The sequence below is a fragment of the Kastovskya adunca genome, assembly GCF_059505785.1.
On record NZ_JCACLG010000010.1, the window covers coordinates 1 to 57,671 of the forward strand.

Sequence of the window (57,671 nt, forward strand, 5' to 3'; positions counted from 1 at the left end):
CCCCTGCACCCCTGCACCCCTGCACCCCTGCACCCCCGCTCCCCTGCACCCCTGCACCCCTACTCAGGACTCTCTATCATCCCCAATTCCCCAGCCTGTAACTGCACCGCATTCTACTTCACCGATCGCCTCTGGCGGGGGTGATAGCTGGGCGTCAACGGGGTCAATTGCTGCATCAGGTTGTACTAAAACCTGATTAATCTCACAAGGTTTGCTGATCACATAGGGGTTAGCTTGGGAACGTGGGCCATTCCAGACCGCTTGCAATTCTAAGATATAACCCGAATCACTAGAAGAGATATCAGAGGTTAGCTGCCACAGACTATCTTCCTCTAGGGGAGCAACTACCTGTTTAACTTCCTGCGCGATCGCCTCAATTCGTGCAGGTCGTTCCTCCCGCAATAGCCAGCGTTCTACCTGCGACCAAGGTTTATCCTCCAGCGCTTGTTCTAGCTGCGGTGCCATCAAATTCAACATCAAGGCTCCTCTAGGGAGTTCTTTCTCGTCGCGATCGCCGACTCGCACTACGAACGCACTGCGAGTAAAATCGTCAAGCAGCATAGTGGGATACTGATTTAACCAGTTTTGAATCACAAAGTAAAACTGAAACCAGCAGCTAAATAAAAACTGAGTTCCAAATAAAATAACTAGCTTCTGACGAATGTCTGACTTCGGCATTTTAAACTTTGTCTTGCCCTCAGGGGAGCCAAAAGACAGAGGCACCGCAGCAATGACCGCAGAAATTGGCGGCCAAAATACTAACGCTTCTGAGGAAAATTCTCCAGTCGGTTGCCCAAAAATGAAGAGACTAACCAACGCCCCAGTAATCCAGGGGCTTAAATAAATATCACCAATTTTGATGGCATTTTCTGTTGTTCCCCAATTCACACCAAGGATAAAAAAAATCCATCCAAAAAAAGCAATAAGTTCTTGGGTAAAGCCCGTTGCCAATAAGGACATATAGCAAGAAAATACGCTGAGTAATATAAAAGTCGGCCAGGAAAAAGCAGTCGCAGATTGGATATCATTCTGAATAAGCCGATAAATACGGAGAAAAAGTTCCACGTTAAAACAGAGGAGAATTAATTTGTGATAGACGAATTAGGAGCAAGATTGATATGGCGCTGTAACTCACCGCAGTGGATAACAAAATAACGGTTGCTTCACTGGGTGCTGCCTCTTTAAGGGCGTCATTCAGCCGATCAGATAGCCTTGGTCTATGCTTTTGTGAGCTTTGGGTAGTGCTAATTTCCACATTTTCTTCTGAACTTAGTAAAAAAGCTTGAAGTAAATCTAACATTTTAAGCTTGAAAAAGAAGGTAGCAAAAAAAATACCGAGTCCCATCAAGATAATAGTTATATCAAAATTTTGAGGGGTAGGTCTAAGAGTATTATCGAAAAAAATGTAGCTGAACAATTGTACTTTTAAAGATTGAGGAATCACTCCTTGCATGTAAAAGAAGCTTAACCAACCGATGACAGTGATATACAAATTAAGAGAAATTGCATATTCAATACTAGTTTTACGAGTCAGTTTGAATTTTCGATGAAAGACACTACCTTCAATGGCGATCGTTACCAACAAAAATAGGGTATGAAACAAAATCATCGGTATTGGCACGGCTTCTGACATCCGTTCAACTCCTGTATTCCCTCTGTCACTATTGTCCTCTGGTTTAGACGACTTGGCTGAGGTTTGATGGCTAATAGCTAAATGTGCTAACTCAACGAGAGCGCGATCGCCCATCACACCCTCACTGTTCTTTTGGTAAACTGCTTGAGTCAAGCGCATGTGTTGTACTGGGTCGCAAAAATTGGCATGGTGAGAACTGGAATTGGGATTCGGACAGCGGTTGAGCGTTCAGAACGACTCGTCGGACAAATTCATGTTTACGACGGTGCGGGCAAGGGTAAGTCTCAAGCGGCGCTGGGCGTAGTATTGCGCTCGATTGGACTGGGAATTAATTCCCAGGAATTAAGCCGAGTTTTGTTGTTGCGCTTTTTAAAAGGGCCAGGACGCACCTACGATGAGGACGCCGCCATTGAAGCCTTGCAGCGTGGTTTCCCTCACTTAATCGATCAGGTTCGCACGGGACGGGAGACATTTTTTGTCAAAGATGAAGTAATCCGCTTTGATGCAGCAGAGGCGCAGCGGGGTTGGGATGTGGCAAAAGGTGCGATCGCCTCCGATCTTTATTCGGTGGTTGTCCTTGATGAACTGAACCCAGTCCTAGATTTAGACTTATTACCCGTCGATGAAGTCATAAAAACATTGCAAAATAAGCCAGAACATCTGGAAATTATTGTTACAGGTCGCGGCACTCCCCAAGCCCTATTGGACATTGCTGACTTGCACACCGAATCGAAGCCCCATGACCATCCAGCTTCTAGGGAACAGGGCATTGAGGGCATTGAAATCTACACGGGTGCAGGCAAAGGAAAATCCACCAATGCCTTGGGTAAAGCTTTGCAGGCGATTGGTCGCGGGATTAGCATCGACAAGTCCCATCGCGTGCTGATTATGCAGTGGCTCAAAGGGGGGACAGGCTATACAGAAGATGCCGCGATCGCTGCCTTGCGACAATCCTACCCTGACTTAGTCGATCACCATCGCTGCGGACGAGATGCGATCGTCTGGCGAGGACAACAGCAAATAGCCGACTACGTTGAAGCCGAACGTGGCTGGGAAATTGCGAAAGTAGCGCTGGCGTCAGGGTTGTACAAGACAATCATCATGGATGAACTCAACCCCACCGTCGATCTGGAACTACTACCGCCGGAACCAATCGTCGAAGCACTGCTTCGCAAACCCCGCGATACTGAAGTGATCATCACTGGTCGCTGCTTGAATCCACCCCCCTACTTCGATTTGGCAAGCGTCCATTCCGAGATGATTTGTCACAAACACTACTGCGAGAAGGGCGTTGATTTGAAGCGAGGGGTGGATTTTTAGATTGGTGTTATGGATATCCATCCACAACTAGAGGCAAATACAGGGCGGCGATCGCCTTAGATGAGCTTGGGACAATATAGTTATCAGCCTACTGTCACGCAACGATCGCGATCGCGAGCATCCACAACCCCAACCCTGCCCTTACCAAGGGGGATTAAGGGAGGTAATTCCAATTCATCCAAGCGGATCACCCTTGAGCATTCCTTGAACAAGGTGGTGATACTGGTTAGGTTGCAGTTGCACTAGCTGGGGTGTCTCCTCGCCGCACCAGTGGATTTCAACGGGAACCTCACCAGCCATTTCACTACCTAGACCAAATAACAACCGCCTGTCTCCTTGTGCAGAGAAGCCGTTGGATTCCTGCACCTCCCGGAGTTGGGTGCCAGAACGAGTAGCAATTGTGACTTGAGTGCCAATAGCATCCCGGTTGCACTTGCCATTCCCTTCTAGCTGTAAACCAATCCAGGAATTGGGCGCAGCATCGTTGCGGTAAATTGACACGGGGGCAAATTGATGCGTTACTAGGGCGTCTAAATCGCCATCGTTATCCAAATCTGCCAGGGCAATTCCCCGCGAATTTCCGGGTTCTGTCCAGCCGACTTGCTGGGCAACATCGACAAAGCGATCGCCCTGATTTAGGTAAACTCGGTTATGTTCGTAGGGGAAGATGCAGCGATCGCGTAAATCTGCCCAACGGTCAGCATAGCCGTGAATATCAGGCCCCGTCAGGGCAATTTGGGAGTTCCAGTACCAGTAGTCGGGACAACCCTTGTCGGAAGGATGAAGTTTGAAGTAAAAAGGCTGAAGCAGTTTGCCTTCTACTGGCTGCGCTGTTACACTGTCGCCTTTGTCGTAACTAGCATCCACCATGCCGTTTGCCTGGAGGATTTCCAAACGCCCATCGCGGTCTAAATCCCCCATCGCCCCACCCCAGCCAAAGCGGTTTTCATTGAGGGCGTTACGCTTCATTGCCTGGTCTGTAAATGCCTTCGATCCTAATGTGTTGGCACTTCCCGCATTCATCCACAGCAAACTCCCTTCCGCTTGCAACTTCTCGTGGACATTGGAGACGTAGATATCCAGTTGACCGTTGTTGTCTACATCCCCTAGCGAGGAGTTCATGCCTTTGTAGGGGTCGTGACCGACATCTCCCACTAAGGAACCGCGCAGACTGAGGAAGGTTTTGCCCTGTTGGTTAAGGTAGAGCTGATCCGGGCCAAAGTCATTCGCTAAGTATAAATCTGTCCAGCGATCGCCATTTAAATCTCCCGTCCCAATATCCAATGTCCAGCGATTCCCCCCTAACCCAAACCCTTCAACATCCTGCTTCTCAAAGCTTTTCCCGTTGTTGAGATAAAACAAATTCTCCCCACCATTATCGGCATCGTGCCAACTCCGATGCATCACATCCAACATCCGTCTATCGCCGGGATACTCCGCTGGGGGAAGATTGAAGATATTAAAGTGATGGGGCTGGTCATAGTTAGGCAAAAGCGGATTCATCGCATTGCCAATCATCACATCCAACTGCCCATCCCGATTCATATCAAAGGCATTGGCAGTGAGGCTGATGGTGTATTCATCAATTCCCATTTCCTGGGAAATATCAGCAAATTTAGGGGCGCAAGGCTTTGTACCCCGACAATCCTCAACCAAGCGGTTTTGTAGTAAGCGCGACTTGCCATAGCCCACCAGCAGCAGCAAATCCGCATCCGTGTCATTGTCGTAATCCCACCACAACGCCCCAGAGGGTAAACCTTGAGTTTCCGGATTCGCGGCTAACTCATCCAGTGCGGGGATAGGGAAACGCTCAAACTGGAAATTGCCTTTGTTGAGATAAAGTGCGGCGCGATCGCCTTTATCCTTCAACGGGTAAGTTAAAAAGATATCCTGCAACCCATCCTGATCCACATCCGCCACTGCTACAGCATCGCCAACCGATAGCAGCCACTTCGCCACATGCTGCACGCGGGGGTCAACCCGCTCTAAAATGTCGCTCTTGTGCGCCGAAATCCCTGCCTCAGCCGCCGCTATCTCCACAAACTGAAAATCCGGCTGAACCACATCCTGCGCCGCCACAAACTGCTGATACCCAATAAATCCCACCGTCCCAATTACACCAATTACCACCCAGCGATAAAGGAAAGCAGAAACGTCCTGAAATAGTTTATTCTCCCCCCTTTCTAAGGGGGGTTGGGGGGGAGTTAGATCCCCCCTTTCTAACCCTGGTTGGGGGGGTAAACGTCGCCCCCCATAGCTTTCCCGCCACGCCTGCACCTGCAACCAGACAAAACGCCCTGCAAAGTAAATAAACCCCGCAAAAAATAACGTCGAGAGACTCTCAAATTTGTGCAGATACAAATCAATCAAAACAATACTCAACGACATCCCAATTTGCCCTTTGCGAGTGCGGGGCGATGTCGCGGGGTCAGTAATCATAAAGAAAGTAAACAGGTAAAACGCCGGGGAAGTCAGCGCCCCCATGAGTAGGGTTTGCGGTGGTATCAAATGGTGCATTAAATAGGCTCTTACGCCTAATTGCAGGGCGTAGAATCCCAGGAAAGAGACAATCAACGCCGTGCGCTGAATCCGAAAGGCAAACAATACCAAAGCAGCGGTGACAATAAACGCCACCATCGCCACCGAACTGCCCCACTGGTAAGCCGGAGACGCACTAATCATCCCCCGCCCCACCAGCAAACTGATCGTGATGCCAAACAGAGCCGGGTTAAAGACGTGACGTCCTTTAACCGTGAACAGGTATTTCGAGGAAATCGCAAAAAATACAGGCACCAACGGCAACCACAACCCGTGAGCAAAGTTGGTCAAAATGCTCAACGAGCAACCCGTAATCGCCGAACTGAGGGGAAATAGTACTGTTTTTTTTGATGATGTGATGGGGATTTGGGGAGTTGAGGAGGTAGAGCCATTAACTTGCCCAAAAATCTTCTCCCCCGCTCCCCCGCTTCTGCGAAACAGCCAGTGAAACAGCATATCCAATAGACAGGCTGCACTGACAATCAGCAGAATTTGGGCGGGAGAGCGATTAAATCCCAGAACTGTAATACCTAGTACAACATATAGCGCCAAAACGCCTAATACTGGCAAACGTGGGTCAGACAAACTGGGTGTTCTATCCCACTGCCATGAGTTTGGATTTGGGAGTTTAGGTTTCAAATTACGATCCCAATTCCCAATCCAACTTTCTCCTATCGTCATACGGTTGCCATCTCCATATAAGGTACGCGCCCATCGAGTTGATGGAACGGTGCTTCTCCATCTGGGTAATAGATAACAAATAGTCTTCCGGCTGCTTCAATCCGGCGGTATTCTTTCAGTACTGTCACAAGGGGATCGTTTTCGTGCAACCCAGCAATGAAGTAGTGCCAGGAACCGGAGAGGCGATCGCGATACAATGCCCGCAGCAATCCTCGAAATATCTCTGGGTTATTCTCTTCAATCGCAACAAACGCTAGATAAAAATAAGGAACCATTTTTCCCGGTGCGGGAAGTGGCTTCAAGGGTGTCATCTGAGCTAAGAGATTATAAAAGGGACGAGCGAGGGTGAGTTGTGGGCTGTATCGCTCAATATGGGTTTGCCGAAACGCCCGCTGATCCCAAGCCGCGACGGTTCCAACAAGCTGATTTCCTCGAAATGCTAGATAAAAATCCTCTGGTTTCAATCCTAATAAACGAGGGCTGTTGAAGTCTTCAAGTTGATAGCAAGGGGCAAATTGCTTTTTAGACTGCCAGGTTTGAACGAAACTTAAGATTTCTGGAAAGAGAATATTTCGTGTTACACCATTACGCTCAAACCGCACTCCGGGAACCTTTATTTCTGGCTTTGGTAAATCTAGATGAATCGCGGGAGTAAGAATCTGCCCGATATCCCGATATTGGGGTAAACCCGCACGTCCACCAATCAAATTTTGCTTTGCTGTCTCGTTTCCTTCTAAAATCACTGAATAGTACAACGGCACGGGGTTTTCTTCGTGCAACTGTCGCAAGAATTTGTAGCCCCGCGCTAAAAGCATTCCCTGGCGGTAATCGGGATGACAGCGTAAATCTGCAAGATACCCCAGTTGCTTTGGTTCGCCATTGAGAAATACTGTATTAATTAACCGACTGCCTAAGCCAATAATTCGTCCCGTTTTCCGTTCAGTGCATTTGATGATTTGTACGGATTTACCCTGAACGTGGCAGCCTACAAAGTAACTTGGTTCTCGCCGAAAGCTGACAGAAATATCCCCCTGCATCCAATCTTCTGCCATCCGAGCACGTAACTGGGCGTCATCGTCAGGAGTAGCAAGGGCAAAGTCAAAGCGGTTCATATATTTTATGAAAGAGAAACGAACCACACCAGACATAGAGAGCGCGGAGGAAAGAGAAGAGAGGGAATTAGTGGTTGGCTTTTAATATTTAGATAAAATCGAACTAAAGAAAGCAACAAAGCAGGCTGGAACTATTATGAGCCAAACTGTTGATGGAGTTAGGTGGACGGTTTACGATTTAGAGGTTTTGCCTCAAAATGAATGGACGCGCTATGAAATTATTGATGGAGAATTATTTGTGACGCGCTCTCCTCATCGCCGACATCAACAGGTTTGCGGCAAAATATTTGGACAACTTGATGCTTGGTCAGAGTCGAGTGGTTTAGGGGAAACAATTATTGCTCCGGGTGTGATTTTTGCTTTTGAGGATAGCGTCATACCGGATGTAGTTTGGGTAAGTCGAGAACGATTGACTCAAATTGAAGATGAGGCGGGGCATCTAACAGGCGCACCAGAGTTAGTAATAGAGGTTTTATCTCCTGGTAAACAAAACGAACGCCGAGATAAAGAAGCAAAACTTAAACTCTATTCAGTTCAAGGGGTAGAGGAATATTGGATTGTCGATCGCTTTACTAAAAAAGTTGAGGTTTATCGACGAGAAAAAGCGCGATTGGTTTTAGTAGAAACTTTATTGGGCGATGATGAAATCACGTCGCCACTTTTACTGGGATTTAGTTGTTCTATCCGGCTATTTTTTCCTGAATAGTAGAGAGAGGAAAAAGAGCGATCGCCTTTCTCTCCGTAGTAGCGTAATACACCTAAAATGAATGGCACTGACTTAAGCAATTGCGGCTCATATCCCCGACTTCTTGAAGAAGTCGGGGATCTATATAACCTAGGATAGGCTACTCGCAAGCAGCAAACCGGAATTCCCAATCTGTCTCTTTGCTGAGTACTGGCGGCTTAATATCCCCCAATCGTTGTCCTCGTTCTAGCCCTGAGTTGAGGTAGATACTGAGAGGATTTTTTACCCGGCAAGCTACCAGTTCGCTCAGTTGACCTAACTGTCGCGCATACTGATACTGGGGATTGGTAGCTAAAGCGCGATCGAGTTGACAAGCTAAGGTTGTAGCGTCGGCGTCATTGTACTCAGACGCATCGAGAAACAAGACATAATGCGGCTTTCCCCGTAACGAGGGGGCTAGCATCGCAAAGCCTCGTTGTTTCCCTAACTGTGTCAGCACAAACTCCTCTGTTAGCTTTTCCCCACATAAATCGCTAACAACTCCCGCACGTCCGACAAATTCCAAAAGTGGTGTTTGTTCCTTCCAGCCTCGCACCCGGACGCGATCGCCTAAATCATAGCGGTACAATCCAGAATGAGTTGTCATCACCACCCGATAGGTTTCCCCCTCTACCAGTTGATGACATAACCAAGGTTGCTCTTGGGCGTCGAGAAACTCAAAAAACCCACTTTCAATTGCCAGTACAGGAAAGTCGCACCCTACCAACGGTAACGTCACAACGCCCTCAGTAGCTAGCAACCCTTTCCCTTGAATTGCAACCTGAGGAAACAGGGCTTGCAACTGATCAACAAACGCCTTCGCCGCCGCATCAGTCCAACAGCTAATAACCGCCAATTGCGTCCAGATAGCTGCCGTATCAACCTCCTGATCATACCCATCCCCACACAATCGCTCCTCCCTCTCCCCTTCTTCCTCCGCGTTCTCTGCGCCTCTGTGGTTAATTTCCCTCCCCTTACGCAACCTAGCTTCAGAAAATGCAGAAGCGATCGCTGCCGCTCGTTCAGGATTCGGCGCTAAGGTAGCATGAGGGGTAACTTTACCACTAGCAATGTCTGCAATTAGGCGATCGCGATTCTCCCAAATCTCCCGCACCAACTCCAACAAAAACGTCGGACTCCACACCGAAATCAAACTTAAATCTGCCGCCGCCAATAAAAACAACGCCGTCAGATACCGCCACTCCTCAATATCCGCAATCCCCGCAAACTCCCCAGGTACGGCTAAAAGTTGGGCAATACTAGCCCCCAACTCCTCACCAAAATAAGCAGCATCGCTAACCATCCCAATCGGAATTCCCCCCTTTGTTTTCGTCAAAGGGCGAACTGGACTAATTGCCCAATAGGTACGTCCGGCTTTAATCTCAGGATGTTGTGATAGTAAGTCCCCCAACCAAGGAAAAATTGCCCGCTGAAATGCCTGCAATCCAGAAGCAGTGTAGGGAATCAGCTTTCCTCCTTGAGTGCTACCGCCCGTGACTTCAAACGCCACAACGGGTTCAGAAGACAGTACCCCAGTTTCCCCGGCGGCGATGCGTTGGATGTAGGGGGCTAAATTATCGTAAGTCTGAATCGGGACGCGATCGCAATAATCCTCATAACAGCGAATCGCCCTAAATCCGTATGCTTTACCAAACACACTCTCTTGGTTGGCATTAAGAATCCCTTGTAGTTGTCGTTGCTGCACCTCTATCGGATTTTTTAAGGCGTGCAAAAATCCTTTTAGGGAAGGTTTGACGACAGCTTGCAACTGTTGCCAGTTGTCCATTAGTTTTTACACCATTTTTAATCAGCTGTTGGCTTTTTTTAACCCAAAGTAACGCAGAGTTTTTACGTTTTTTGCGGCGAATGTAGTTCTTTAAATCCAATCGGTGACTCATCTTGACGCAGGCTTGCACGTATAAATTGAAAGAGAAATGAGGAGTAAGAGGGGCAACTAACGCGACGAGGTAATCGCTGATTAATCAATTGATGCAACCTTAAGAGGTTAGAGCTAGGAACTCCAGGAAACAGGTGATGCTCAAAATGGAAGTTTTCATTCAACAACAGAAACCGCGTTACTGAGTTAGCCTCAACGGTGCGACTGGCGATAAAGGGATCGGTTGCATCTGTAATTCCGTGCTGCGTTAACCCGCGCAGGTTAATCATAAAGTTAGCCAGCAGAAATGGCACTAGCCAAACGATCGCGAAGACTTTTATCGGAACAAACAGGAAGAGGACAGTATAGAAAAGTCCTAGTAAGAAATACTCAGTGATGATATTAATGCGATCGCCTCTGTTCCCATAACGCCATGCCAACTTTGGCACAAAAATTAAATACAGCAGGGTTGCCCACAATAAGCGGTTGTAGTGCAGCAGCCACACCAGCGTCGGATTTTGAGTGTAATTGTGATAGTCATCAGGGTCATTTTCATCCCCTAAATACTCATGATGCCGCAAGTGCATCACCCGATAGGCATAAAAGGAAACACCACCAGCGATTCCCAAAACCACCGCTACGGAGTGATTTATCCAACTCCTACCAGACAAAACCCCGTGAACAGCTTCGTGGATCAACAAAAACATGGCATTCATCGCCAACGCCACTACCACCACCCCAACGCCATATTGCACAGAGGCTAGATTCCACCCCAGCCCTCGCCCATAAGCATCAAGTTCCACCACGACACCCATCACAGCGAGGAGAGGATAGAGGACGTAAATTAGTTGCTGCTGGGGTTTAATTTGGTGTAAAGCGCGTATCTCTGCCTCAATTCCCGCCGATATCGCCTTTCTCGCCTCATTAGTTGTCCGAATTGCCGAAGATTCTAGAGTCATGCTCTGATATTTTTAGAGGTGTCTTCTGATTGCGGCATACCTTCCAGGAAACCACGTCGGGCGTGCGATCGCATATTATCCTCACTTAACTCCATCAAGCACACCAATTCATCGCCTTTGTAGTATTCCGGATTCCGTTCTAAAAAGTAGCGAATATCCGGTTTGTTGGCAAATCCGTCCTTAATCTCCGCCCAACTATCCCGTAAATGTCCTTGGGAAATAGCAAAGCGCACTAATCCTGCTTCCGGATCGTAATTTTCCCCAAATTTCGCCCTGGCTAGATAGTCCATCAATACCTGATAGCGAGGCGGCGTGGGATAACGCCAATTGGGATAAAAAGTTTTGGCAAAAATGGGCAGATAGCGATACGTCCGATAACCCTTCACAATCAAAAACCAATACAGCGGTAATTGTGCGGCTTCGGCTTTAATTTTTCCCGCCAAGCGACACCACGCCAGCGTCAGGGTTTGTTCTCCCCAATACTGATGATTAATAATCGTATCGCCAGAGAAAATAGCTTGGCTAACTTGACCTTCAAACTCAAACTTCAAGACTGCCAAGGTAGAAAATCCCTGAAGTTGATTCTGCTCATCCCACAGCAGAATTACATAATCTTTCTTCCCTAAATCCGCCCGAAAAATTTCCCAACTCGTGCCAGCATAATACTTACTATACAAGTCGTACATTAACCGACTCAGGTCATCCTGGAGTCGCTGTCTCGGCACCACTTCCGCGTTCAATCGGTTCATAAAGCCATTTGCGAGCAAAGATCAACTGTTGAATCATCAATCCGATTACAACAGCCCAGGTTATTAGCATAATTCCCTGGTGCTGGCTACTCGCCGGGACAAAATAAACAGGTTCATCACCTAAATGAACATTTTTTAACATGTACCAGGCAAAGTAGCTTTCAATCCAGAACATCACTCCCATCACTCGGAAGTTGAACCTCACAGCCTTATCTAAGCTGTTAATCGGATGTTTCTCTACATTAACTTTTGCTGAAGGAAATGTGTTTTCTGGTACAGGAGAATCTTGATCAAGATCTAGCTTGAACAGCCAGCTAAAGATCAGCAAGGCACTAACTAAATCATGACCAATGCCATAGTAGGGGTGCCAAGTTTGAGAACCGTACATCATCCACAACTCAAGGACTGCTCTGACTACCATATTCAGCCACAGTATCCAGTACCCTTGCCGCAACTGAGGATTGATGCGTGCATCTGTGCCGATTAAGGGCGGTAAAAAATACCAAAACCACAAAGCTAGAGCCAACCACAACACCTTCGGTAAAGCAATACCACCACCTAAGCCGTGGGAATAATTCTGAATATAGTAAAGTATTCCTCCGCTAACTCCTAAGACAACCAAAATGATGTAGTAAGTTAGCTGGAGACGACGATTAGAAGGAGATATCACCATAACTGACCTCTAATGCTATTGATGAACGTCGCTAAATAAGTAATCAGAATGCAAGAGTTTCTAGGACTATTTGCATTAAATACTTTAGCCCTATTTTAAGAATTCAACCTTTACTATAAACCGTTGATTATTGTAATAGGGTTTTAATTGTAAAACTAATATCTGCCTGCCTGATAGTTGCGGCTTTGCTGCTTATAACCGAAAAATGTATTGCCGAATTTCTAATCACCGCTATACCGCTAAGTATCACAGCGATTATAAAAGTAGTCAAAGTATTTAGAAAAGAAATCAGAAATTGTGTATAAATATTTTTGGGTATTACTAAATTTTATTTCCCTAGTAATGTACCTATTTATTACTCATTACTCTTTAATGTTGCCTCTTAGGGCTTTGAGCTGTCCTCGTTTCGTTTTGCCGTCCATCCGCTTGCTTTTGGCGCGGCGAGAAGGTTTGGTGGGTTTACGTTTTGGGGGGGTGACGGTGACGCTTTTGAGCAACTCTTGGAGTCGATTGAGGGCGTCTTCTTTATTTTGTTCTTGGGTGCGGTGTTGTTGAGCTTTGATGACGATGATGCCGTCTTTAGTTATGCGCCGATCACCGAGATTGAGGAGGCGTTCTTTATAGAGGGGAGATAAGGAAGATGCATTGATGTCAAAGCGTAGATGAATCGCTGTGGCGACTTTATTCACATTTTGACCGCCCGCCCCTTGAGAGCGAATTGCACTAATATCGATTTCGTTGGGGGGAATGCTGGTTAGTCGGGTGATTTTTAGCATGGATCTTTTTTGGCTTGACGTGCGGCACTGATCGGTTATACAAGGCGAATCCTCGCAGACTACCCCTTCAGGCTTTGCCAGGATAGGGATTATCTGACAGAGGCAAACCACTGCGTCACACCTTCTGCGATCGCATCCGCTAATTTTTGCTGTTCAGCAGGATTCACCACCCACTCAAATTCCGTTGGATTAATCATAAAACCTAATTCCAGCAGGACGGAGGGTACGGTGTGGGGACGGGTTAAGGCGAGGTTGTTCCAAAAGACACCGTAGGATGGACGGTTAAGTTTTTGCACCAAGGAATTGTGCAGAGAAACGGCGAGACTATGGGATTGAGTGTTGTACCAAAAGGCACCAATCCCCTGAGTATTAATCGCATCGCCACTATCGGGTAAGGCGTTGTAGTGAATCGAAAGGGCGATCGCGGGTTCAATTTCATTAATCATAGTGACGCGATCGCCCAGCGGTACCTCTATATCTTCCTCTCGCGTCATATATACAGTTGCCCCCCGTGCTAAAAGTTCTTTTTTCAGCAACTTAGAGACAATCAAATTCACATCTTTTTCGGGATAACCTGTCGGCCCCCTCGATCCCAATTCCTCGCCGCCATGTCCGGGATCAAGCAAGATTTTGACTCCGGCTAAGGGTTGGGTAGAGTTTGGCGTTGCAGAAACTCTGGGGGGATGCCGTAAGGAGAGAATCAAGCTAGTTCCTTCATATCTCAAGTCGTAACCCCATTGTTGGGGACTTTTAAGGTTAAAGGTGTATTGCACCTGTCCCGGCACAATTTGCTGCCAGTCGAGGCGATCAATCAACGGGTCATCATTCAGAAAAATGGTATCGGTTTGGGCGGTAGTGTTGTAGAGATTCAGGGTGAAGGTGCCCTCACCTTGCTGCACGCTGACAGGAACGGGTACTTGTAGGGGAAACACAACTTCTGTCGCCCCCTCCACCTGACGGGCACGGATACTACGAATTAGCGATCGCGGCGGTACCGCACCGGGCAAAATCCGCACTTCTGAGGCTTTAATCCAGGCACCATAATCCAAACGTACCCACTCGCCCTCCCGTCCTGTCACCGTTGCCCTTGTCCCTTTTGGTAAAGGGGTGAGGCGGGAGTAATCGGTACTCGGCCCGGTTCTGGCAGTACCCGCGTCGGCAGTCACTTCTGCCACCTCTAGCTGGGCGGGAGAGAGAACCGACAGGTTAGCGGGGCTAGCTTGACTAATAGTTTTGCCATTTAGCGATAACTGAAATTGCGGTTGCCCCAAGTCCCCTGTTGTCTCAGCAGTAGCACATCCTTGATATTGCCCAGACGCCGATTGAGAAACGGGCTGATTTTGGGCGGTTAAGGCAGCGGAATTGGGCGGTAGCTGGATATCCTGGGTTTGGGGAAACAGGGGAATAGTTTGATTCCCCAGCTTGACAGCAACCGTGGCATTAGGTGGTGCCACTGCCCCAAAACAAATCAACTCTCCGGGGAGTTTAGCGATATCAACAGCCGGGGTGAGGGAATCTTTGCCAAAGTTTAACCCGCTTGGTATTTCTGGCGTAGTGGAGAGTCGCGTTACTTTAATCTCAAGCTGCTGATTGTTCTGACGCAAAATAAAGACGTTCTCTCCCACCTGCAAGGGGAAACTGGGAGCAAAATGTCCCGCCGGACTGCGTTCAATCGTCCGATTATTTACCGTCACGGCTGCATTGGGAGCAGCGGTACCAATCAAGAAAATTTGTTCGGCAGTTGTCTGGTGATTAGCAGGAGGATAGACAACCGATAGCGATTGTTCTGCCAAAGCTGGGGTGGTGATCAAGGTTCCTAAAACTGCTAATCCCAGGATATTTTTCATTCTGTCTTTAAGGGTTTATGTGATTTGTAACTTAGAGGCGATCGCTGATGTTCAAAGTCCCCACTTGCACCTGTTTTTAGGGGCTAGGGGAATATTCCTACGGATTTAGTCAGATAAAATTTTGGTGGGTAGCCCATCAATACTCTTGACGTTTTTAGCTTTCCAATACGCCTGAATTCCCTGTTCTCCTTTCTTTTTTGCCCACTCAATCAAGGTTGATCGCTCTCCTTGGAATTCATAAAGGGGAACCCCAAAGCCGCAGGAGGTCTGAACAGAATCCACCTTTAATACAACGATCTGTCGTTCACCTGGTAATGAATTAAACAAGGAATAAAATGTTTCCCACTCCCCATCCCGAGGACGAATCACTCTTCCGTGTCCATACAGCCGCAAAATCAAAGGATTTTCTGAGAAGCTGCAAAACATCATCGTCATTCTGTCTTCTTCATTTAGATGGGCAGACGTCTCGTTACCACTCCCTGTCAAATCCAGATAGGCGACGGTTTGGCGATCGATACACCGAAAAGTGTCTATGCCTTTGGGAGACAAATTAATTCGACCGGATTTAGGAGCGGTGGCAGTAAAAAATATTTTTTGTTCTTGAATAAACTTTTGTAGTTCTTCTGTAATTTCTGCGTAAAATTTAGCCATCGTTAAACCTCTTTTAAAAGTTCTGAGTAAAAGTAGAAAGTTTTATTTCAGTTTCTGCTGGGGGTATTGCCGGAAAAAGAATCTTTTTGCTGTCTCAACGAGCAATAATTTGTGACTTTTTGAGCGCTACAACGCAATTAGTCACCTAAACAAAGCCTACCTGAGAGTAAGATAGTTATTTTGTGCGTGCGATCGCGACCTTTGAAGGTGAGCTTTGCTACATCAAAGCGCCGCTAAGAGGGAAGAGAAAATACTAGCATTGAAGTAGGCAGGCACATGTCACTCTACTCTCTCAAAAAATGAGGGTCAATCCCCCTGCTACCTCAGTTGCGAAGCAGGAGATTATAGGAGCGGACTCCATGCCGCCAGGGTGTCTTATTGGCAACGAACGGCGCTGGAAGGACTGTGGCACAATGAAGCCTGTAATTAATCTAAAGCCTCTAAAGACCGTAGAAATTTTATGACTAAGTTTGTGTTTGTAACAGGTGGTGTTGTCTCTAGTATCGGCAAGGGAATTGTCGCTGCGAGTTTGGGGCGACTGCTCAAGTCGCGAGAATACTCCGTCTCAATTTTGAAACTTGACCCGTATATTAATGTCGATCCAGGGACGATGAGTCCGTTCCAGCACGGAGAGGTGTTCGTGACGGCGGATGGGGCGGAGACGGACTTGGATTTGGGGCACTATGAGCGCTTTACCGATACCTCAATGTCGCGCCTTAATAGCGTTACTACAGGTTCAATTTATCAGGCGGTAATCAATAAAGAGCGTCGCGGTGATTATCAGGGGGGAACGGTGCAGGTGATTCCCCACATCACCAACGAAATTAAAGAGCGCATCCACCGAGTAGCAAAAAATACCAACCCTGATGTGGTAATTACGGAAATTGGCGGTACAGTAGGAGACATTGAATCGTTGCCGTTTTTGGAGGCGATTCGCCAGTTTCGTAAGGATGTAGGGCGCAATAACGTGCTGTATATGCACGTCACCCTACTTCCCTGGATTCCAGCAGCAGGAGAGATGAAAACGAAGCCGACACAGCATTCGGTGAAGGAGTTGCGCTCGATTGGGATTCAGCCCGATGTGTTGGTTTGTCGTTGCGATCGCCCCTTGCAACCAGGGTTGAAGGAAAAACTTTCCGAATTTTGCGATATTTCCGTCGAAGCAACGATTACTTGTCCGGATGCCAAGAGTATCTACGAAGTTCCGCTAATTTTGGAGCGAGAAGGACTAGCCCAGCAAACCTTAGAGTTGTTAAACCTAGAGCAGCGCGAACCTAACTTGAGTCAGTGGCAAACCCTGGTAGAACGGCTTTATTGCCCAACTAGCCAGATGGAGGTAGCGATCGTTGGTAAATATATACAGTTAAATGACGCCTATTTGTCGGTGGTGGAAGCATTGCGCCATGCGGCGATCGCGTTAGAAACCGAACTTAACCTGCGTTGGGTAAGCTCAGAAGACATCGAATCCTACGGAGCAGAACGCTTTTTAAAGGGTGTTAAAGCCATCCTGGTTCCCGGTGGTTTTGGTGTTCGGGGTATTGATGGCAAGGTTGCCGCTGTTCAATACGCCCGCGAGCAAAAAATCCCGTTTTTAGGGTTGTGCTTAGGAATGCAGTGCTCTGTAATTGACTGGGCACAGCACGTTGCTGGGTTGGAGGATGCCAATAGTTCTGAGTTTGCCCCGGAGACGCAAAATCCGGTGATTAGTTTATTGCCAGAACAGCAAGATGTGGTGGATTTAGGTGGCACAATGCGATTAGGCTTGTATCCTTGTCGCATTGCTCCCAATACCCTGGCATTTTCTCTCTACCAAGACGAGGTGATTTACGAACGCCATCGCCATCGGTATGAGTTTAATAATGCCTACCGCAACTCGTTCTTGAATACAGGCTATGCAATCAGTGGCACGTCTCCCGATGGTCGTTTGGTGGAAATGATCGAGCTTCCCAATCATCCCTTCTTCATTGCTACGCAGTTCCATCCCGAATTGCGATCGCGTCCGAATGCTCCCCATCCCCTATTCTTAGGATTTATTCACGCCGCAATGGCTAAGGGGGAAGCAGTGGAAACTGAAGAATTTGCGTCTACCACTTCCTCACCCTTACCATCCCCGGCTGAGGTATCTTAAAGCTGGTTGTTAGTTGTTAGTTTTTGCCGAATAGAACCTTAAAAACTGAAAACTAAACACTAACTACGTGCGTGAGGAGGTTATGTGGCGTACTGGATAAAGGTTCAATATGAGCGAAATGAATATGTCATCGATCTTGACCGCCTCAGTGCCTTCTCCTGCGCCCCGAACGGTAAGATAACCTTTTGGCTGCCTGATAGCTCGATTCCCCTGGTGATCAATCGGCAAAGCAACCCGGAAGAGTATGAGCAAATTCTCAATTATGTCCATCGGGTATCGACTCAACCCTTATCCGGTGACTGGATCAAAATCAATTATGAGCGCAATGAATACCTAATCGACCTCAACCGCATTAGTAGTTTCTGCTGTGGTTCCAGTGGGAAGCTCACCTTTTGGCTACCGGATAGCTCGATCCCCATCATCATCAATAAGCAAAACGATCCAGATTGCTATCAAACCCTCGTAGACTACATTGAGCGCAAAACTGGGTACTTGCTGTTCTGAGTCGGTGAGTCCTGAGTCGGTGAGTCCTGAGTGGGAAGAAAGTATGAAGGATGAAGTATGAAGGCTTCGGCCGTGAGCTCAGCGTTCGACTGAGCGCTCACGCCGAAGTCCGAACGGGTGAAGTATGAAGGATGAAGTATGAAGGGTGAAGTATGAATAGGGTTGGTTATTTTCTCCGCCGCTCCCCTGCTCCCCTGCTCCGCCGCTCCCCTGCTCCGCCGCTCCCCTGCTCCCCTGCTCCCCTGCTCCCCTGCTCCCCTGCTCCCCTGCTCCCCCGCACCTCTGCTCTCTAACCTCTATAGAAAGGGTGAACCAATGGGCGAGTAACCATTCGCTGATCAAAACTCACCGAGTTAAAGCCACGAAGCAATGAGCGATAAGGCAACCCACCACAGTATGGCAGAGATGGGGACACCTAAAAGAATGCCTGTGATCGCCCAACCGCGTTGATGGGCTTTAAAATGTTCGATACTTCTCCACCTGCGGCTTTTCCAAGCCCACTCATTTCCTCTCGCCCCTAAAAAAATTGCCATTATCCAACCGAGTTGGGGCATCCAGGATAACAACCCAAACCAGACATTATTGCTCAGTGGCCAAAACCACGGCATCAAAAATGCCCCCCAATTCCAACCGATGATTTCCTCTGGTACGGGCGCTGATGAATGAATGCCTAGCCCGGAATTGTTCAACGGTGCGGGTTTAACTTCCAAGGTGCTAATTAGGTGCTTGGGCTTCATCCCCCATTTCAATCCCTGCATCGCCTCCTGAGCACTTTTAAACCGTTCCTCTGGGGCAGGTTCTGTCAATTTCTCAAGCCAGCTCACCATTGTGGGACTAAGACTTACTTTGTCTTGAAAGCCAATTCGTAGATTCCGCTGTGGCAAGTCGCCGGGGGAAACACCTGTGAGCAAATGAATCAACGTTGCACCCAAAGCATAAAGATCTGAGGCTGGAATTGCTCTTCCGCCAAATTGCTCCATCGGTGCATAACCGTAGGTACCTACAACCGTAAAAGTTACGCCCTCCTGTGTTGCTCGATCTTGTACTGCTCCAAAATCTACCAAGTAAATTTGCTCATCCTCACCCCAGATTAAGTTACTGGGTTTAATGTCGCGGTGCAGTACCGTTGGCTGGAGTTCGTGGAGAAAATGGAGAATTTTGAGAATATCAGCGGCAATTTTACGGACTACTTTTTCAGGGAAGCGTTTACCCTGAGCCAGTTGCTCTTTGAGGGATGTGCCAGGAATGTATTCTTGGACTAAGCCGAACCACAGGGCGCGATCATCAATGTGAAAGTAATCGCGATAGGTCGGAATCCGGTCATGATTGAGTTGTTTGAGGACTTGTGCTTCCCGTTCAAACAACTTCAAGTCGTCCCATTGCACCTCACCCCCAAATGCCAGCAGTTTCACTACTACTAATTCGCTCGGTGACACCCCTAGATCTTCCGCTAACCAGGTTTGTCGCCCTGCATTGTGTCCTAGCTTACGCTTGAGGTGATAGCGCCCATTAAGAACCTTTTCTACTTGCAGCATAGCGATCGCTTTTCTTACCGCGTCATCTTTCTAATGTAGCTGGAATCACAGAAAGCGCTACCAATGGTATACCTGTTGCTTCTCGCCTCTTGTAGCTCCTGAATTAACCAGAAATCTTATGTAGCAGTTGCGGAATTATAGTAAAACCCACGCAGACAATAGCCAACTGGAGAGAAATTAAAAATGCCAAACGCCAATAATGAACTTTAGGTGTGCTTAGTTGAGAACTTGTCTGAGATATGCCAGTTTGCAGTGCCTTTAGCGCTCTCCGGGCTGAATCAAATCGCTGTTCGGGAGCAGGGGAAGTGAGCCTTTCAAGCCAACTAGCAAAACCGGAGGAGAGACTCACTGCACTACTAAATTGAATTCGCATTTGCCGAATGGGTAAATCAGCCGGAGCAATACCTGTTAATAAATGAATGAGTGTTGCCCCCAACGCATATAAATCAGAGGCAGGAACTGTCCGTCCCCAAAGCTGTTCGGGAGGAGTATACCCACTAGTTCCTACTACTGTAAAGGTTGCTCCCTCTGCCTTGGCTCGGTCTTGAACTGAGCCAAAATCTACCAAGTAAATTTGCCTATCTTTACCCAAAATCAAATTGCTGGGCTTGATATCGCGGTGCAAAACAGGAGGACTCAACTCGTGTAGATCAATCAAAATTTCCAACAGTTGAGTAGCGTAGTCTCGCACCTGCTTTTCGCTAAAGTACTTACCTCGTATTAACAATTGCTTCAAAGAATTTCCGGGAATATAGTCTTGAACTAAGCAAAACTGAGGTAAATTTTCCTCCGTTCCTTCGTCCCATGCAAAATAATCTCTATACCGAGGGATTTGGGGATGTTCAAGATGTTTGAGGATTTGTGCCTCCCGCTCAAACAGCTTCAGTTCATCCCAGTGAATTTGGGGATTTAAGGTAAGAAGTTTGACGACTACAGGTTCAGTCGGTGAGGAATGTAAATCCTGAGCTAGCCAGGTTTGACGTCCTGCGTTTTGCCCCAATTTTTTCTTAAGTTGATAACGCTTTTGTAAAACTTGTTCAATTTGTAGCATTATGTGTTATCAATTTCCGTAAGTTTTTTATTTAGTAAATTAGCAGACTTTAATTAAACTTTATCGAGGGCAAAATGCCCATTCTATAATTCGTTGGGCTTATTTAAGCACACCGTTTAACTAAGGTAAGCTTTTTCAAATTCTCACTCTAGGTCTCTTCTTCGGCAAGCCAATCTTTAATTTCTTGAACCAGCCACTGTCGTTCTAGTTCCGTAAGTTCCTGCCCAAAAGTATATCTGTTTAACTTTGTCTGAATTGCCACGTTCTCGAAAAGAGTCGCTTCAACGCTTAAAATCCGACCAAATTGCTTTATCTGTTTGTAAGTGAACTGTTGATTTTTAACGACTAATTTATCGTTGGATAAGTAGATAATTTTTTGTCTAAAATAATCAACAAAATTTTGATTTAATTCATCCTGCAAATTATTAAATTCTTGAGTGGTTGCAAACCATAAAAAACCACTCAAAAGAAATATCGGCAGAGCAATTAGTAAAGGAGATGAACCAAAAGATATCATTGCCAAATTAATTGCTAGTCCTAATAAAAGGAGGATGGCAATTACTAATAGGAAGGGAAGGGAACCAACTGTCAGCACTACCTTCAATACTAAGGTGATGACGTTCTGAAAGGAAAGTTTGTGTCTGGGAAGTCTGATGCTGAGGGAGTCGGGTGATTTTTTGAGTTGCACGCGGCTGCTGGGTGGCTGGGAGATGGGGAGCAGTGGTGTGTGGAGCGATCGCCCTGTCTGTAGTGCCTCCAATGCCTCTGCCGCCGTGCTACAGCGTTGTTCTAAATCGGGTTCCGTAATCGCTTCAATCCAGCGAACCAGAGTAGGATTGGTGCTGACGCGATCGCTAAATTGAATCCGCATGTTCTTCTGCGGTAAATCAGCTGGCGTTGTCCCCGTGAGCAGGTGAATCAGCGTTGCCCCCAAAGCGTACAAATCAGACGCGGGGACAGCCTTTCCCCAAAACTGTTCTAGCGGTGCATAGCCCGTCGTACCAACGACAGTAAACGTCACGCCTTCTGCTGCGGTACTGTTTTGTACTGCTCCAAAATCAACCAGGTAAACCCGATGATCTTTTCCCAAGATGAGATTACTCGGCTTGATATCGCGGTGGAGAACCGGGGGATTGAGACTGTGCAACTCCGTCAAAATTTCCAAAACATCGCTGGCAATTTTTCGGACTTGTGCTTCTGTAAAACGCTTACCCTGCTGTAAGAGTTGTTGCAAAGACTGACCGGGAATGTAGTCTTGGACTAAGGCAAACCAGCGTAAGCGATCGCTGGCTTCTGGCTCCAAGGAAAAGTAATCCCGATACCGGGGAATCTGGGGATGGTTTAGCTGTTTGAGGACTTGCGCCTCCCGCTCAAACAACTTGAAATCATCCCACTGCATCTGAGGACTAAAAGCAAGCAGTTTGACAACGACAGGTTCTGCGGGTGAGGTAGCAATATCCGAGGCTAACCAGGTTTGACGCCCCGCGTTATGTCCCAGCTTCTGCTGAAGTTGGTAATGACCTTGTAGGATCTGTGAGGTTTGCACCATACTCCGAACATGTTCTTTGCCGCTGTTCCTCTAATTTAGCCACAATTTCTTCAGTGGCGACTTTTGTAGGCACAAATCTCTCTTGAGCTATAACAACCTACTGACCTTATAGCAAGAATTGCGCCTAGCTTCGTTAACGCCTCTATCTGCGTAGCTAACTTGATGTATTTGCACTAGACCTCTTGCATAAGTCGAATAGACCCCCCTTAATCCCACCTTAGTAAGGGGGGAGACTTGAAATCTTGCCCCCTCCCCTTAGTAAGGGGAGGGTTGGGGAGGGGTCTGGTACATTTTTGCAAGAGGTCTACTAATCTAGGTCTAAGCGTCGTCTAGAGCGGTAATACCAGGGAGTTCCTTGCCTTCTAGCAACTCCAAGCTAGCACCGCCACCAGTGGAGATGTGACTCATTTGCTCAGCCACGCCGACTTTTTCTACCGCTGCGACAGAGTCGCCACCACCGATGATTGTGGTTGCGCCTTGCTTAGTCAGATCGGCAAGAGAGTGAGCGATCGCTTCCGTACCCACGGCAAACTTTTCAAACTCGAACACACCCATCGGGCCATTCCAGATCACTGCCTTACAATTCTTCAGAGCATCCTGAAACAGCTTCACCGAGTCCGGGCCAATATCCAAACCCATACCATCATCGGGAATGTTTTCGATACTGACGGTTTCGGCATTGGCATCAGCCGCAAACTTATCCGCCACGACAACATCCGTCGGTAACAGCAAGTCAACCCCCCGCTCTTTTGCCTTCGCTTCCAAAGACTTTGCCAACTCCAGCTTGTCTTCTTCCACCAAAGACTTACCGACATTCAATCCACGGGCTTTGTAGAAGGTGAAAATCATTCCACCACCAATCAGCAGCTTGTCGCACTTCTCCAGCAACGTTTCAATCACGCCGATTTTGCTGGAAACCTTAGAACCCCCAATAATGGCGGCTAAGGGACGCTGCGGGTTTTCAATCGTGGCTTGCAAGTACTGCAATTCCTTCTCGATCAAATATCCCGCCACAGAAGGACTGAGATAGTGAGTCACCCCTTCAGTAGAAGCATGGGCGCGGTGAGCCGTGCCAAAAGCATCATTGACATACAAATCAGCAACGGATGCCAGTTGCTTGGCAAATTCTGGGTCATTCTTTTCTTCCCCAGCGTGGAAGCGGACGTTCTCTAGTAGCACCACATCGCCATCTTGCATCGCGCCCACCTTAGCCGCGACCTGATCGCCGATGCAGTCGTCACACTTGACAACCTCCTTACCCAGCAACTCCGAAAGCCGCTTCGCCACCGGGGTAAGGCGCATATCTTCATTTACTTGACCCTTAGGACGCCCAAAGTGGCTGCACAAGATCACCTTGGCTCCCTTAGAGGTCAAATCCTGAATGGTCGGCAGAGCCGCACGGATACGGGTATCGTCGGTGATGCTGCCGTTATCCACTGGCACATTAAAGTCTGCCCGCACCAGTACCCGTTTGCCGGATAAATCGGACGCCGATAAATTTGCTACAGTTTTCTTGGACACAGAAAAATTCTCCTAAAATTGCGTTTGTTGAGTTAATTTGCTCTAATCAGCATGTCACTGGTGTTTGCTCTTTGCCCTGATGAAGTCAATAGATAGAAATTTCTTCTCAGGGCGAATATAGTACTAGTGCTGTTGCCGTCCACATTTTACCGGAGTCCGCGTCCTGGAGATGCGTGCGATGTTTAAGACAGTTTTGTTTCCCATCGATCAAAGCCGAGAAGCCCGTGAAGCGGCTGATACTGTTGCCAATATTGTGCAAAAGTACGGTAGCCGCTTAATCCTGCTGTCAGTACTTGAAGAAGTCGAAACCACAGCAGAGACACCGAACCCGGAGACCATGCAGTCTCCAGACGCAGTAGCTGAACTACTGCAAAATGCCCAAGTGCTATTTTCCCAACAAGGGATTGAAGCCGAACTCATAGAGCGTGCTGGCAAGCCCGCTTTCACCATCTGTGATGTCGCTGACGAAGTCGGGGCAGACCTAATCATCATGGGCTGCCGAGGGCTAGGTTTAACCGAAGATGGCCCAACCGAAAGCGTCACCTATCGCGTCATCAATCTATCTCCCTGCCCCGTTTTGATTGTTCCGTAGGCTTTAGGGTAGGGGTTAGAGAGATGGGGGAGATAGGGTGATGGGGAAGTGGGGGAGAATAATCAACCCTCCCTAACTTCCAACGCAGCGTTCAGCACGCTCTACCTAATTCCTAGCCCCTAGCCTCTAATCCCTATCCCCAAACCCATGTCAACCCCAGAAATTCACTGGTATCCCGGTCACATTGCCAAAGCAGAACGGCAACTCAAAGAACAGCTCAAGCGCGTGGATGTAGTGCTGGAGGTGCGGGACGCCAGAATTCCCATCGCCACTCACCATCCTCAGACATTGGAATGGACAGGTGGCAAATCGCGGGTGTTGGTGCTTAACCGCCTGGATATGATCCCCGATGCCCTGCGAAATCGGTGGGAACAATGGTTTCGCTCCGTTGGAGAAGAGCCAATCTTTACTAATGCCCAGCAGGGAACGGGAATTACGGCTCTCAAGAAGGCGGCACAAGCGGCTGGGGAACAAATGAATCAACGGCGAGTAAGTCGAGGAATGCGTCCTCGTCCCGTCCGTGCTGTTGTCATTGGGTTTCCTAATGTCGGCAAATCCGCATTGATTAACCGTTTGCTGGGACAGCGAGTTGTAGAGAGTGCTAGACGTGCTGGGGTGACACGCCAGTTGCGTTGGGTACGAATTTCTGACCAAATTGAGTTATTAGATGCACCTGGGGTGATTCCTGGCAGGATCAACAATCAATCCGTTGCTCTCAAGCTGGCAATTTGTGACGATATCGGTGAGGCGGCTTACGATAATCAGCTAGTTGCGGCTGTCTTTGTGGATTTAATCAAGCAACTGTACCAGCGAGATGATGCCCATTTGCTACCTCCATCTCCTCTAGAGTCTCGCTATAAACTTGAGCCTGAATCCTTGACTGGTGAGGAATACCTACACGAGCTAGCACAGCAGCGTCATCAAGGGGATGTAGAGCGCACGGCACGGCAGTTGTTAAATGATTTTCGCAAAGGGTTGCTAGGCTCACTACCTTTGGAATTGCCGCCAGCAATTGCTCCCCGCTAATTTTTTGCTCCCCCTATTCCTCCTGCTCAAAAATAGGTGATTTCTATAAGACAAACTTGTACCTAGCTACTCCCTTTGGTCATAAAAATCAAACTCAAGGGTGATAGGGGGGGTTTTAACGTCTGGTAGGATAGCCTAAATACGATTAAATACGATTAGGAAGGAGTTAAGACAAATATGCATTTAATATTGCAAGCTGGCGTGGCAGCAGAACCTCATTTCCCTATTTCTGCTACTCTTGTCTATGTAGTGGGATTTATTGCCGCCGCAACGATTGGCTCCATTGCTTGGTACAACTCTAAGCGCCCTGTTGGTTGGGAAAATAAAGAGCGCCCTGATGTTGTGCCGAAAGTAGAGAAGGAAGAAAAGCCTGGTCTGTAAGTTTTTGCAGATTCCATAAGAATCTCTCTGCCTCTTTGAAAGTAGGAGGCAGTTATTTTTTGTCTCTAAGCAACGATCGCCATCCGATTTAGGTGGTGAGATGCGATGCGATCGCTTGATCCCCGGCTTCCCCAATCGGTCGAAGATCTCGCTTTTGCGGAATCATTTAGGACGGCTATAATATCGACTCCCTCAAATTCTTGGCTCTTAACGCAGCGCTAGCTCTGACTCTAGTCTGACGGTTAAGTCTCGGTTCGGGTAAATCACCACCACATCAACTGAGCGTTGGCGATTGAGCAGCAACCCGCTCAATGCACCTAAGCCTGCACCGCCGAGGATTTCTTCTGTAGCGATCGCTTTATCTCCAGTAATCGCTGCTAAGGTGGCAGCAGCAGCAGCACCAATGGCAGCATTTCTGGCAATGGCAGTGGTATTGCTACCCCGCCTGACTCGCTCTGTGCGGGTAACGACGCGAGAATTGGCAACGATGTCATACCGCTGTTCTTGACGGCTCCGTCCTTGATTGACAACTAACTCCCTCGCCACAAACTGAGAACCATTCCGTGCTGGTTGCAATCTGCCGACAATCTTACTGCCAGCCGGGATCAAGATTGTGCCCTGACGGGAGGTGATGTTCTTCGCCACCGTAAGTGTTAAATCTTTGGTTTCATGCGGCATCACAATGATTTTCTCAGCTTCGTTGTACTGTACTGATATAGAGGTGCCCGCCGCGATCGCTACTGCATAATTATTAGAGTTATTGTTCGGGCGAGGAATTTGCGCTTGATTATCCTTGGGAACCGGGCTGGGGCTAGGGGAAGGAGCCTTGGCATCCAGCCATGGGAATGTGGGTGGATCGGGTAGACGCTGCGCCTGAACTACACTGGTGGTCAAAAAGGGGATGGCGGTACTAGTGCTGATTGCCAGTGCCATGAGTGCAGCCGTTCGCGATCGCTGTGTGTGAAAAGAAAACATGCAAATATCCCCCAGATAGTAAGGGTTGGCAGGGGCAAGAAGGTTGCCTGCCCATGCCCCCCTAGACCTGGGAAAAAAGGGAATGTTCCTAATTTTTGGCTGTGGAGAGGGGGAGGAGAGTCGGTGAGTTTTTTCTCCCCTACCTAATCCCTTTATTGAATATGGGACAGCTTGTCGTTTTTAATCACCGCTGCATCAAAATCTTTTAAACGTCTCAACAACCAGTCAAATCTCGCTTTTGCCAGGGGCACATTATCAATAATCTCTGGTGCTAAGTCATCGACACTACTTTCTTCACTCATTAGTGGTGGAGTACCATAGCCGAGATACTTGACTGTTCCTCGGAGGCGAGTGGAAAGAAAGATCGCGATCGCGCGGTAAAAACGTGCGGCAAAGCCCTGATCTTCTTCCAGCTTTTCAAGTAACTGACGCCGGGGAATCGACAGCAAAAGCGAATCTTCCACCGCTTCCACTGTCGCCGAAGGGGGTCGAGAATCAGCAAAAGACATTTCCCCTACCACAGCACCACTCTTTAAATAGGCAATGACTTGACCGCCTAATGCGGAAACAGAAACCGTTAAAGTTCCGTCCAGCAAAATATGTAGCGTGTCAATGGGTTGGTTTTCTGTAATCAGGATGGCACCAGCGGGAACTTCGGCTCTATAGCCTGTAGCAATCATCCAGTCAATGTCATCATCATCTAACTCGCTAAATAGAAAAAGGACTTTTTTCATTACAGGCTTCCTATTCTGGATTGTGCTATCAGGAGAACAGTTACAACTTCCAGCAGCACCCCGATTGCTTCGATGAATAGCTTGTCATCTTGAAGCTGCTAATCAATCGTAGGTTAAAGTATAAGATTTGAGGTTTCTAAATACCAGAATCATTACTGAGTTGTTGCGATGCCCCCACTTTAATGATTCCGCAATTTCTTCGGGAATGCCCTGTACCTAATGCCAGATTGTAGATTAACGCGCCTGTAAAGCAGCAAAAAAGAAATAGCCTGTCACTTTCTAGGAAGCAACAGACTAAAACGCTGTTTTATAGATCTATGCGATCGGACTTATCTAATCGCTAAACAGTGCCGAATGAACTACATGCGAGTGGCAGTATGGGTGCCGGGTGCGTCATAAATCCCCCAGTCACGGATTCCTCGCTTGTGGAGCATCGCCTCCGCCAGCCGAATATCGGCGGCGGCACCTTCGACAACGATCAAGTACTCTCCCTGAGAGACGCGCTCATCGTAGTATTTAGCACGGTCTTCAGGAATTCCCCAGCCAACCAATGCGCCCACCAAACCGCCTCCGACTGCACCGATACCACCACCTATAAGGGTATCTGCCAGAACAGTGCCGATGGCAGCGGCGGGGCCAATCCCAGGAATCGCCAAGACTCCTATGCTGCCAACTAAGCCGATTACACCACCTGTTACACCACCAGCAACGGCTCCAGCGCCTGCACCACCTTGGGCTTGCTCACCGGGGCTTTTACCTACATCTGCACCAGACATTTGCTGAGGGCTATCAGGGTTTCTGGCAATTACAGACACTCGATCCATATTGAAGCCAGCATCTCGTAGCTCCTGAAGTGCCTGTTCTGCATCTTGACGATGAGAAAAAATGCCGACTGCGCGTCTCATTTGATCTGTAGTCATATTTTTTTTCTCCTTTTGCTTTCTTCGCTCAATTGAATTTGCACCTTGGCAAACTCAAGAGCTTTGGGTACTGTGACCCGCTCCTTAATTGTTTCGGGTTTGGATAGGGCATTCGTCAGCCGGAAGGGGTAAGCTTAGTTCTGTCAGTAGAGGGATGGAATTAGTATCCTAAATCCTTTTACGGGGACTAATTTTTGCTACCAAAGCGCTACAACTGCGGGCTGACGTTGCGGTTAGGGAGATCGGGAGAGCGCCCTTCCTGATTAAGCTGATAGCCTATTTGTTCTAGCTGCTGGACGAATTCGGTGGGTGCGAAATCTGTCGAGGGTGGTGTTGGCTCGGTGGGGCGTTGCGTCTTTGCCTGCTGCCTCATTTGCTTTAATTTTGATTTTCTTCCCATTGATCAACCCTCTTAAATAAATGCAGTCAACTTGAGAGATTAGCTGTCATAGAAATAGCTTAGTCACCTCAATCCGGATGTTTGTTAATTATTAATAATTGTAAAACTAATGTCTTAAAGGCTACAAAGCTCATTCTAGCGTCGATAGACTAAACAACAGTGCAGATGTACTGACAAGTATTGAAAGTAAAGGTGTGAGGCGTTAAAGCCTGAATGATTCCGTTGCAACTGAGGCTGAAAAACTTTTTTAGTTACCGCGATGCTGTCCTGGACTTTAGAGGATTGCACACTGCCTGTATCTGCGGGTCTAATGGGGCAGGAAAATCTTCTTTATTGGAAGCAATTACCTGGGTAATTTGGGGGCAAAGTCGGGCGGCGTCGGAAGATGATGTGATTCACGCGGGGGAAAAGGATGTCCGGGTGGATTTTACCTTCCAGAACAACCAGCAAACCTATCGGCTGATTCGCACGCGTAACCGGGGACAGAGCAGTTCTCTAGAGTTTCAAGTAGAGAGTGGCGAGAAGTTTCGGTCGTTGACGGGGCGAGGAGTCCGGGCAACGCAGCAGTTGATCACGGCACACCTGAAGCTAGATTACGACACCTTCATTAATTCGGCTTATTTGCGCCAAGGACGTGCTGATGAGTTTATGCTACGGCGTCCGAGCGATCGCAAGCAAATTCTGGCTGACTTGCTGAAACTGAATCAATACGAAGACTTAGCCGAGCAAGCGAAGGATTTATCGCGGCAGTTTAAGGGGCAAGCAGAACAGTTAGAGCAAAGTTTACAGACGATTGAGGAGCAGTTGCAGCAGCGACTTGCGATCGCTACTGAACAAACGGCGACACAAGCAGTATTAGAACAACTGCAACAACTCCAACAAAGCGATCGCCAAAAACTCGACCAACTCCAAATCCTGCAAAACCAACGCAGTAGTTGGCAACAACAACTCAGCTTTGTTCGGCAACAAGATCAAAGCCTGAGCAAAGATTGCGATCGCCTCCAGCAAGATATCGCCGCCACCGCCGCCCAACAGCAGCAACTAGAAGCGAGATTGAGCCAAGCGGAGTCAATCAGCGCGGGATATCAAGACTTTACTCGCCTACAAGCCGAGGAAGAAGCCTACACCGCCAAATTCCAGGATTACCAGGAAGCTCAACAACACTCGGCTCAGTTGCAGCAACAGCTTACCCGACAAATCAACGAACTCAATCTGCAAATTCGGCAGACGCAAGCGCAACTCGACGCCCTCAAACCCCAAGAGCAGGAAATTCTCGACGCCCTCAGTCGTTCCGATGAAATTGCCGCCGCTATAGAACAATTGCAGCACCACCGCCAACGCCTAGACGCGCTAGATAATCTGCAACTGCAAGTTTCCCCCCTCTTGCAACGACGCTCAATAGTGCAAACGGCACTCGATCGCGCCCAAGCTCGACTCAGTGCCAAATTGGAAGAACTGCAATCTTCAGAAAAGCAGTTAAACGCTCAGATTGCCAGTACCCCCCAGCTACGACAAACGGTGCTGCAAGTGGAGGCAGAAATTGGGCAACTAGAGAAAAAGCGCGTTTACCAACAACGGGTGCAGGAAAAAGGACTGGAACGCCGCAACTTCAAAGAACGCCTGCAAGAAAATCAGCGGGGTTATGAAAAACAAACTGAAGAACTGACGTCAAAATTGGAGATACTGCAAACCCAAAATGCAATTTGCCCATTGTGCGAACATCCGTTAGATGACGATCATGGAAAACGGGTAATCGAGAAAACCCTTACCCAACAGCAGGAAATTCAAGGGCAAATTTGGGTGGTGCGCGAACAGCTTGCCGTTTGCGACCGGGAGTTGCAGGTGTTGCGCCATGAGTACTCTCAGCTGACTCAGGAACTTGCTCCCTATGAGGAGTTATTAGAACAACGAGGACAACTAGCCGCCCGTTTAGATGTCACCGATGAAGTCTACGATCGCTTATACGAGATTAGCGAAGAAAAAACTGAAATTGAGCGATCGCTTACTGCCGGAAACTACGCCCTCGACTTACAACAAGAACTTCAGCAATTAGAAGAGCAACTTCAAGAACTCGACTACAACGAACAAACCCACGCCCTAATTCGCGGGGAAGTTGAACGCTGGCGCTGGGCAGAAATTGCCAGAGCCAAAATTGAAGATGCCACAAAACGCCGAGCGCAACTCGCCGCCCAAAAGCCCAAACTCACCAGTCAAATCGACTCCCTCACAGCGGCGTTGCACCAACTGCAAACTAACTCCCAATTGCAGCAGCAAATCGCCTCCCTAGAAGCGCACCTTGTCGAAATCGACTATAACTTAGAATCTCACAACACCCTGCGAGCCGCTCTACGTAAAGCTCAAACCTGGCAGTTGCAATATCAGGAACTCCTCTGGGCTCAACAGCAATATCCGCAAGTCGAAGCACGACAGCAACAACTCCAGGAAACTTTACAAATCCGCCAGAAAGAACGGGAAGCTACAGCAGCGCAATTGGAGATGATTACTCAGCAACTAGAGCAATCTCCCGACACTACAGCGGAGATTGAAGTACTCCAGCCGCAGATTCAGCAGCGGCGACAGCAGTTAGATGAGCAGTTAAGCCAGTTAGGGCGATTGCAACAGCGATTTACTCAGTTAGAAGCCTTGCAGACTCAATACGACGAGCAGCAACAACAACTGCAAGATTTACGCCGTCAACACCGCGTTCACCACGAATTAACTCAGGCGTTTGGAAAAAATGGCATCCAAGCCCTGATGATTGAGAATATTTTGCCGCAATTGGAAGCAGAAACTAATCAAATTCTTTCCCGATTAACAGGTAACCAGTTGCATGTGCAGATTATTACCCAAAAAGCTGGAAAACGCGCTTCAAAAAAATCTACCAAACTTATTGATACCCTGGATATTTTGATTGCCGATGCCAGTGGGACTCGACCCTATGAAACCTATTCAGGCGGCGAAGCCTTTCGGATTAATTTTTCCATTCGCCTTGCTTTAGCCAAACTCTTGGCACAACGGGCGGGGACATCTTTACAACTGTTGATTGTGGATGAAGGATTTGGTACTCAGGATGCGGAAGGATGCGATCGCCTAATTGCGGCGGTTAATGCGATCGCCGCCGACTTTTCTTGCATCCTTGCCGTAACGCATATGCCCCAATTTAAAGAAGCGTTTCAAACCCGCATCGAAGTGCGTAAAACCCAGCAAGGTTCCCAACTGAGCTTATCGATGTAAGCCAAAGTCTCGTAAATCTACGGACAACTCTCTTTGCAACTACCCTTAGTCTTAAAGAAACAGTTAGCTTTGTGTGGCAACGAGGAAAATTTTGAGTGTTGAATTAATACTATTTAGGCAAAAACTTGTCAGCTTTGAAATTTAGCCACACAGTCGGGGCGTTAGCCTTCGCGAAGTGTGCCAAGCATCGCAGATGCTTCTCTCTATAGGGATGTAGGCGTGTCTTACCGACTCCGCCAATGACTCTATAAAAGGGAATTATATAAAAACGACATAAATCGACATCTTGCACCAAGACCTAAGATTATCCCTCAATGCAGAAAAAGTAGGAGCTAACGACTTGTTGAGAAAGGTACGAAATCTGAATTAAGAGTATTTTTACTCAACATTCAAACTTCAGAATTCATCAGTTTCTTTTCAAGTTTTCATCTCTAGAAACAGCCTAGATCAGCAACAGGCAAAGGCAATTTAATGAGTAAAGCTCTCAAATCGATAAAAAAAGGTACAGTTGTTCCCTCTGACGTGCTGATGGAGAGTGAGGAGCGTTATCGCTTACTGGCAGAATACTCCACAGATATGATTTCCCGGCACACACCGGAGGGGATCTATTTGTATGCCTCTCCAGCCTGTCGTTCTCTCTTAGGATACGAGCCAGAGGAACTGGTAGGACATTCTGCTTACGAATTTTTTCATCCTGAAGATTTAGATACCATTACCCAATCTCACTCAACGACTCTGGAGTTGCCCGACACCCATACTGTCAGCTACCGCGTTCACCACAAACAAGGGAATTACATTTGGTTTGAAACGACCAATCGTGCCATTCACCATCCAAAGACAGGTGTGGTGGAAGAAATCATCTGTGTGTCCCGCGATGTCACAAACCGCTACCACTCTGAACTTGCCCTGCGCCAGAGTGAGGCACGGTTTCAACAACTAAGTGCCAATGTTCCGGGAATGATCTATCAATTTTTACTGCGGACAGATGGTTCGATATCTTTCCCATTTGCTAGTTCTAGCGTTCGCGAACTCTGCGAATTAGAGCCAAGCGAAGTGCAAAGAGATGCAATGGCGATTGTAAGGACAATTCATCCAGACGACTGTAAAAACTTTCAGGAATCTGTCGCTATCTCCGCGCAAACTCTACAACCATGGCGCTGGGAAGGACGCTTTATTATTGCTTCGGGAAAAACTAAATGGCTGCGGGGGTCTTCCCGTCCTGAAAAGCAAGCTAATGGCGATATTCTCTGGGATGGCTTGCTGCTGGATATTACGGAGGAGAAGCAAGCTCAAGAGGCTTTATATGAGAGCGAAGAACGTTTTCGAGCCACCTTCGAGCAAGCAGGCGTGGCGATCGCGCAAGTAAGTACAACGGGTGAGTTTCTTCGGGTTAACCAAAAACTCTGCGAACTCACAGGCTACACCCGCGAAGAACTCCTCAAGAAAACCGTCCAAGATATTGCTCACCCAGACGAGCAAGCCACCGATTGCATTTATAACCCTCAACTTTTCACGGGCAAACAGCAAACCCTCAACCGGGAGGGGCGCTATGTTACCGCCGATGGTTCTCTAGTTTGGATCAACTTAACCGTCTCCCTGGTACGTGAGGCGTCTGGTACTCCGAAGTATTTCATCAGCGTTATAGAAGACATTACCCAACGCAAACAGGCAGAAGCTGCCTTATTGGAGCGATCGCGTCTCTCGACCCTAGCGGCAAAGGTAGGTTTTTCCCTCTCCCAAGGCGGGAGTTTAGCGGAAATCTTGCCCCATTGCCTAGAGGCGATGGTGGAACAACTAGAAGTAAATAGAGCCGAGGCGTGGCTATTTAACCCCGCATCTGAGCAACCTGCCCAACAAACCTTTGCCGCGATCGCCAATCAACGCCCCGACATTGAGATGGGTTCGACGTTAAAGGCGGAGTTGGTGGCGGCGATCGCTCAAACCCGCCAACCCTACTGGCAAGAGTTGCAAGAACCGTCCGTCACCTCAAATCCCTGCCCTCTCCATCCAAATCTTGCCGCTTATCCCTTGATTGTGGAAGACCGGATTGTGGGCGTCATCGCCCTGTTGGGGTGTCAATTCTTTAGCGAAGATGCCCGCAGTACCTTAAGCTGGATTGCAGGAGCGATCGCCGTTGCTGTTGACCGTCATTGGGCGCGAGAAGCCCTCCTAACGCGCCGCGAATCTCTCCTATTCCGGCTAGCCAACCAAATCCGCAATTCCCTCGATATCAACACCATCCTAGAAACCGCCGTCCAGGAAGTGCGGGCACTGTTTCAAATCGACCGTTGCCATTTCATCTGGTATCGACCGTCCAAAGAGTCCCAAGAAGAGCCTTACTGGGAAATCGTCACCGAAGCAAAAACTCCCAAACTTCCCAGTCATCTCGGTCGCTATCCCCACACGCAGGTTGGGGCATTCACCCAGGCATTTCTTAATCAAGAAATCATCCATGTCGATGAAGTCGCTACCTGTTCTCACCCAATTCTGCAACAGTTTTTACAGTCTCTCGGTTACACCTCCGTTTTAGCCATACCCCTGCAAACCCATAAGGGGGAAATAGGGGTAATTTGCTTTAGTCACTGTTCCGGTGCGCGACCTTGGGAAGAGACGGAAGTGGAACTGTGCCAAGCTGTAACCAACCAGTTGGCGATCGCTATTAACCAGGCAAAACTTTACGCCCAAGCCCAAGAAGCTGCCCTCACCGCTCAAGCGCAAACCAAACAGCTCGAACTCACCCTCAACCAACTCCAAACCACCCAGACGCAACTGATCCAAAGCGAAAAAATGTCGAGCTTAGGCTCCCTAGTTGCCGGAGTTGCCCATGAAATCAACAATCCCGTTAACTTTATCCACGGTAACCTTACCCACACCAGCGAATACAGCCAAGATTTGCTATCACTACTGCATCTGTACCAACAGGAATACGATCCACCCACCCCCGCCATTCAAGACCAAGCCGAAGCAATTGATGTAGACTTTATCGCGGCGGATCTGCCGAAGTTGCTGTCTTCCATGAAGCTAGGAACTGAGCGCATTCGCCAGATTGTGCTGTCCCTCCGCAACTTCTCCCGCTTAGACGAAGCCGAAATGAAGCGAGTTGACTTGCATGAAGGCATCGACAGCACGCTGTTGATTTTGCACCACCGCTTATCGCTTAAAAATCAAAAAACGGAGATTCAAGTCATCAAACAATACAGTGACTTGCCTCCTGTGGACTGCTACCCAGGGCAGCTTAATCAGGTGTTTATGAATATCATCAACAATGCAATCGACATCCTGGAACAGGGAGTAGGGGTGCAGGGGAGCGGGGGAGCGGGGGTGCAAAGAATTCAGGACTCAGGACTCTCTTCCCCGACGATCTGGATTCATACCGCCGTCCGAGATAACACCCACGCCGTCATCCGCATCTGTGACAATGGCTCAGGAATCACAGAAGAAGTAAGAAAGCGCCTATTTGACCCCTTCTTTACGACCAAACCAGTAGGACAGGGTACAGGTTTAGGACTATCGGTTAGCTATCAGGTTGTCGTGAAATACCACCACGGCACCCTCAAGTGTGATTCCCAGCCTGGACGAGGTACAGAATTTACTATTGAAATCCCTCTCCAGCAACCAGAAGGGAAGTGATAGGGAATGGGCAAGCAGGCGGTTGCTAATTGCACTTGTTCTTTCATCCTTTCTCCCCCACTCCCCATCCCCTCATTTATCAAGATAGAAAATAAAATTTGTCTCTCTCGGTATTCTCTCGGAGGTAAAAAGTAGCAAAAGATGCTTTAAAAGAAAGAAATAGCAGTTAACGAAACCAAAGCCAGTAAAAAAAACGACGACATCCAATACTTCATAAATTCTTAACATCAAATTTTTCGTCACCCTAAAAGCCGCTCAATAGTAACGACAGCCAAGACACTTACCACTCTCAGCTCAAATCAAATAAGTAGAACGAAGTAAATAATTAAAGGTTTGTAGTGAAAGTTAAATTTCTTGAAATAGGACTAAAACTCTGACTACAAAATAACAAAAAATTACAGGCAGTAGAAAATTGATTTACTCTCGCCTATTTACCTAGCAGTCAAAAATCCATCTACCTAAGGCAATTAAATCTAAGTTGTTTAGTAATATTTTTTTCAAGTTTAATACTTGTAACTATGTCCAATATCAATCAAAGCGAAGGATTTGACTTAGGTGTCACATTAATCACCAAGGTTTTCCGAAGTCAGGATAAAGCAATGGTGGAATCTTACAACCGTACTTTTACAGGCTTGTTTGGGTTTCCTTACACGCAAGATATGATGATGGCAGCCGTTTTTAAATTAGCTAAAACTGATCCAGGTACCTGCCATTGGATCTTGCAAAATTTCAATGAACTAGACTTTTGCCTCGATATATTAGAAGCCACAATGACATTTGCTTTAGAGAAATTAACCCGTAAAGGATTCATCCTTGGTCAAGATTTTAGCGTGATTTATAAAAGAAAATTATTGATTAACGAACAGGCAAAGACGGCACTAATGAGTAGTGCTTCTCCTCCTGATCAGATATTTTTAGCCGCAGTTTTGACAGCAAGTACTCAGGTCTAATAGGTTATCAAGAGTAGAAAGAGAGGTGAAAAATTAGTAATTGCTAAACAATACGTCATCAGTTTGGGGGAGTTATGTTTGGAGAGATTTAGAAAAATTTTGTGTAAAAAGTCAGGTTTAATATTAAATTCAGGTAATTACATAGAGTTTGTGGTTTAAGTCGGTCTTAGGGGGGAGGTATTTTAAATGGGAATTTGACCTAACTTGATATAAGACCTAACAAGATTTCCCTCAATCCCCCACACACAGGGGAAGACAAGGAAAGGTTTTATGCCTGGGAGGGCACTAGGTAGAGTGGGGTAAAAATGCCTGCTGTTAAAATATGAGTTTAAAAAACACTGTGGTTCACAACTATAAACTTCAGAACAAAACCTTGATTAAGTAATGGTCAGAGGGTCTGCCTTTTGCAGACACAGCGAGGAATCTTCAGATTGAGCCAGGACGGTAAGTTCACAGGGCTAAAATAGGACTAAAACCGCTCCTAAGCGGGAAATTCAGCAACAAAACAACTAATCTGCTGTATAAAGCAGAGATTAACGAGGAAATGAACTAATGAATATTTATAACAAAAAAGAGATTTTCAACGAATCGAGGAATAGTAGCAAAGAGGCGCAAGAGGCTCATGAAAGCGAAAGTCTGGCTCTAACTCGTTTAAATCGCGGTAGAGTGGCAATTTTTGTTGATGGCGCAAACTTATTTTACGCCGCCCTACAACTGGGGATGGAAATTGACTATACCAAACTGCTTTATCGATTGACGGCGGGTTCTCAACTCTTACGGGCATTCTTTTATACCGGAGTAGACCCAAACAATGAAAAGCAGCAAAATTTTCTGCATTGGATGCGTCACAACGGCTATCGCGTGATTGCAAAGGATTTAGTGCAGTTTCCTGATGGCTCGAAAAAAGCTGACTTGGATGTGGAAATCGCTGTCGATATGATCACTTTAGTGGATTACTACGATACAGCCGTTTTAGTCAGTGGGGATGGAGATTTAGCTTATGCGGTGAATGCCATAAGCTACCGAGGTGTGCGGGTTGAAGTCGTGAGTTTGCGCTCTATGACTAGCGACAGTCTGATCAATGTTTCTGACCACTACATTGATCTTGATTCAATTCGAGATCATATCCAAAAAGCCTCGCGGTCTGGCTCGAATGGACTTACAGAGGTATCGTTGCGATCGCCTCACGTTTAAGCGTAAAAGAGAGCCATGCGATCGCGTCTCTAGCAGATGCAATCGGTGATGTGTCAGCATTTGTTACAAAAAACGTCAAAAATTGGCTAATATGCCTCTAAATTGCCTATAGTAGGCAGGCGAGATGCCTGTCCTACAGACATCTAAAGAGTTGTTGTCTTGGTCTTACCACGGCAACAATTTTTTTAGCATAGGTCGTGGGTTATCCTAAATCCACAATAGTTCTCTTTTGGAGGTCGCTCGTGGAATGGAACCCCAATCCAGTAGAAACAAAAATTGGCATCAATTTCAAAAACAGTGACATCCTCTACCTAGCCTTGAGCCATCGCTCTTACGCGCAACACATCAACGAACCAGAGGCGAATAACGAGCGGCTAGAGTTCCTGGGTACTGCCATTTTGGATATGGTTGTGACTGATTACTTGTATCATCACTGTCCGTATCTAGAAATCAGCAACCTCAAGGCTTTACGGAGCAAGCTGATGGAAGGGGAACGCCTCACACAGTTGTGGTATCAACTGGGGCTAGGGGAGGCTTACCCATTTTTAGGCTTGACAGAAGAACGGCATCGCCTCCGCCAGCAATCGCACAATCCCTTTGGGGCTGGTCTTGTTGCTTTAGCTGGTGCAATTTATCTAGATCGAAGTTTTTCGCAGGTACAGACTTGGCTAACGAAGCATTTAATTGCACCCGTCTTGGAGCGTCACCTCAAAGACATCAAGGAGCGCTCCTCACCGGATAAGCAAATCAAGTTTCTCGGTGATAGCCTGATCAAAGCGATCGCGGCTAGTTATCTGTATTGCCACCTCCCTTGTGTGAGTGCAGAACGGCTCAAAGAGTTGCACAAGGAGCTGATTTCTAAAAACCGTCAAGTTGGGTACACCAGTAAACTCAACTCCGGAGATTTGACAGCCCTGAATCTGGGGAGTATTGGGGATCTAGGTAAATCCTTCGAGGTATTGTTGGCGATGGTTTACCTAGAACACAGCACCTTAGAAGAAAAACGAGCCTTTAAAAACACCTCTACATGGTTTGAGGAGCGCTTTTTGGATGGTGATGAGATTTTGCGTCAGGCGATCGCGTTATTGCTAAAAGACGGCAAATCTCAAAAATGGATTGTTCGCCACGTAATGGGATACGAAAGCAAAGATTATCACGCCGGGAGAGACCATTTTAATGCCGTGCTGGAAGGAGAAAAAGCAATTCCTTCTGGCAACTAGAAGTCGCGTCTATACCAGTACCGAGGTCGGCAGGCTAATTTATTTTACAGTTGATATCCAGAGATACTTTGGCACTCGCTCTACTTCCCAATGCAAAAGCGACTAAAAATCCGGTCGAGGACGGACTCTGTGACTTCTTCGCCCGTCACTTCTCCCAATGCTTGAATCGCTCCTCGGAGGTCAATTGACCAGAAATCTAGGGGAAGTTGGTCAGCAACTGTCCCTTGCACTTGCTCAAGGGCAGTTTTCGCCCGCGTTAAGGCGGCGGCTTGTCGCTGGTTAATTGCTAAATCCAGGTTTGCGGCTTGCACATTATCGCTCTTGACGGTTTCGAGGATGGCTTGCTCTAAGCTATCGATGCCTTGATTATAGGCAGCCGCTGTAGTGACGACGCGCTTAATTCCCTGAGGGTACTCTGTCGATTTTTCTGGGGCAAGGTCAGTTTTATTGCTCACAAGAATTAGGGGACGGTGAGAGACGTTGTCGTAAATCTCCTGATCCTCACTTGTCCAACCCACTTGAGCATCAATGGTGAGGAGAACCAAGTCAGCCGCTTGCGCCGCAGAACGCGATCGCTCCACCCCAATTTTCTCCACTCGATCCACGGTATCCCGAATCCCTGCCGTATCTAGAACTTGCACCGGGATACCACCAACCACTAACTGCGACTCCACCACATCGCGGGTGGTGCCAGGAAGGTCAGTAACAATAGCGCGATCGCTCCGACTCCAGGCATTCAACAAACTCGACTTGCCGACATTCGGACGCCCGACAATTGCTACTTTCAAGCCTGTACGCAGCAGTTCTCCCTGCTCGGCAGTCGCTAATACTCTTGACAATTCGGCAGTTATATGATTTATTTGGGCGACAACGGCGGCTTCATCTAGAGGAGGCAAGTCCTCTTCAAAATCGATGCGCGCTTCTACTTCTGCCAAAATGTCTAGACAGGTGGCGCGTAATTGGCGGATGGGGGCAGCTAATTTGCCTTGTAATCCCGCCAGTGCCATTTGGGACGCTTGGAGCGATCGCGCCCCGACTAAATCCGCAATACTTTCTGCCTGAGTTAAATCCAATCGTCCATTCAGAAATGCCCGCAGCGTAAATTCTCCCGGTTGCGCCAGCCTTGCCCCCTGTTCGATGCACAGTTGCAACACCTGCTGAACGGGCATAATCCCACCGTGACAATGGAACTCCACCACATCTTCACGGGTGTAGGAACGAGGCGTTTTCATAATCAACAACAAAGCTTCATCCACCAAGGTTTTAGTTTGGGGATGACGCACGTAGCCGTAGAGAATTCGGTGGCTTTCCCAAGGCTGACTCCCTGGTGCCTCGAAGAGGGTGCGGGCGATCGCGATCGCCTCCATTCCCGACATCCGCACAATCCCCACACTTCCCTGTTGGGGGACTACCGCTGTAGCGATCGCGGCAATGGTTTCACTTTGTACGAACGTCTCGGACATCTTTGGGTAGGGGGAATGGGAGCAGGGGAGTTAGGAAGGAAGCAACTGTTTTGACTCCTTCCTAATTAGCCTAGCAAGGGAAAGGGGATGGCGGATAGTGAGCTTGTGATTAGCGGCTAGGTAGTCGGATTTTGGTGCAGTGGTGGCGATCGCTCAAATCACGTAAGAGGCGATCGCACTGTCGTACACTCAGCGTGCATTTAACCCGATTTGGGTGAGGTGAGAGATTTTAACGCTAAATTTGGTTCAGTAACACCGCCAGCCGTCAAAAGTTTCCCCTTCAATAATGCTTGGGGCAAGATGAAATTATCAGTAAGACCACTTGATATTAGCTAAGTGAAGTATAAACCGCCTTAATTACTATCACTTAAAATAAAAACCCTAGCACCCCTAACCGATGAGGGTTTTCTGATATTAGAGCAGAGAATATTCTCTTCCTCGCATCTAACTTGATATAAGTTCCTTTATAAAGATAATTTTTTATTTTACTCAAGAAGTCAAATTTGCCAAGTAAAACGTCGTGCTGCTTTACACCAAGCTTTGATGCCACTGACTCTATACAAATCTTTGTACAGATGCCACGAAATTTAAAGCTTGAAAATAATTGCTCGTTGTAATTTATATTTTGAGCGATCACTAGTTAAAAAATCTGTTCAAAATTCCAGTAAAATCTAATTAGAATTAGCTTGAGAATCAAACTAACTACTACTAGTTGGAGGCTGGATGTGCCATGAAAGAGTTTGAAATGATGGATGCCCTAAAGTGGACACCAGAAGCTAAAGAAAAGCTGAAAAATATTCCTTTTTTCGTGCGAACTCAAGCCAAAGTCAGGATCGAGCAAATAGCTCGTGCTTCAGATTTAGATGTGATAACGGTGGAAATAGTAGAACAAGCCAGGACTGAATTTGGTCAGTAAGGTCACAGCGCTCACTTACTGACTTTACTGATCTCAAGTAACTCTGGCTCAGTTCTGGCAATCATTAGCGATCAAGTTAATCTTGCAGTAACGCCTGAAACCCGTCGTTAATCCGGAAATTATCAAAAAGGGTGTTGTTTTTAGCTAACTGGCGATATTGCTCAGGAGCAAGAGCGATCGCTCGTTGCAAATGGCACATGACAAATTCAGAAGCCCCCAAGAAAGCATAACAGCAAGCTTTGTTGTAAAAGGCATTCGCCTGGTTGGGAGCGATTTCTAAAGATTTGTCGTAGTTAAGCAGTGCCTCTTCATAGCGACCGAGTTGTTCTAGGGCGACACCTCGGTTATACCAAGTAAAATCGTCTCGCTCATTTAATTTCAGAGCCTCATTGAAACAGGCAATAGCCTCCGTATGACGACCAGATTTACCTAATGCTGCACCTCGGTTAGACCAAGCTTGACCGTTTTGAGGGTGCAGGGCGATCGCGCGATCGAAGCTAAGAACAGCCTTGTCATAGCGTCCTAGTTCGCTCAACGTTGTACCTCGGTTGTGCCACACTTTCGCCCCATCCGGGTTAAATTCTAGCGCTCGATCAAAGCTATTGAGCGCATCTTCGTAGCGTCGCAACTGCAATAGAGCATTGCCCCGGTTGTACCATGCCCAGTAGGCATCAGGTTGTAGTTTTAGCGATCGCTCAAAGCTGTCAACTGCCTTGTCATAACGACCCCAGTCAGTTAGGGTAATCCCTCGGTTGTGCCACACTTGAGCAGCATTGGGGTTAAACTCCAACGAACGGTCAAAGCTGTTGAGGGCTTCCCAGTAACGACCTAAGTTCCCTAGCGCAATACCTCGATTGTGCCAAATCCATCCACAGTCCGGACGAATTACCAAAGCTTCATCAAAGCTCTTGAGGGCTTGCTCATGAAGGCTTAAGTTGCCCAAGGCAATGCCTAGCTGAGACAAGGTGTTGTAGTCGTCGGGTTTGAACTTCAAAGCTCGGTTGAAATTGGTAACTGCCGCTTTGTAGTTTTTCGCGTTGCTCAAACGCAATCCCCACTGGAAAAAAAACTCGGCTTCAAGATATAGGGGCAGCTTCATAGACTTGGCATCTATCCATAGAATGACTTTGTCTTTAAGATTCCCAGAATCATAACATAACTCAACAAGTGGACTAGAAATTAGTCATTAGATTAATCTTGTGCCTCTTCTAGCTCCCAAAGGAATTAACATCCTAGGGCTTGGCGATCTCAGCTACGACCTTAAAGTCTTAACAAGAAGTAACAAATTAGAAACAATATTAATAAAGTGATTTATTACGACTAGTAGAACTACTGATGCCGTTTCCGTCTTTACAAATTCCGGAGGCATGACTGTGGCACTTGTAGTAAGCAACGACTTAACCTTCTCGGTAACTTCCCGTGATAGACACTGACAACTCTCTTTTGGAGATGCACCCAGTCAAGTACCGAGACTGGACGATCAGCACTAAGGTAATCAACAAACAACTGTGGTTACGTTGGCAGCACCCAAAAGAACAGGTTCCCCGCTACAGCTATCCTGTGATGGAAAAGGGTTTAGCGGAGACAATTCGCTATGTACGCTTCTTGATTGATTTGGCGATTAAGTTAGAAGACGAAGCCCCGAAAGAGGGATAGGGTGAAGTATGAAGGGTGAAGTATGAAGGATGAAGTATGAAAGAGGTTATTGGTTCTCTTCCTCTCCCCTGCTCCCCTGCTCCCCTGCTCCCCTGCTCCCCTGCTCCCCTGCTCCCCTGCTCCCCCGCTCCTCCTCTCCCCTACTCAGGACTCACCAACTCACCGACTCAGGAACTCACCCTGTATCGGTGCAAGCTGTGGGGTTCTCAGGCTTCCGGCACGGCAATCTCGCAACCAGAGTTTGATAGCTTGACCGAAAGCACTATTGCTGGTTTCCCGTGGGGGGGTAGGAGGGCGTCCAGGTACAGTAGAACCAAGTCGAGAATACATCAAGGCTAAACGCCAACCTTCAGGGGTCTGGGTAAGAAACACCCAGTGGTATTGCTGGAACCTGAACTCCCTTCCATCTGAGTATTTCCGTTCGAGGGTGGTGATGAAGACTTGCTGAGGAGGTTCCACCTCAGAACTGGGGATAACAGCAGTATAGTCACCGGGGCCAAGGCTGAGGGGTTCAAACTCAGGCTTTCCGGCAATCAGGACGTAACTAAACAAATCGACACTTCGACTCAAGCGGCGGGCCCGTTGAATTTCCCGATTAGCATAACTGGGCAAATCCGGGAGCAGGAGCGTGATGAGAGTTTCTACATCCGTGGGGCAAGAGGATTGTACAGACACGCTATCGGGCATCTGTAAGTTTTGAGAGAGTGGGGTGTGAGAGATTGCTGGGGAAGAAAAAGCGATCGCCCCCGGCATAGCAATCATTCCTCCCATAACACTCCCGCTCAATCTGGCTATAAACAACCGCCAGTCATTCAAGGGAGTAAAGTTCCAATGACTAATTGCTAACTTCAAAATACTGAGGCTGTTGAGAGTGAATTAGTTCCCTCAAATTAATACATGACTAGGCATCTGCCAACTCTTGGCAAATTCGTTCCCAAGCGGCAGAAGGATCGGGCGCAGCAGTAATTGGACGCCCAATCACCAAATAATCTGCACCGGATTTAATCGCTTCAAAAGGAGTACGCGATCGCCTTTGATCTCCACTTGTTGCCCATTTAGGACGCACACCCGGACAAATTAAGAGAAAATCATCCCCACAAGTTTGACGCAGTTGTTCAACCTCTTGAGGGGAACAAACCGCCCCGTTCAATTGAGTATCTTTGGCTAAGAGTGCCATATGTAATGCATACTCTGGCAGTTCTAGGGGGATTTTTAGGTCAAACGCTAAATCGCGCGAGGTCAAACTGGTTAGCAGGGTAATAGCAACTAGCTTGGTTGGGGGGCATCCGGCAGCTTGTGCGCCTTCTTGGACGGCGTTAAAGGAGGCTGTGAGAGCAGCACGACCCGCCGTTCCATGAACCGTGAGCAAATCAACCCCGTAGCCTGCGGCTGCCCGACAAGCCCCCGCCATTGTGTTAGGGATGTCGTGCAGCTTTAGATCGAGAAATATTCGTTTTTGCCGCTCTTTGAGCTGACTCAGGATACTAGGGCCACAGCTAACAAATAGCTCCAATCCCACCTTCCACCAGGTGACTTGGGGCAACTGCTCCACAAGAGCGATCGCTGCTTCCTCGCTCGAAACATCTAAAGGCACAATTATCCGGTCTTCTACAGCCATTGAGCTTGCTTTGTAAGGGTAAGGATTGGGGGAGAGAAGAGAGTCGGTGAGTCGGAGAGTGGGGGAGAAAGTATGTTCGGCGAAGCCGTTGCCGGAGGCGCTTGGTGAAGTATGAAGTATGAAGGATGAAGTATGAATAGGGTTGGTTATTGCTTCTCCGCCGCACCCCTGCTCCCCTGCTCCCCTGCTCCCCTGCTCCCCTGCTCCCCTGCTCCCCTGCTCCCCCGCTCCCTTACTAAGGAACTAGGCGGACAAACTTCTTTTTCCCAACCTGTAAAACCTTACCATTGAGAGCATCAGGGTTTTCAAAGGTCAGGTCAATGTCAGAAACGCGATCGCCATCTAACTTCACCGCCCCGCCTTGAATTTGTCGCCGCCCCTCCCCGCTGCTTTTACACAAACCACTGGCGTTAAGGATGTAAAACAACTTTGCGGGAAATTCTACATCAGTTAGGCAAAATTCCGGTACAGCATCTCCCGTAGCCGTAGACCCTTTTTTTACAATGTCCTCTGCCGCTTGTTGGGCAGATGTCGCTTCTGCCTCACCATGGTATTGACTAACGATAGTGAGGGCGAGGAGTTTTTGGCGCTCTCGTGGAGATTCGGGGAGTTGTTCTAAGGGCAAATCCGTCAGCAGTTCAAAATACTGATCCAACAAATCGTCGGGCGTCTTTTCCAGCTTTGAGTACATTGTCAGCGCATCTTCCGATAAGCCGACATAATTACCCAAGGACTTCGACATTTTTTGCACGCCATCTGTCCCGATCAAAATTGGCATCAGTAAGCCAAACTGAGGCGTTTGGTTAAAATGGCGTTGTAGATCTCGCCCTACGGCAATATTAAATTTTTGGTCAGTTCCTCCCAATTCAACATCGGCTTGCACCGCTACCGAATCGTACCCCTGCATCAAGGGATAGAGAAATTCATGTAGGAAAATTGCGTTTCCTTGTTTATAGCGTTCGGCAAAGCCTTCTTTTGCTAGCATTTGCCCTACGGTCATTGTTGCTAACAAATCCAGGATTTTTGCTAAATCTAAAGAACTCAACCACTCAGAGTTGTAGCGAATTTCCAGGCGTCCGGGCGTCTCAAAATCTAGAATGGGACGGACTTGCTCTAGGTAAGTTTGAGCATTTTGCTTTACTTCCGCTGGGGTGAGTTGGCGACGTACTTCTGATTTTCCGGTCGGGTCTCCAATCCGGGCGGTAAAGTCTCCAACAATCAAAACAGCAGTATGACCCGCATCTTGAAATGATCGGAGTTTCCGGAAGGGGATGCTGTGACCAAGATGAATATCTGTGCCTGTCGGGTCGATACCTAACTTGACTCGCAACGGTCGATCCGTTTGGGCAATGCGTTGTACCAGGTTCTCGTTGGGGTCTTGAGAGGTCGGTTGATGGGGAAAAATTTCATTGACCCCCCGCTCAAGCCAAGCAAGAGAATCAAGAAGTTTTGAAGATTTATTAGCACTCATGCTAAAAGAGGCATTAATGTGGGGCAGATGGGTCAAACTTGTCAAAATAGTGTGCAAATCTTTAAAGCCAGACTATTATTATTGGCAAAAAATGCCAGAATAGCCATGCTGTTATTACATCAAACTTATCGCAGGATGCACTATTAATGGATATGAGTAAGGTTAGGGCTAGCGTTGCTGTTTTTTACCCAGCTACTGCTGCGAACAATCTTGCCAATAGTCCGGCTGTTGCTACGAATTTCTGTAATCATCTATAGAAAGCCCTGACCGATTGCGTTTGTTCAGAACGCCTGCAATCTTTTTTGAGTGAGGAAGTGAAATCGCCGTGTCATCTAGCACTATTCAACAGAAAAAAGAGCACAAAAGCGGTTTAACACCAGGTATTCGGTTTGTGCAGGGAGTCGCTAAGGCAACAGGCGGAACTGTCCTTGGCGTCACTATGCTCACCAGCTCCGTCGTCGCTGGCGGATTAGTCGGTCTGGCAGCCAGTTTCCGCAACCTCCCGGATGTCAGAGTTTTACGGGGTTATGTTCCTTCGGAAACGACCTATATTTACGATATCAAGGGCAAGCCCCTTGCTAGGCTGCATGGGGAAGCAAACCGAGAGGTAGTCAAGCTCGATCAAATTTCGCCTAACCTCAAGCGAGCAGTGATGGCGATTGAAGACAGCCACTTCTACATTCACCAAGGCATTAACCCCAATAGTGTCGGTCGGGCGCTGGTGAAAAACTGGCAGCAAGGGTCTGTAGTGGAAGGCGGCTCGACTCTGACGATGCAGTTGGTGAAGAATCTTTTCCTCTCACGCGATCGCAAATTTAGCCGCAAAATCGCTGAAGCCGTCTTAGCCATCCGCGTAGAGCAAATCTTCTCCAAAAATCAAATTCTGGAGATGTACCTCAATCAAGTCTATTGGGGTCACAACAACTACGGCATCGAAACCGCTTCCCAAAGCTACTTTGCTAAATCTGCTAAAGATTTAAATCTGTCAGAGTCAGCGTTGCTAGCAGGACTGATTCAAGCCCCGGAAGAATATAGTCCCTTTATTAACTACGACGAAGCTAAACGACGGCAATTTCAAGTCCTGACTCGAATGAGCAATCTAGGATGGATCACCGCCAGTGAAGCAGACGCCGCTTTCAAAGAGCCGCTAAAAGTCGGAAAACCAACATCCTGGCAAAGCAGCGAACTACCCTATATCACCGAAGCGGTTGTAGCCGAGTTGAACGAACGCTTTGGGAAAGAGGCTGTCTTAAAAGGGGGAATGCGCGTTCAAACAACCATCGACGCCAAATTCCAGCGCATGGCAGAATCAACAGTGACCAGAGCGCATGCTAACTTGCGTCGCCGTGGTGTACGAGCCGATCAAGTTGCCTTAGCGGCGGTTGACCCTCGTACCCATTTCGTCAAAGCCCTGGTTGGTGGTGTCAGCTACGATAAAAGCCAATTTAACCGGGCAATTCAGTCCCGACGTCAGCCTGGATCGTCCTTTAAGCCTTTTGTTTACTACACAGCCTTTGCGACGGGCAAATTCTCTCCCGGTTCTACGGTGTACGATTCCCCCGTCAGCTATCGCGATGGCAGTGGCTATTACTCTCCTAGAAACTACGGTGGTGGGTACTCTGGCCCGATGAGCATTCGCACCGCTTTAATTCAATCTGCTAACGTTCCGGCGGTGAAGATTGGACGAGCTGTGGGATTGGATAAAGTCATTGAAGTCCTACGCACTCTGGACGTTAAGAGTCCGATGGAACCGGTGACTTCGTTGCCCTTGGGAGCAATTGGTATGACCCCGCTAGAAATGGCAGGTGCTTATGCCACCTTTGCGAGTAATGGTTGGCACTCAACACCAACTGTGATTGTGCGGGTGACAGATACCAGCGGCAATGTGTTGCTAGACAATACCCCGAAACCCAAACTTGTACTCGATCCGTGGGCAACTGCCTCACTCAACAGTGTGCTGCAAGGGGTAATTGCTGGCGGTACCGGGACAGCCGCCAATATTGGGCGTCCAGCAGCCGGAAAAACAGGAACAACCTCGTCTGAGCGGGACGTCTGGTTTGTGGGTTACGTCCCGCAGCTAGCGACTGCTGTTTGGATTGGTAATGACAATAACCGTCCAATGGGCGGTGGGGTTACAGGCGGGGGCTATGCTGCACCCATCTGGCGAAGTTTTATGAGTCAGGCATTGCAGGGAGAGACTGTACGCTACTTCCCTCCAGCTTCTAACTTCGAGCGACCACGTAACTAGAGACTAGGGGCTAGAGAGAAGTGTTTAACTTCCGTTATCAAGTTCTTGTCTCCTTGACACTCTAGCCTTTAGCCTCTTTTTCCAGTTCAGATTTCATTCGCTCCAAGGTCATTTGCATCTGGTCAAACATTTGCTGCGGAGTAACACCGAATTGATTAAGCTGGGTCTTGAGTTGCTGGATTGTCATTTGTGCCATGAAGTCATCAGACAACTCGAAGCGCTTCATAAAGACCTGATAGCGCTCCATCATGTCTTCCATTTGCTGGATGTAAATTTTTTTACCTTCCAAGTCAAATTTACCGTAGCTGCTTCCGAGCTGGATTAGGGATTGATAATCTTCAAACAGCTGCTTTGCTTCTTGCTGGACTATTTCTGAATCAAAAAACCCCATTGTTCTCCTACTCAACCGAAGTGGGTTGTACGGCTACCTTTAATCACATTTTAGTTTAGGGTAAGGCTCCCGTAAAATTCGGTTTTCCGTATGTCGGCGGGTTACAGACTATTTGACACAAAACAATGTCGAGGGAGTCAATATCATAGAAGAATGCCAAGCTGATTTGGCTAAAATTCAGCCGTCTACACAGGTGAGTGCAAGGATGTTGAGCAAGCCAAAAAATCGAAGAGTTGCTGCCCTTTTGGCCTTTTGTGGGGCGGTATTTCCGATCGCCGGATTCCATAAGTTCTATCTGGGACAGCCGTTGTGGGGAGTAATGTATTTGTTGCTCTCTTGGACGCCCATTCCCAAAGTTGCCAGTGCGATTGAAGGGGTGTGGTATCTGGCACAAGAGCAAGATGAATTTAACCGGAATTTTAATTTGGGGGTGATACCTGCTAGTTCTCCTGTGGAGACGCCAGCAGTGACATTTGACCCCGCGCAAATCGGAGCGATCGCTGATGCCTTGCGCCAGTTGGATAGCTTACGCCAGGAGGGGTTAGTGTCAGAGTACGAATTTGAGCAGAAGCGCCGTCAGTTGCTCGATCGAATGCTGTAAAGAGTACAAAAGATGGCACTTTTTGACTGGTTATCTTCGACGGAGCGATCGCCTCGATTGCTCAACTCCAACTGGCATCATATTCAGGTACGCATCCAAAGCGACCCCTACTATCGGCTGCGATCGCAGGACGAAATTGTTGTCGCTGCTGCCTTAGGTATTAAGATTGATGTCAATCAAGCCAGCGTTGATGATTGGTTACGCCTGCCAGGGCTATCGATTCATCAGGCGCGATCGCTAGTTGAACTGACTAACCTGGGCGTCCAGTTTTACTGCACGGAAGACATTGCCGCCGCCTTGGGCGTACCCGCACAGCGACTAAGCCCGCTGAAACCGATTTTGAGCTTTTGTTACTACGATGGCGAGCTGTCTTGTACCCTCATCAACCCCAACACCGCCTCCGTTGAGCAACTAGCACAAATTCCCCTAGTCGATATGCCCCTAGCCAGAGCCATTATGCGCGATCGCCTAGAAGCTGGCCCTTATCGCCACCTTGCTGATTTCCAGCGACGCCTCTCCCTCGCTCCTAAATTAATCTCCCAGCTAATGCATTACCTGCGCTTTTGAAGGATGAAGTGAGTGCTGAGTCCTGAGTGCTGAGTCCTGAGTGGGAGAGATGGGGGCTGGGGGGATGAGGGTTTTAATAAACCACAGAGGCACAGAGGGCGCAGAGGTTGGAAAGAAGAGAGGGATGATGAGGAGATGAGGAGAAACGATAACCTCTTACTCTAGCCTCCGGCAACGGCTTCGCCGAATATACTTCATCCTTTCTTCCGCACTCAGGATTTAATAACTCATACCCACCCAATTCGGCTGAGGGGCCAGAAGCGGAAAGAGGCACGACCAATGACATTTTCCTGAGGAAGGAAGCCCCAAATGTGGGAGTCATTGCTGTTGTTGCGGTTATCTCCCATCACCAAAAGTTGACCTGATGGCACTTCCTCTGCTTCCCACTGATAGGCTGGAGCCTCAGCAATGTAGTCTTCTTTTTGAGGAATATTATTTAAATACACTTTGCCATCTTTCACTACCACCGTGCTTCCTGGTGTGCCAATGACCCGTTTGATGAAGGCTTGATCTTTTGAGTAGCCTTGAATTTGTAACTGCTGAGGTGGGTCAAACACCACAATATCTAGCCTTTCTGGAGGGTGGAAATGGTAGGAGATTTTTTCTACCACGATGCGATCGCCAATCTCCAGTGTCGGTAGCATTGAATCGGAAGGAATGTAGCGGGGTTCGGCAACAAATGTCCGAATCAGCAATGCCAAGACTAGGGCAACTACAATAATCTGTACATTTTCCTGGACTTGCTGCCAAAAGCCTAACTTTCCATCTTTGACTTCTGGCTGAGAAGTTGCCAATTTTGGAGCCTTATCTGATGCTAAATTTGGGTTCTCTGGGGACATACGAGGTTTCAAAAAAAAGCTGGTAGCGGCACCGTACCAGCACATAACTATCTTTATTGTTTCTCAGCCAAGATACCACGTATGAACTAAACAGTTGTCCGTTATGGGCAGGATCTAGAGCCGGGGCGTAGGAAAGCCAAGGCGCTGATTAGGGAAGCGCCCTCGTAGTCGGGTGAAATTAACAAAAGGGTGAAAAATCCTTAGCAATTAGCCATGAACGATTAACAATCTTCTAACCTAGCCTGCGGCTACGGCTACGCCGAACAACTTGCTAACCTGAGTTCCATCTCAAACCCCCTGTTGCCAATCCCCTATTCTTATTCTCTCTATACGTGAGACGACTTTAATCTTTTTAGCCGTTATAGCCCAGCCATGAGAATTGGTACTTAGACCTGAGATCTTCACCCGCCGAGCTTTATCTAAGTCACCACTAGTCAAACTCACTTTTTTTCCACCTTTAGCGATGATAGTTGTACTTCGCGGTACAGTCACGTAATATCGACCAGACTCTGTTTGCACTACTATTTGGGGAGGAAAAATGCCCATCACCGTAATGATTTCACCTTCAATCGTCAGTACTTCATTAGAAATTGGTGTTGAGAGATTTTCTGGTGTGTTGCTAGAGGAGAGAACAGGTTGCTTAACGACATAGGTAAGGAAGAGCAAATTAAATACTGCTAAACTACCAAGGGAGAAATTTCTCAAGAAATTTGACATGATTCTTCCAGGTTAAAGCGGCTGTGCTCGTGTTGGGAATATGGCTCAGGATGAGGTCTGTCTAAATCTGAAAATAGTCTGAAATCCCAAATCTGGACTTTTAAAACAGAGTGAGTGAGAGCAAATCTCTGTGAGCTTCATTGCCGCCAATCTGAAAAACTAACATAGTCTTTTCCCCAAGGTAGCGTCAACGCCTATGTTACAAATCTGCAATCTTTAGGTGTCAGCAAAGACAATAGGATTGGCACGCGGTATGTAGTTTTCTGCTCAACCCCTTGTAAGAAAGCAGATGCACCCGACTTGCTACGCAGTGTTTCCTTCAGAATGACAACTAACCCTTTGGCGAAAAATTGAGTCAGTAAGTCTTAATACCTAGGTGGGGAAACTTGGCTAGAAGCGATCGCGCTTGTAATTTCTGGTATGAGTCAAAAACTCTCCTCTTCAATCTCGGTGCAACTGTTGACAGCAGAAAACAAGCTGAAATAGAAAGTTGCTAATTTTTACTGAGGACATTAATCATTGCAAATATAAATTGACTCTAGAGGGAGTTTCAACAGAGTAAATACGGAGGTTTATTAATTAACAACTATTTTTAAGGTCTAAACTATAAAACAAAATTCTTTTTTATGACAAGAGCCTAAGCTGCAATTACTAATTTATAAGGATTTTACAAGTTTGCTGCTATTCAAACTATTCACTAATAAAAATTAAGATTATGTAGCTAAAGAAACTTCCTATATTGATAGCAGTGCAGTAATGGCTTTTTGCTTAATTATCTAGGTAGGTAACATTAAGTACATTCCCGAACCTTCTGGCGTTGGCACGAAGGCTTTAGCTGGGATTAGCTTTTACAGGAACTTACGGATGTCGGCGTCGTAAGGTGAGTGCAAATTAGACTTTAAAACTTTTTAATAATCTGCTTATTCACCCTCTCGCTCCTCTTTTAGGGGTTGGGGGTTTTATGTGACCGGAAATGGCTTTAAAATTTTTGCGCTAGCGTAATAAGAAGTGAGCTTTGTTGTGATGGTCGCCGTGCTGTTTAAGAAACGTCCGATTTTACTGGCTAGTTTATCTCTTTGCTTGCTTAGTGTATCGACTGCCTGTGCAACTGCTCCCAACGGGAAATCGTGGGAGAGTAGTTTTGCTGCTGACCCCAATTTGCCGGATAATGGTTTGACGCTGGATCAGTCTTCGCCGCAAGGTAATACACAACCGAATGCGATCGCCCAATTACCAGAAGACTTCCCCTCTGAAATCCCTATTTATCCAGAAGTCCAACTGCAAGCAGCTTCTAATAGCGAACCTCGGTTAGCGCGTTGGACATCTCCTGACCCTAGTAACTTAATCCAAAGCTATTACCAAAAAGAATTTCAGTCCAACAACTGGGAAATTGTCACACAAAATGGTGACGATACCCGTAGCACCCTGGTGGCACGTCGAGATGATCTGCAAGTGAACCTATCAGTTCAACCCACCAGCAGAGAAACGCCTGCTACATCAGAATCGCCCTCCACTGACGCTGCAACTGAACTAACTATCGAGTACAACCGCAATGCGGGTGAAGTTGCGATCGCAGAAAATTCGACATCTGAGCCAGATTCACTCTTAAGGGTAGGCAATATAGGTCAGCGTTTGGGGTTAAATTCCCCAGGCTCATCAACGGCTGATAATTCTACCAATACGCCCCAGACAACAAGCGTTGCCTCAGAGTTTACTGACATTGAAAAAGTCCCCCAATTTCGTCCGTACATTGAAGATTTAGCAGTGTTAGGGGTATTGAAGCCCGACTCTGCCTCCAAAAGTAACTCCGCTAGCGGTGCCTTTGAACCGAACAAAGCCGTCACCCGCCGCCAGTACGCTCGGTGGTTAGTTGCTGCCAATAATCAGGTTCATGCCAACCGCCCAGGGCAACAAGTTCGCTTGGCATCAGGAACATCTCAACCGGCGTTTTCCGATGTTCCCCGTAGCGATCCAGATTTTGCAGCCATCCAGGGATTAGCGGAAGCGGGATTGATTCCTAGTACCCTCAGTGGTGACAGTACTAACGTGCTGTTTCGTCCTGATGCTCCGTTAACGCGGGAAAACCTAGTGTTGTGGAAAACACCCCTTGATACTCGCTCTACCTTACCCAAGGCTTCTGTGGAGGCGGTGCAGGAAACCTGGGGCTTCCAAGATTCTGGCAAGGTTAACCCGACAGCACTACGGGCGGTGCTGGCAGATTTTCAGAATGGCGAGTCTTCCAACATCCGTCGGGTGTTTGGTTATACAACTCTATTTCAACCCCAGAAAACTGTGACTCGTGCTGAAGCCGCCGCCGCCCTTTGGTACTTTGGCAGTCAAGGGGAAGGGCTTTCGGCAAAAGAGGCGCAGCAACTGAAGCGTCAACCGAGTCAGCCAACAGCACAATCGGAGGCTCCACCTACAGGTTCAGAGAATCAATAAAAAATAGTTTCCACTCAGTTGTAGGTAAGCTAGTGGTGGCGTTTCGCAAAACGCCCTATTTTTTGTTCCTAAATATGATTCAACTCAACTATCGACAGGAGTATAATGCGGCGGCTCACGCTCCGGAGGTAAAATTAGTGCGTTTGCTAAGGTAGTGCCAGAGTATCAGCCCTAGGGGATGACGATTGATTTCATTTTTATGTAGTTTTCCTTTGTATTCGCCTAATAGCCTGTAAAGAGGAACGTTGCCGGACATTTTGGTATCAATAATTTGGGCAAGTTCAGGCGATCGCCTGCTAGATTATTTCAAGCTTGGTGCTTAAAGGCTAATGCTCAACAGTTGCCAGATCGGATGAATAAACAGAAACTCTCTCACCTAGTTGGTATTCTCATTAGTTTACTGTTGTTGAGTCTGGCGATTTGGGTAATTACTCGCGAACTGAAGGCGTACAATTACCGCGATGTATTGAATAGCCTGACAAGACTGCCGGACGATCGCCTGTTGATGGGGATAATACTCACAATTCTGGGTTATCTAGTAACGAGTGGGTATGATGTATTGGCGTTGCGCTACATCCGCCGTCAGCTTCCTTTCCCCAAAACGGCTCTGGCAGCATTTACCAGCTTTTGCATTAGCAATAGTGTGGGCTTTTCTTTTTTCACAAGTAGTGCGATTCGCTACCGTTTATATTCAGCCTGGGGTCTATCTAAGGTAGAGATTGCTAAGATCATTGCCTTTGGCAACCTGAGCTTTTGGCTGGGTATGTTTGCCGTTGGCGGTGGATTGTTTTTAGTAGAGCCACTGGCAATTCCTGAAACGCTGAATTTACCCATTACTTCAGCCCATCACATTGGTGGAATTTTTCTGGCTTTGGTGATGGGTTATCTCTTGTTGAGTGCTTGGAGTAAGCGCAAGAGTCTCAAAATCGGCAACACCATACTTGTACTTCCTTCTTTAGAGATCTCAATTGCTCAAATTGCTCTTTCAGCTATCGACTGGGCGATCGCGGGTGGGGTACTTTATGTTTTGTTAACAACCGAGTCAACTTTGTCTTTCCCCGCTTTTTTTAGCATTTACCTGCTGGCACAAGTTGCGGGGATTGTCAGCCACGTTCCAGGTGGCTTGGGAGTTTTTGAGACAGTGGTGGTGCTGTTGCTTGCGCCGACTATCCCTGCTGATGTGGCGCTGGGGTCGTTACTAGCTTATCGAGGCATTTATTACTTTTTACCGTTGATGGTTGCCTTGTTATTGCTTGGCGGGTACGAGCTACGTCGCCGCCTAAATTAACTGAGTTCTTGAAGAGGTCTAATAGACTTCTTGCATGAATTGGAATTACCCCCCTTAATCCCCCCTTGGTAAGGGAGGAAACTATCTCCCTCCCCTTGGCAAGGGGAGGGTTGGGGAGGGGTCTAGAGGATTTGTGCAAGAGGTCGAATGACTGTTATCTGTTCTAATACTCCATCCCATCCCCAACAGACTAATAACTAATGGCTGGCGCAAGTAAAAGCCAGGAATATTACCTAGATGAAAATCACTGTCAAAAGATTGTCACAGCCCTGTCAAATCTAATCGCTAAGCTACTGAGTAAGGTAAGTCTCCTCGCGGTAAGAGTTATGAATGAACAATACGACCCAAGAACAAAGAGCTTCATTAACGAGCAACTGACAGGAAGTGACTACGTTGTATCTCCTATCCAAGACCTTACGACTGCTGAAGCTTTCCGCCAGCGCTGGGAGCAGGATATTACTAGCCGTTTCCGAGAAGCCAGAGCGCGCTTTCCCGAATTTTTTCCCTGTTTTGAGCTAAGGGACAACCCGCAAACAGGATTGCAGTATTCGATCCACTTTCAGCCGTTGACTGGACATGCCAAGGCACTAATCCAGTTTGCTCCCCAGTTCCCACACCAAAAGGAATTTAAGCCAATTGAGCAATTGTGGAACGAAGTCGGGCAAAGTGAGTTAGACATTCTGTTTGAGCGCGTTCCGACTCAGCTAAAGCTCAAGCCACCCAAACAGCTATGGAGTGTGCGGTGGGGCAAACTCATGTTGAGAGTGGGTAGTTTTCGCAAAATCAGATTTCCCGCCTCAATCGCCAGCAACCTAGATTAGTTTGTGCAATCTAGGCGTGGAGTTGTTGCGAGGGAGGGCGTTGTGACATTTTGCTATCATTTGTTGATTCGACCGTTTCTTTTTTAAGACAACCTGATAAAAGGCTTAAGTTAGCGATCGCCTTTCCCCTTTAGAGGCTGAGACTGATTCCCCTTTAAAAAGAATTTTTATACCCAAGCTTTCACGTAGGGGAAACCAACTCTCCAGATAGAGCTTTAGATTGGGTGAACTTGAAACAATAAGAAACTATTGTGTTTCAGGCGATCCCTTCATGGACTTTAACTTTTTTGACCTATTTTGGATTTTTCTTGTATTCTCTTCGCTCCAACCTTGGTGGCAAAAACGCCAAATGGAAGCGAAGCGAGTGCAAGCCTTGCAGGGGTTTGAGCAACAACGCAAAAGCCGCGTCATCTTGCTCATTCATCGCCAAGAGTCTATTAGCTTGCTAGGAATCCCCCTCTCTCGCTACATCTCAATTGAAGACTCTGAACAAATCTTGCGGGCGATTCGTTTGACACCGCCTAATGTCCCCATTGACCTAATTTTGCACACCCCAGGTGGTTTAGTTCTCGCTACAGAACAAATTGCCAGAGCACTAATTCGTCACCAAGGCAAAGTCACGGTTTTTATCCCCCACTACGCGATGAGTGGCGGCACTATGCTTGCTCTTGCCGCTGATGAAATTGTCATGGATGCCAACGCTGTTTTAGGGCCCGTCGATCCTCAGTTAGGTCAAACAGCCGCTGCTAGCGTCCTCAAAGTGGTTGAACAAAAGCCGATTGATAAAATCGACGACCAAACTCTGATTATGGCGGATCTATCTCGCAAAGCCATACAGCAGGTTCAGAATTTTGTCCGCACGCTACTCAAAGATGACTTTCCGACACAGAAGATTGCGCCGGAAAAAGTTGAGTCAATCATCGAAGCCCTGACCACCGGGCGAGTCACTCACGATTATCCGATTACCGTGGAAGAGGCAACCGATCTGGGTTTGCCTGTTACTGTCGGTCTGCCACCGTCCATTTACGGCTTGATGGATCTATATCCTCAACCTCAGGGAGGACGCCCATCTGTACAGTACATCCCCATGCCCTACGAACCCCGCCCTGCTTTACCCGCATCGAAAGGCAGACCGATGGAGGAAAGCAGACCGTAAAGCAAGAGCGCTGTCAGCACTGACTTAGCAGGACTGTTTCACTCCTTGGACTCTTACGGTTCGGCAGGGGGAGAAATTTCGCCTGATCAGCTTGAATTCCCGGTAGAGCCTTGAAGCAGTCAAGGAGGATTACATCCCTCTCCTGAACTAATCAGGAGAATGAAACAACCCTGCCTGAAACCTTACGGGGAAGGGGAGGGTGATGGCGATGGCACCAGGGGCGATCGCGGTGGTAATGGTGAGGACGATGGTACTACAGGCGATCCCTGTGGTGACGGCGATGGCGACGGTACTACAGGTGATCCCTGTGGCGATGGCGATGGCGACGGTACTACAGGCGATCGCTGTGGCAACGGTGATGGCGATGGCGATGGTGATGGTACTACAGGCGATC

The 57,671-nt window shown here is 47.6% G+C and carries 48 protein-coding genes and 1 pseudogene (1 of these 49 running past the window's edge); 22 read left to right on the plus strand and 27 right to left on the minus strand.

The genetic code is table 11. The features are described from left to right. Positions 1-63: 63 nt before the first annotated feature. Together AC5JR3_RS02865 and fraC are read right to left on the minus strand one after the other, a co-directional pair. Entirely contained in the window at positions 64-1,065 is a 1,002-nt protein-coding gene (locus tag AC5JR3_RS02865; RefSeq protein ID WP_495842853.1) for a DUF5357 family protein, read from the minus strand. A 1-nt stretch (position 1,066) separates the two neighbouring features. Then, entirely contained in the window at positions 1,067-1,786 is a 720-nt protein-coding gene (fraC, locus tag AC5JR3_RS02870) for a filament integrity protein FraC (RefSeq protein WP_495842855.1), read from the minus strand. A 33-nt stretch (positions 1,787-1,819) separates the two neighbouring features. On the opposite strand from fraC, the gene AC5JR3_RS02875 reads away from it, so the two are divergent. Further along, positions 1,820-2,953 (plus strand): cob(I)yrinic acid a,c-diamide adenosyltransferase, encoded by a 1,134-nt coding sequence (locus AC5JR3_RS02875; RefSeq protein WP_495842986.1) that lies wholly within the window; start codon positions 1,820-1,822, stop codon positions 2,951-2,953. A gap of 174 nt (positions 2,954-3,127) precedes the next feature. Here the strand turns inward: AC5JR3_RS02875 and AC5JR3_RS02880 are convergent, their stop codons facing one another. Both AC5JR3_RS02880 and AC5JR3_RS02885 read right to left on the minus strand, forming a co-directional pair. Beyond that, positions 3,128-6,076, minus strand: coding sequence for an FG-GAP-like repeat-containing protein (locus tag AC5JR3_RS02880; protein ID WP_495842857.1), 2,949 nt, complete (start codon positions 6,074-6,076; stop codon positions 3,128-3,130). A 92-nt stretch (positions 6,077-6,168) separates the two neighbouring features. Further along, complete coding sequence (locus tag AC5JR3_RS02885) at positions 6,169-7,284, minus strand: hypothetical protein (protein WP_495842860.1); 1,116 nt, start codon at positions 7,282-7,284, stop codon at positions 6,169-6,171. Positions 7,285-7,420: 136 nt separating this feature from the next. Here AC5JR3_RS02885 and AC5JR3_RS02890 point away from each other — a divergent pair, with 136 nt between their 5' ends. Next, entirely contained in the window at positions 7,421-7,990 is a 570-nt protein-coding gene (locus AC5JR3_RS02890; RefSeq protein ID WP_495842862.1) for a Uma2 family endonuclease, read from the plus strand. A 139-nt stretch (positions 7,991-8,129) separates the two neighbouring features. Here AC5JR3_RS02890 and AC5JR3_RS02895 read toward each other — a convergent pair whose 3' ends face one another. The 7 genes from AC5JR3_RS02895 to AC5JR3_RS02925 all read right to left on the minus strand — a co-directional run bounded on the left by AC5JR3_RS02895 (position 8,130) and on the right by AC5JR3_RS02925 (position 15,539). Next, entirely contained in the window at positions 8,130-9,794 is a 1,665-nt protein-coding gene (locus AC5JR3_RS02895) for a GH3 auxin-responsive promoter family protein (protein ID WP_495842864.1), read from the minus strand. Positions 9,795-9,856: 62 nt separating this feature from the next. Further along, complete coding sequence (locus AC5JR3_RS02900) at positions 9,857-10,843, minus strand: fatty acid desaturase family protein (RefSeq protein ID WP_495842866.1); 987 nt, start codon at positions 10,841-10,843, stop codon at positions 9,857-9,859. Further along, positions 10,840-11,592, minus strand: coding sequence for a hypothetical protein (locus tag AC5JR3_RS02905; protein ID WP_495842867.1), 753 nt, complete (start codon positions 11,590-11,592; stop codon positions 10,840-10,842). Before AC5JR3_RS02905 ends, AC5JR3_RS02900 begins: the two co-directional genes overlap by 4 nt. Further along, positions 11,543-12,265, minus strand: coding sequence for a hypothetical protein (locus tag AC5JR3_RS02910; RefSeq protein ID WP_495842869.1), 723 nt, complete (start codon positions 12,263-12,265; stop codon positions 11,543-11,545). Before AC5JR3_RS02910 ends, AC5JR3_RS02905 begins: the two co-directional genes overlap by 50 nt. Before the next feature lie 362 nt (positions 12,266-12,627). After that, positions 12,628-13,041, minus strand: a complete 414-nt coding sequence (arfB, locus tag AC5JR3_RS02915) for an alternative ribosome rescue aminoacyl-tRNA hydrolase ArfB (RefSeq protein WP_495842871.1) — start codon at positions 13,039-13,041, stop codon at positions 12,628-12,630. A gap of 89 nt (positions 13,042-13,130) precedes the next feature. Further along, positions 13,131-14,888 (minus strand): N-acetylmuramoyl-L-alanine amidase, encoded by a 1,758-nt coding sequence (locus tag AC5JR3_RS02920; RefSeq protein ID WP_495842873.1) that lies wholly within the window; start codon positions 14,886-14,888, stop codon positions 13,131-13,133. A gap of 105 nt (positions 14,889-14,993) precedes the next feature. Continuing rightward, positions 14,994-15,539 (minus strand): pyridoxamine 5'-phosphate oxidase family protein, encoded by a 546-nt coding sequence (locus AC5JR3_RS02925; RefSeq protein WP_495842875.1) that lies wholly within the window; start codon positions 15,537-15,539, stop codon positions 14,994-14,996. Positions 15,540-15,999: 460 nt separating this feature from the next. Here AC5JR3_RS02925 and pyrG point away from each other — a divergent pair, with 460 nt between their 5' ends. Both pyrG and AC5JR3_RS02935 read left to right on the plus strand, forming a co-directional pair. After that, complete coding sequence (gene pyrG / locus AC5JR3_RS02930) at positions 16,000-17,667, plus strand: CTP synthase (protein ID WP_495842877.1); 1,668 nt, start codon at positions 16,000-16,002, stop codon at positions 17,665-17,667. An 84-nt stretch (positions 17,668-17,751) separates the two neighbouring features. Next, positions 17,752-18,171 carry a hypothetical protein gene (locus tag AC5JR3_RS02935; RefSeq protein ID WP_495842879.1) on the plus strand — a complete coding sequence of 140 codons (420 nt, stop codon included), beginning with the start codon at positions 17,752-17,754 and terminating at the stop codon, positions 18,169-18,171. A 353-nt stretch (positions 18,172-18,524) separates the two neighbouring features. Here the strand turns inward: AC5JR3_RS02935 and AC5JR3_RS02940 are convergent, their stop codons facing one another. From AC5JR3_RS02940 to AC5JR3_RS02955, 4 genes and pseudogenes are all read right to left on the minus strand, one after another. After that, positions 18,525-19,706, minus strand: coding sequence for a serine/threonine protein kinase (locus AC5JR3_RS02940; RefSeq protein WP_495842881.1), 1,182 nt, complete (start codon positions 19,704-19,706; stop codon positions 18,525-18,527). Positions 19,707-19,905: 199 nt separating this feature from the next. Next, positions 19,906-20,757 (minus strand): annotated as a pseudogene (locus tag AC5JR3_RS02945) (serine/threonine protein kinase); the annotation flags it as partial. Positions 20,758-20,905: 148 nt separating this feature from the next. After that, positions 20,906-22,306, minus strand: a complete 1,401-nt coding sequence (locus AC5JR3_RS02950) for a serine/threonine protein kinase (RefSeq protein ID WP_495842883.1) — start codon at positions 22,304-22,306, stop codon at positions 20,906-20,908. Positions 22,307-22,624: 318 nt separating this feature from the next. Continuing rightward, on the minus strand, positions 22,625-23,827 hold the full coding sequence (locus AC5JR3_RS02955) for a phosphoglycerate kinase (RefSeq protein ID WP_495842885.1): 1,203 nt from the start codon (positions 23,825-23,827) through the stop codon (positions 22,625-22,627). A 178-nt stretch (positions 23,828-24,005) separates the two neighbouring features. On the opposite strand from AC5JR3_RS02955, the gene AC5JR3_RS02960 reads away from it, so the two are divergent. From AC5JR3_RS02960 to psb35, 3 genes are all read left to right on the plus strand, one after another. Further along, positions 24,006-24,419 (plus strand): universal stress protein, encoded by a 414-nt coding sequence (locus AC5JR3_RS02960; RefSeq protein ID WP_495842887.1) that lies wholly within the window; start codon positions 24,006-24,008, stop codon positions 24,417-24,419. Between the two features lie 147 nt (positions 24,420-24,566). Next, positions 24,567-25,445: a ribosome biogenesis GTPase YlqF gene (ylqF, locus tag AC5JR3_RS02965; RefSeq protein WP_495842888.1), complete on the plus strand. Its 879-nt coding sequence runs from the start codon at positions 24,567-24,569 to the stop codon at positions 25,443-25,445. A 177-nt stretch (positions 25,446-25,622) separates the two neighbouring features. Then, positions 25,623-25,826: a photosystem II assembly protein Psb35 gene (psb35, locus tag AC5JR3_RS02970; protein WP_495842890.1), complete on the plus strand. Its 204-nt coding sequence runs from the start codon at positions 25,623-25,625 to the stop codon at positions 25,824-25,826. A 207-nt stretch (positions 25,827-26,033) separates the two neighbouring features. Here the strand turns inward: psb35 and AC5JR3_RS02975 are convergent, their stop codons facing one another. The 4 genes from AC5JR3_RS02975 to AC5JR3_RS02990 all read right to left on the minus strand — a co-directional run bounded on the left by AC5JR3_RS02975 (position 26,034) and on the right by AC5JR3_RS02990 (position 28,855). Next, positions 26,034-26,801 (minus strand): hypothetical protein, encoded by a 768-nt coding sequence (locus AC5JR3_RS02975; protein ID WP_495842891.1) that lies wholly within the window; start codon positions 26,799-26,801, stop codon positions 26,034-26,036. A gap of 152 nt (positions 26,802-26,953) precedes the next feature. Beyond that, positions 26,954-27,535, minus strand: a complete 582-nt coding sequence (locus tag AC5JR3_RS02980) for a cyclic nucleotide-binding domain-containing protein (RefSeq protein WP_495842893.1) — start codon at positions 27,533-27,535, stop codon at positions 26,954-26,956. Between the two features lie 359 nt (positions 27,536-27,894). Further along, positions 27,895-28,455: a general stress protein gene (locus tag AC5JR3_RS02985; RefSeq protein WP_495842895.1), complete on the minus strand. Its 561-nt coding sequence runs from the start codon at positions 28,453-28,455 to the stop codon at positions 27,895-27,897. 208 nt (positions 28,456-28,663) lie between these two features. Then, on the minus strand, positions 28,664-28,855 hold the full coding sequence (locus AC5JR3_RS02990; protein WP_495842897.1) for a hypothetical protein: 192 nt from the start codon (positions 28,853-28,855) through the stop codon (positions 28,664-28,666). A gap of 213 nt (positions 28,856-29,068) precedes the next feature. On the opposite strand from AC5JR3_RS02990, the gene sbcC reads away from it, so the two are divergent. The 5 genes from sbcC (at position 29,069) to AC5JR3_RS03015 (ending at position 39,083) form a co-directional block, all read left to right on the plus strand. Continuing rightward, positions 29,069-32,089, plus strand: a complete 3,021-nt coding sequence (gene sbcC, locus AC5JR3_RS02995; protein WP_495842898.1) for an exonuclease subunit SbcC — start codon at positions 29,069-29,071, stop codon at positions 32,087-32,089. Positions 32,090-32,560: 471 nt separating this feature from the next. After that, a complete protein-coding gene (locus tag AC5JR3_RS03000) occupies positions 32,561-35,719 on the plus strand; it encodes a PAS domain S-box protein (protein WP_495842900.1) in 3,159 nt (1,052 codons plus the stop codon). Between the two features lie 518 nt (positions 35,720-36,237). Then, a complete protein-coding gene (locus AC5JR3_RS03005; RefSeq protein ID WP_495842902.1) occupies positions 36,238-36,669 on the plus strand; it encodes a hypothetical protein in 432 nt (143 codons plus the stop codon). Positions 36,670-37,221: 552 nt separating this feature from the next. Further along, a complete protein-coding gene (locus tag AC5JR3_RS03010; RefSeq protein ID WP_495842904.1) occupies positions 37,222-37,863 on the plus strand; it encodes a LabA-like NYN domain-containing protein in 642 nt (213 codons plus the stop codon). Between the two features lie 242 nt (positions 37,864-38,105). Beyond that, positions 38,106-39,083: a ribonuclease III domain-containing protein gene (locus tag AC5JR3_RS03015; RefSeq protein WP_495842906.1), complete on the plus strand. Its 978-nt coding sequence runs from the start codon at positions 38,106-38,108 to the stop codon at positions 39,081-39,083. An 80-nt stretch (positions 39,084-39,163) separates the two neighbouring features. Here AC5JR3_RS03015 and mnmE read toward each other — a convergent pair whose 3' ends face one another. After that, positions 39,164-40,546, minus strand: coding sequence for a tRNA uridine-5-carboxymethylaminomethyl(34) synthesis GTPase MnmE (gene mnmE / locus AC5JR3_RS03020; RefSeq protein ID WP_495842907.1), 1,383 nt, complete (start codon positions 40,544-40,546; stop codon positions 39,164-39,166). Between the two features lie 730 nt (positions 40,547-41,276). Here mnmE and AC5JR3_RS03025 point away from each other — a divergent pair. Beyond that, positions 41,277-41,462, plus strand: a complete 186-nt coding sequence (locus AC5JR3_RS03025; protein ID WP_495842909.1) for a PCP reductase family protein — start codon at positions 41,277-41,279, stop codon at positions 41,460-41,462. 76 nt (positions 41,463-41,538) lie between these two features. On the opposite strand, the gene AC5JR3_RS03030 is transcribed toward AC5JR3_RS03025, so the two are convergent. Next, positions 41,539-42,561, minus strand: a complete 1,023-nt coding sequence (locus AC5JR3_RS03030) for a tetratricopeptide repeat protein (RefSeq protein ID WP_495842911.1) — start codon at positions 42,559-42,561, stop codon at positions 41,539-41,541. Between the two features lie 350 nt (positions 42,562-42,911). On the opposite strand from AC5JR3_RS03030, the gene AC5JR3_RS03035 reads away from it, so the two are divergent. Further along, complete coding sequence (locus AC5JR3_RS03035) at positions 42,912-43,118, plus strand: hypothetical protein (RefSeq protein ID WP_495842913.1); 207 nt, start codon at positions 42,912-42,914, stop codon at positions 43,116-43,118. A 159-nt stretch (positions 43,119-43,277) separates the two neighbouring features. On the opposite strand, the gene AC5JR3_RS03040 is transcribed toward AC5JR3_RS03035, so the two are convergent. From AC5JR3_RS03040 to tyrS, 3 genes are all read right to left on the minus strand, one after another. After that, the gene (locus AC5JR3_RS03040) at positions 43,278-43,970 is read right to left on the minus strand and encodes a hypothetical protein (RefSeq protein WP_495842915.1); all 693 of its coding nucleotides are present in this window, start codon (positions 43,968-43,970) and stop codon (positions 43,278-43,280) included. A gap of 49 nt (positions 43,971-44,019) precedes the next feature. Further along, positions 44,020-44,736, minus strand: a complete 717-nt coding sequence (pyrF, locus tag AC5JR3_RS03045) for an orotidine-5'-phosphate decarboxylase (protein ID WP_495842917.1) — start codon at positions 44,734-44,736, stop codon at positions 44,020-44,022. Positions 44,737-44,971: 235 nt separating this feature from the next. Further along, a complete protein-coding gene (gene tyrS, locus AC5JR3_RS03050; RefSeq protein ID WP_495842919.1) occupies positions 44,972-46,207 on the minus strand; it encodes a tyrosine--tRNA ligase in 1,236 nt (411 codons plus the stop codon). A gap of 325 nt (positions 46,208-46,532) precedes the next feature. Here tyrS and AC5JR3_RS03055 point away from each other — a divergent pair, with 325 nt between their 5' ends. Next, entirely contained in the window at positions 46,533-48,455 is a 1,923-nt protein-coding gene (locus tag AC5JR3_RS03055) for a transglycosylase domain-containing protein (protein ID WP_495842921.1), read from the plus strand. Between the two features lie 61 nt (positions 48,456-48,516). Here AC5JR3_RS03055 and AC5JR3_RS03060 read toward each other — a convergent pair whose 3' ends face one another. Then, positions 48,517-48,846 carry a DUF1825 family protein gene (locus AC5JR3_RS03060; protein WP_495842922.1) on the minus strand — a complete coding sequence of 110 codons (330 nt, stop codon included), beginning with the start codon at positions 48,844-48,846 and terminating at the stop codon, positions 48,517-48,519. Between the two features lie 205 nt (positions 48,847-49,051). Between AC5JR3_RS03060 and AC5JR3_RS03065 the strand changes: the two genes are divergently transcribed. Together AC5JR3_RS03065 and AC5JR3_RS03070 are read left to right on the plus strand one after the other, a co-directional pair. Then, positions 49,052-49,447: an NINE protein gene (locus AC5JR3_RS03065; RefSeq protein ID WP_495842987.1), complete on the plus strand. Its 396-nt coding sequence runs from the start codon at positions 49,052-49,054 to the stop codon at positions 49,445-49,447. A gap of 12 nt (positions 49,448-49,459) precedes the next feature. Continuing rightward, on the plus strand, positions 49,460-50,014 hold the full coding sequence (locus tag AC5JR3_RS03070; RefSeq protein WP_495842924.1) for a ComEA family DNA-binding protein: 555 nt from the start codon (positions 49,460-49,462) through the stop codon (positions 50,012-50,014). Between the two features lie 227 nt (positions 50,015-50,241). Here AC5JR3_RS03070 and lepB read toward each other — a convergent pair whose 3' ends face one another. After that, positions 50,242-50,808 carry a signal peptidase I gene (gene lepB, locus AC5JR3_RS03075; protein WP_495842926.1) on the minus strand — a complete coding sequence of 189 codons (567 nt, stop codon included), beginning with the start codon at positions 50,806-50,808 and terminating at the stop codon, positions 50,242-50,244. A 333-nt stretch (positions 50,809-51,141) separates the two neighbouring features. Next, a complete protein-coding gene (locus tag AC5JR3_RS03080; protein WP_495842928.1) occupies positions 51,142-51,570 on the minus strand; it encodes a hypothetical protein in 429 nt (142 codons plus the stop codon). 1,008 nt (positions 51,571-52,578) lie between these two features. Between AC5JR3_RS03080 and AC5JR3_RS03085 the strand changes: the two genes are divergently transcribed. From AC5JR3_RS03085 to AC5JR3_RS03105, 5 genes are all read left to right on the plus strand, one after another. Next, a complete protein-coding gene (locus tag AC5JR3_RS03085) occupies positions 52,579-54,012 on the plus strand; it encodes an S-layer homology domain-containing protein (protein WP_495842930.1) in 1,434 nt (477 codons plus the stop codon). 352 nt (positions 54,013-54,364) lie between these two features. Continuing rightward, positions 54,365-55,300: a lysylphosphatidylglycerol synthase domain-containing protein gene (locus tag AC5JR3_RS03090; RefSeq protein WP_495842932.1), complete on the plus strand. Its 936-nt coding sequence runs from the start codon at positions 54,365-54,367 to the stop codon at positions 55,298-55,300. Between the two features lie 200 nt (positions 55,301-55,500). Continuing rightward, positions 55,501-56,121 carry a hypothetical protein gene (locus tag AC5JR3_RS03095; protein ID WP_495842934.1) on the plus strand — a complete coding sequence of 207 codons (621 nt, stop codon included), beginning with the start codon at positions 55,501-55,503 and terminating at the stop codon, positions 56,119-56,121. A 271-nt stretch (positions 56,122-56,392) separates the two neighbouring features. Next, complete coding sequence (locus AC5JR3_RS03100; protein WP_495842936.1) at positions 56,393-57,277, plus strand: SDH family Clp fold serine proteinase; 885 nt, start codon at positions 56,393-56,395, stop codon at positions 57,275-57,277. A 202-nt stretch (positions 57,278-57,479) separates the two neighbouring features. Next, positions 57,480-57,671, plus strand: the 5' portion of a protein-coding gene (locus AC5JR3_RS03105; protein ID WP_495842990.1) for a hypothetical protein. 186 nt of this gene lie beyond the right edge of the window; the window shows 192 of its 378 coding nt (coding positions 1-192); its start codon is at positions 57,480-57,482; its stop codon lies beyond the right edge, outside the window.

Coding starts and splice junctions, on each gene's coding strand:
- AC5JR3_RS02985 (WP_495842895.1), bottom strand. CDS start 28,455: ATGACTACAGATCAAATGAGACGCGCAGTCGGCATTTTTTCTCATCGT.
- AC5JR3_RS02925 (WP_495842875.1), bottom strand. CDS start 15,539: ATGGCTAAATTTTACGCAGAAATTACAGAAGAACTACAAAAGTTTATT.
- AC5JR3_RS03080 (WP_495842928.1), bottom strand. CDS start 51,570: ATGTCAAATTTCTTGAGAAATTTCTCCCTTGGTAGTTTAGCAGTATTT.
- AC5JR3_RS03030 (WP_495842911.1), bottom strand. CDS start 42,561: ATGAAGCTGCCCCTATATCTTGAAGCCGAGTTTTTTTTCCAGTGGGGA.
- AC5JR3_RS03060 (WP_495842922.1), bottom strand. CDS start 48,846: ATGGGGTTTTTTGATTCAGAAATAGTCCAGCAAGAAGCAAAGCAGCTG.
- AC5JR3_RS02980 (WP_495842893.1), bottom strand. CDS start 27,535: ATGAAAAAAGTCCTTTTTCTATTTAGCGAGTTAGATGATGATGACATT.
- AC5JR3_RS03065 (WP_495842987.1), top strand. CDS start 49,052: ATGTTGAGCAAGCCAAAAAATCGAAGAGTTGCTGCCCTTTTGGCCTTT.
- AC5JR3_RS03005 (WP_495842902.1), top strand. CDS start 36,238: ATGTCCAATATCAATCAAAGCGAAGGATTTGACTTAGGTGTCACATTA.
- AC5JR3_RS03035 (WP_495842913.1), top strand. CDS start 42,912: ATGCACCCAGTCAAGTACCGAGACTGGACGATCAGCACTAAGGTAATC.
- AC5JR3_RS02905 (WP_495842867.1), bottom strand. CDS start 11,592: ATGAACCGATTGAACGCGGAAGTGGTGCCGAGACAGCGACTCCAGGAT.
- arfB (WP_495842871.1), bottom strand. CDS start 13,041: ATGCTAAAAATCACCCGACTAACCAGCATTCCCCCCAACGAAATCGAT.
- pyrF (WP_495842917.1), bottom strand. CDS start 44,736: ATGGCTGTAGAAGACCGGATAATTGTGCCTTTAGATGTTTCGAGCGAG.
- AC5JR3_RS03000 (WP_495842900.1), top strand. CDS start 32,561: ATGAGTAAAGCTCTCAAATCGATAAAAAAAGGTACAGTTGTTCCCTCT.
- AC5JR3_RS02890 (WP_495842862.1), top strand. CDS start 7,421: ATGAGCCAAACTGTTGATGGAGTTAGGTGGACGGTTTACGATTTAGAG.
- tyrS (WP_495842919.1), bottom strand. CDS start 46,207: ATGAGTGCTAATAAATCTTCAAAACTTCTTGATTCTCTTGCTTGGCTT.
- AC5JR3_RS03095 (WP_495842934.1), top strand. CDS start 55,501: ATGGCTGGCGCAAGTAAAAGCCAGGAATATTACCTAGATGAAAATCAC.
- AC5JR3_RS02895 (WP_495842864.1), bottom strand. CDS start 9,794: ATGGACAACTGGCAACAGTTGCAAGCTGTCGTCAAACCTTCCCTAAAA.
- AC5JR3_RS02990 (WP_495842897.1), bottom strand. CDS start 28,855: ATGGGAAGAAAATCAAAATTAAAGCAAATGAGGCAGCAGGCAAAGACG.
- AC5JR3_RS02875 (WP_495842986.1), top strand. CDS start 1,820: ATGGTGAGAACTGGAATTGGGATTCGGACAGCGGTTGAGCGTTCAGAA.
- pyrG (WP_495842877.1), top strand. CDS start 16,000: ATGACTAAGTTTGTGTTTGTAACAGGTGGTGTTGTCTCTAGTATCGGC.
- AC5JR3_RS02885 (WP_495842860.1), bottom strand. CDS start 7,284: ATGAACCGCTTTGACTTTGCCCTTGCTACTCCTGACGATGACGCCCAG.
- AC5JR3_RS02950 (WP_495842883.1), bottom strand. CDS start 22,306: ATGGTGCAAACCTCACAGATCCTACAAGGTCATTACCAACTTCAGCAG.
- AC5JR3_RS03025 (WP_495842909.1), top strand. CDS start 41,277: ATGAAAGAGTTTGAAATGATGGATGCCCTAAAGTGGACACCAGAAGCT.
- AC5JR3_RS03070 (WP_495842924.1), top strand. CDS start 49,460: ATGGCACTTTTTGACTGGTTATCTTCGACGGAGCGATCGCCTCGATTG.
- AC5JR3_RS02940 (WP_495842881.1), bottom strand. CDS start 19,706: ATGCTGCAAGTAGAAAAGGTTCTTAATGGGCGCTATCACCTCAAGCGT.
- AC5JR3_RS03010 (WP_495842904.1), top strand. CDS start 37,222: ATGAATATTTATAACAAAAAAGAGATTTTCAACGAATCGAGGAATAGT.
- AC5JR3_RS03100 (WP_495842936.1), top strand. CDS start 56,393: ATGGACTTTAACTTTTTTGACCTATTTTGGATTTTTCTTGTATTCTCT.
- psb35 (WP_495842890.1), top strand. CDS start 25,623: ATGCATTTAATATTGCAAGCTGGCGTGGCAGCAGAACCTCATTTCCCT.
- AC5JR3_RS02910 (WP_495842869.1), bottom strand. CDS start 12,265: ATGGTGATATCTCCTTCTAATCGTCGTCTCCAGCTAACTTACTACATC.
- mnmE (WP_495842907.1), bottom strand. CDS start 40,546: ATGTCCGAGACGTTCGTACAAAGTGAAACCATTGCCGCGATCGCTACA.
- AC5JR3_RS02960 (WP_495842887.1), top strand. CDS start 24,006: ATGTTTAAGACAGTTTTGTTTCCCATCGATCAAAGCCGAGAAGCCCGT.
- AC5JR3_RS02975 (WP_495842891.1), bottom strand. CDS start 26,801: ATGTTTTCTTTTCACACACAGCGATCGCGAACGGCTGCACTCATGGCA.
- ylqF (WP_495842888.1), top strand. CDS start 24,567: ATGTCAACCCCAGAAATTCACTGGTATCCCGGTCACATTGCCAAAGCA.
- AC5JR3_RS03090 (WP_495842932.1), top strand. CDS start 54,365: ATGAATAAACAGAAACTCTCTCACCTAGTTGGTATTCTCATTAGTTTA.
- AC5JR3_RS02920 (WP_495842873.1), bottom strand. CDS start 14,888: ATGAAAAATATCCTGGGATTAGCAGTTTTAGGAACCTTGATCACCACC.
- AC5JR3_RS02900 (WP_495842866.1), bottom strand. CDS start 10,843: ATGACTCTAGAATCTTCGGCAATTCGGACAACTAATGAGGCGAGAAAG.
- sbcC (WP_495842898.1), top strand. CDS start 29,069: ATGATTCCGTTGCAACTGAGGCTGAAAAACTTTTTTAGTTACCGCGAT.